Source organism: Kitasatospora sp. NPDC015121 (assembly GCF_055562955.1).
The window spans coordinates 225,501-281,826 of the sequence record NZ_JBVHEH010000014.1 but is presented as its reverse complement, the minus strand read 5'-3'; the positions used below and the strand labels follow the sequence as shown (position 1 = coordinate 281,826).

Sequence of the window (56,326 nt, the reverse complement as noted above, 5' to 3'; positions counted from 1 at the left end):
CAAGCCGTGCCGGATACCGGTCAGTCGGGACGATCCGCCCCGAGGGCGCGGGAGGGGACGCCGCACCGCGTGCGCGGCGCCGGCGCGGCGTAGGCTGGACACCCCCCGGGCGCACCGCGTTCCGGGCCTGTCGCGCTGCCCGGCCGTCGCTGTGCCGGGCCACTCCCCGTCGTGGAGAAACTGACGTATGAGCTTGTCCGGACTGCTCGATGTCGTCGTACGGGACGCCGCCCTCGCCGAGGCGATCGAGGCGGCGGCCACGGGGCACAGGCAGCACCTCGACCTGGTCGGCCCGCCCGCCGCCCGGCCGTTCGCGATCGCGGCGCTGGCCCGCTCGCTGGCCGGCCGGGGCGGTGAGCGGGGCCGGCCGGTACTGGCCGTCACCGCCACCGGGCGGGAGGCCGAGGACCTGGCCGCCTCGCTCCGCTCGCTGCTGCCCGCCGACGCGGTCGCCGAGTTCCCGGCCTGGGAGACGCTGCCGCACGAGCGGCTCTCCCCGCGCTCGGACACCGTCGGCCGCCGACTGGCGGTGCTGCGCCGGATCGTCCACCCCAGGGCGGACGACCCGGCCGCCGGGCCGGTGCAGGTGGTGGTCGCGCCGGTGCGCAGCGTGCTGCAGCCGCAGGTGAAGGGCCTGGCCGAGCTGGAGCCGGTGGCGCTGCGCCGGGGCGAGCGGCACGACCTGGAGGAGGTGGCCCGCGGACTGGCGGCCGCCGCCTACGCCCGGGTCGAACTGGTCGAGAAGCGCGGCGAGTTCGCGGTGCGCGGCGGCATCCTGGACGTCTTCCCGCCGACCGAGGAGCACCCGCTGCGGGTGGAGTTCTGGGGCGACGACGTCGAGGAGATCCGCTACTTCAAGGTCGCCGACCAGCGTTCGCTGGAGATCGCCGAGCACGGCCTGTGGGCGCCGCCCTGCCGGGAGCTGCTGCTGACCGACCGGGTGCGCGCCAGGGCCGCCGAGCTGGCGGTCGCGCACCCGGAGCTGGCCGAGATCCTGGACAAGATCGCGCAGGGCATCGCGGTCGAGGGGATGGAGTCGCTGGCCCCGGTGCTGGTGGACGACATGGAGCTGCTGCTCGACGTGCTGCCGACCGGCTCGGTCGCCGTGGTGTGCGACCCGGAGCGGGTCCGCACCCGGGCCGCCGACCTGGTCGCCACCAGCCAGGAGTTCCTGGCCGCGTCCTGGGTGGCCGCGGCGGCGGGCGCCGACCGCCCGATCGACCTGGAGGCGATCGACGTCTCGGCCGCCTCGCTCCGGTCGCTGGCGGACGTCCGCGAGCACGCGGCGGGCATCGGCCTGCCGTGGTGGTCGGTCAGCCCGTTCGCCACCAGCGACTCCACCGTCGACGGCGTCCTCGAACGCGACGCCGACACCCTGACCCTGGGCATGCACGCCGTCGAGGCGTACCGGGGCGACACCGCGCGGGCGATCGCCGACGCCAGGGACCGGCTGGCCGCCGACTGGCGGGTGGTGATGGTGACCGAGGGCCACGGCCCGGCGTCCCGGCTGGCCGAGGTGCTCGGCAACGAGGGCATCGCGGCCCGGCTGGTCGCCGACCTCGCCGAGGCCCCGACCCGGGACGTGGTGTACGTCTCGTGCGGCTCGATCGAGCACGGCTTCGTCGACGAGGAGCTGAAGCTCACCGTCGTCACCGAGACCGACCTGTCCGGCCAGAGGTCCTCCACCAAGGACATGCGCCGGATGCCGTCGCGCCGCCGCAACGCGATCGACCCGCTGGCGCTGGCGGCCGGCGACTACGTGGTGCACGAGCAGCACGGTGTCGGCCGGTACGTGGAGATGGTGCAGCGCACCGTGCAGGGCGCCACCCGCGAGTACCTGGTGCTGGAGTACGCGCCGGCCAAGCGCGGCCACCCCGGCGACCGGCTGTTCGTGCCGACCGACCAGCTCGACCAGGTCACCAAGTACGTGGGCGGCGAGGCGCCGACGCTGCACCGCCTCGGCGGCGCGGACTGGGCGAAGACCAAGCAGCGGGCCAAGAAGGCGGTCAAGGAGATCGCCGCCGACCTGATCAAGCTGTACTCGGCCCGGATGGCGGCCCCCGGCCACGCCTTCGGCCCGGACACGCCGTGGCAGCGCGAGCTGGAGGACGCCTTCCCGTACGCGGAGACGCCCGACCAGCTGACCACCATCGGCGAGGTCAAGGCCGACATGGAGAAGTCCGTCCCGATGGACCGGCTGATCTGCGGCGACGTCGGCTACGGCAAGACCGAGATCGCGGTGCGGGCGGCCTTCAAGGCCGTCCAGGACGGCAAGCAGGTGGCGGTGCTGGTGCCGACCACGCTGCTGGTGCAGCAGCACTTCTCGACCTTCGCCGAGCGGTACGCGAACTTCCCGGTCAACGTGCGGGCGCTGTCCCGGTTCCAGACCGACACCGAGGCGAAGGCCGTGCTGGAGGGCCTGTTCGACGGCTCGGTGGACGTGGTGATCGGCACCCACCGGCTGTTCGCCTCGGAGACCAGGTTCAAGGACCTGGGCCTGGTGATCGTCGACGAGGAGCAGCGCTTCGGCGTCGAGCACAAGGAGCAGCTGAAGAAGCTGCGGGCCAACGTGGACGTGCTGACGATGTCCGCGACGCCGATCCCGCGCACCCTGGAGATGGCGGTCACCGGCATCCGCGAGATGTCCACCATCACCACCCCGCCGGAGGAGCGGCACCCGGTGCTGACCTTCGTCGGCCCGTACGACGAGAAGCAGATCTCGGCCGCGATCCGGCGCGAACTCCTGCGCGAGGGCCAGGTGTTCTACATCCACAACCGGGTCGAGTCGATCGACAAGGCGGCCGCCCGGTTGAAGGACCTGGTGCCGGAGGCCCGGGTGGCGACCGCGCACGGGCAGATGGGGGAGACCCAGCTGGAGAAGGTCGTCGTCGACTTCTGGGAGAAGGAGTTCGACGTGCTGGTCTCCACCACCATCGTGGAGTCCGGCATCGACATCTCCAACGCCAACACCCTGATCGTGGAGCGCGGCGACACCTTCGGCCTGTCCCAGCTGCACCAGCTGCGCGGCCGGGTCGGCCGGGGCCGCGAGCGCGGCTACGCGTACATGCTGTACCCGCCGGAGAAGCCGCTCACCGAGACCGCGCACGAGCGCCTCGCCACCATCGCCCAGCACACCGAGATGGGCGCGGGCATGTACGTCGCGATGAAGGACCTGGAGATCCGCGGCGCCGGCAACCTGCTCGGCGGCGAGCAGTCCGGGCACATCGCGGGCGTCGGCTTCGACCTCTACATGCGGATGGTCGGCGAGGCGGTCGCCGATTTCCGCGAGTCGCTGGAGAGCGGCGGCGGGGAGCCGGAGGAGGAGCCGCTGGAGGTGAAGATCGAGCTGCCGGTCGACGCGCACGTCCCGCACGACTACGCGCCGGGGGAGCGGCTGCGGCTGCAGGCGTACCGCTCGATCGCGGCGGTCAACTCGGAGGCCGACATCGCGCAGGTCCGCGAGGAGCTGACCGACCGGTACGGCAAGCTGCCCGAGCCGGTGGAGAACCTGCTGCTGGTCGCGGGGCTGCGGCTGTTCGCCCGGCGCTGCGGCGTCGGCGACATCACCCTGCAGGGCACCTTCGTCCGGTTCGGGCCGGTCGAGCTGCGGGAGTCGCAGGAGCTGCGGCTGAACCGGCTCTACCCGCGCACCCAGGTCAAGGCGGCCGCCCGGCAGCTGCTGGTGCCGCGCCCCGGCAGCGGTGGCCGGATCGGCGGCAAGCCGCTGGTCGGGCGGGAGCTGCTGTCCTGGTGCGCCGAGTTCCTGGGCACCATGTTCGAGGACCTCAGGCGGTAGCGGGACCCACCCGCGCGCACCCGTCGACGGGGGCGCCGGAGGGCGGCCGACGGTCGCCCCCCGGCGCCCCCGTCCGCGTCTCCCGGCCCCCCGGCGCGGGTCAGGCCAGCTTCCACTGGCCGGCCTGCTGGGCGAAGCCGCTGTCCAGGGTGAACTGCACCTTGTCGAGCTTGGCGTCGGCCGGGACCTCGAAGGTGACGCAGCCCAGCGCGCTGTCCCCGGGGGCGACGGTCAGCGGGACGGGGAACTCCGGGCCGGCCTCGGTCTCGGCGATGGTCGCCTCGAAGTTCTGGCCCTGGGCGTCCACCAGCTTGGCGCTGTTGTGCGGGGAGTCGGAGTAGGCGGCGGTGCCGGTCGCCTTGATCCGGAACTGGACGGTGACGTAGCGCTTCCCGGCGGCGGGCTGGGTGTACTCGTCCGCGCCCTTGGCACCGTCGACGACCTTCACCACCGTGACGTCCGCGCTGTTGCTCTTCTCGGTGCCCTTGAGGGCGATGGTGTCACCGGTCTTCGCCACCGCGGGCTTCGCCGCGTCGGCCGCCGGGGCCGAGCCGCCACCGCCGGACGCGGCCGGCGCGGCGGCGGTGCTCTTGGGAGAGGTGGAGACCGCGTTGTCGCTCGGGCCGCAGGCGGTGGTGGCGGCGGCGAGCAGGGCCGCGCCGAGCAGGACGGCGGCGGAGCGGCGGGTGCGGAGGCGGACGGACATGGCGGGTTCCCCCCAGGAGGTCTGCGTGGGCCGGTGGTTCCGGCGACGGCTCCACTGAACCACTCTGCTGTGAACAGTGTCAATGATGATTCATCAAACGCCTCCGTTCACGTGTGAACCCCGGGCCGTCCGGTGCTGGCTATGCTGGGGCCACACCCGCAGCGAAGGAGACCGCCGATGCCGGACCGCCCCGAGGTCACGGCCGCCGAGATCGCCCGGCTCGCCGGGGTCGGCCGCGCCGCGGTCTCCAACTGGCGCCGCCGCCACCCCGACTTCCCGAAGCCGGCCGGCGGCACCGAGACCAGCCCGACCTTCCGCCTCGACCAGGTCGAGCAGTGGCTCCGCGCCCAGGGCAAACTCGCCGAACTCCCGTTGCTGGAACGGGTCTGGCGACAGCTGGAGACCCTCCGCGACCCCGCCGGACCGGCCGCCGCGCCACTGGTCACCGCCGGCGCCGTCCTGCTGCTGCTGCACCGCGACCCCGCCGCCCGCGCCGACCTCGACCGGGAACCCGACACCCGGCTCGCCACCGCCCTCCCCAAGGCCCTGCGCCGCGCCGCCACCGCCGCCCTCGGCCCGGACGCCCCCACCACCCTCGACCTGCCGCTGATCGCCGGCGCCACCCACCTCGACCTGGCCCGCCTGCTCGCCCAACTCACCGCCGACACCGGCCCCGAGGCCGCGTACGGCCACCTGCTCGCCCGCCACGCCGAGGCCAACCCCCGCCTCCAGCCGCCCATCCCGGCCGACACCGCCGCCCTGCTCGCCGCCCTGGCCGCCCCCGCGGCGGGCGGCACCGTCCTCGACCCGGCCTGCGGCACCGGCGGCGTCCTGCTGGCGGCCCCCGGCACCCGGCGCCTCGGCCAGGAGGGCGACCCCGCCCTGGCCGGCGTCGCCCTGCTCCGCCTCGCCCTGGCCGCCCCCGCCGACGCCCCCGGACCGCTCCCGCTGGACGTCCGCCCCGGCGACGCGCTGCGCGCCGACGCCTTCCCCGGCCGCACCGCCGACGCCGTGCTCTGCCGCCCGCCGTACAACGAACGCGACTGGGGCCACGACCAGCTGCAGTACGACTCGCGCTGGCCCGGCCGGCTCGTCCCGCCGCGCGGCGAGTCCGAACTCGCCTGGGTGCTGCACTGCCTGGCGCACACCCGCCCCGGCGGCACCGCCGCGCTGCTGCTCCCGCCGACCGTCGCCTCCCGCCGGGCCGGCCGCCGGGTGCGCGCCGAACTCGTCCGCTCCGGCGCCCTGCGCGCCGTCGTCGCGCTGCCCGCCGGCGCCGCCCCGCCCTACGGCGTCCCGCTGCACGTGTGGGTGCTGCGCGGGCCCGAACCCGGCGACGAGTTCCGGCACGTGCTGCTGCTGGACGCCACCGACGACGGCACCGACCGGGCCGCCCTGCACGACACCGTGCTGACCGCCTGGCGCGCCTTCGACGCCGCCGCCCGCACCGGCACCCCGCTGCCCGCCGACCGCCCCGGCCGGGCCCGGGCCGTCCCCGCGCTCGACCTGCTCGACGACGAGACCGACCTCACCCCCGCCCGCCACCTGCCCGCCGCCCCCACCGGCACCGCCCCCGACCTGCTCGCCGGACTGCGCGCCCGGCTCACCGCCGAACTCGCCCGGCTCGCCGACCTCGACAGCGCGCTGCCCGCCGCCACCCCCGCCGACCCCGACCGGCCCGCCCCGCCGCAGGTCAGCATCGGTGAACTCGCCCGCTCCGGCGCCCTCCGGGTGCACTCCTCCGGCCAGGGCGCCCCCGCCCGTCCCGGCGGCCGCACCCCCCTGCTCACCGACCAGGACCTGCAGGCCGGCGCCCCGCCGAGCGCCGCCACCGACGACGACGGCGCTGGCGACGGCGGGCTGACGGTCCGGCCCGGCGACGTCCTGGTCCCCGTCCTGGGCGGCGAGGGCGCCCGGGCCGTGCACCCCGGCAGCCCCTACCCCGGCGCCGCGCTCGGCCCCCGGCTGCACCTGCTGCGGCCCGACCCCGACCTGCTCGACCCCGACTTCCTGGCCGGCCAGCTGCGCGCCACCGGCGCCGGACGGCGGGCCAGCAGCTACGCGTCCACCACCACCCGGCTCGACATCCGCCGGGTCGAACTGCCGCGCGTCCCGATCGAGCGGCAGCGCCGCCTCGGCGCCGCGTTCCGGCGGATCGCCGCCTACGAGGAGGCGCTCGCCGCCGCCGCCGCCGAGGCCCGGACGCTGACCAGGGCGCTCACCGACACCCTCGCCTCCGGTGCGGGCGAACCGGCCTGACCCGCCGTCGGACACCCCGGCGGGCCGGGGAGCGGGCCCGCGCACCGGGTCGGGAACGGACTCCCGGCGGGTCGGTTCGTGGCGGTAGCGTGTGCGCAGCACGTCCCGCCGTCGCCGAGGAGCCCCCATGCCCGCCCGCGTCGTTCCGTACCGGAAGGGGCTGACGGCGCTGCTCGCCCTCGTCCCGGTGCTGAGCCTCGGCCTGCTCGGCATGGTCCCGTCGGCGGTGCTGGCCGTCGACCGGCGGCGCCCGGCCGACCTGGTCGGCGCCGTGGTGATCGGCCTGATGCAGCTCGGACTGTTCGTCGTCGCCGTGCTGACGCCCCGGGGCGAGCCGATCGGCGACCTGACCACCGGGCTGCTGGTGCTGCCGCTGTTCCTCGGCGCGCCCGTGCACTTCCTGCTGATGAACCGGCCCGCCCGGTGGCCCGCCGCGAAGCCCGCCGCCCACCCGTACGCCGGCTACCCGCCGCCCGCGCCGACCGGTTACCCGACCGCCGCGCCGACCGGCTACCCGCACGTCACCCACCCGGCCACCGCGCCGACCGTTCCCTTCGCCCCGGCCCCGGCCCCGATTCCGGCCCCGGCCCCGGCCCCGGCCGTGCCGCCCGCCGCTCCGACCGGGGCCGCCGAGCTGCGCGAACTCGGCGAACTGCTGCGCCGGCAGGCCGGGGACGGGCAGCCGTGAGCCGGGTCGTCGACGGGCGCTACCTGCTCGACGAGAAGATCGGGCACGGCGGGATGGGCCAGGTCTGGTCCGCCCACGACCGGCGGCTGGAACGCCGGGTGGCCGTCAAACTGCTGCGCACCGACACGCTCCCGCAGCCCGCCGGGCGCGGCGGCAGCCAGGCCGACCTGCTGCGGCAGCGCTTCCTGCGCGAGTGCCGGATCGGCGCCGGGCTCGACCACCCCGGCCTGGTCACCGTCTACGACGCGGGCACCGACGGCGAGGAGCTGTACCTGGTGATGCAGCGCGTCCCCGGGCTCAGCCTGGCCGACCTGGTCGCCGAGGAGGGCCCGCTCCCGGTCGGGCAGGCCGTCGCCGTCGCCGGACAGCTGTGCGCCGCGCTCGCCGCCGTGCACGGCGGCGGGGTGGTCCACCGCGACCTCAAGCCCAGCAACGTGATGATCCGACCGGACGGCCGGGCGGTCCTGCTCGACCTCGGCATCGCCACCGCGCTCGACCCCGGCGCCACCCGGCTCACCCTCACCGGCAGCCCGATCGGCAGCCCCGCCTACATGGCCCCCGAACAGGCGATGGCCGCCCGCACCGACCGCCGGGGCGACTTGTACGCGCTCGGCTGCATGCTGCACGAGATGCTGGCCGGGGCCCCGCCGTTCCCCGCCCCCACCGCGCTCGCCGTGCTGCGCCGCCAGGTCGACGACCCGCCCGTCCCGCTGCGCCGACTGCGCGCCGAGGTGCCCGCCGCGCTGGAGGCGCTCGTCCTGCGGCTGCTCGCCAAGCGCCCCGAGGAACGGCCCGCCGACGCCGCCGAGGTGCACGCCGTGCTGCTGCCGATGCTGCCCGCCCCCACCGACCGGGTCCGCACCCGGCTGCCCGCCGTCCCCGACCCCGGCGACCCCTACCGCTACCCGCACCACCCGCAGCCCGCGCCCGTCTCCGCCGCCGCCCTCGTCCCCGCCCCCGCCGGGCCCCCGGCGCCGCCCGCCCCGCCGCCGCTCCCGGCGACACCCCCGCCCGTGCGGCCCGTCCAGGACGCCGCGCCCGGGACGGAGACCCTCGGCGCGGCCTGCGCCCGGCTCTCCGACCTGGTCGACGCCGGCCGGCACACCGAGGTGCTCGACCTCTCCGCCCGCCTGCTGCCCCGGGCCGCCGCCGAACAGGGCGAGGACGCGCCGCTGGTCCGCACCGTGCGGGCGATCCGGGCCCGCACCCTGCTCGCCGGGCAGCGCTGGGCCGAGGCGCTGCCCGAACTGCGCCGGCTCACCGCCACCGCCGACCCCCGCGACCCCGCCCTGCCCGACCACCGCCGCCACACCGCCCGCTGCCTCGACCACCTCGGCCGGTCCGCCGAAGCGCTCGCCGAGTACCAGGCCGTGCTCGCCGCCCTCCCGCCCGACTCCCCGCACCGCGCCGAGGTCCGCGAACGCACCGGCCTGCTGCTCGCCGCCCTCGGCCACACCGAGACCGGCTGGCACCAGCTGCTCGAACTCCTGCTGGAGACCGAACGCCGGCACGGCCCGCACCACCCCGACGTCCGCCGCCTGCGCACCCACCTCGAACAGCTCGGCCGGCACCGCACCACCACCAACCCGTACGCCACCTGACGGGCCGGGGCGACTCGCGGGCGCGCGGTCTGCGCGGGGTCTGGCACCCGGGGGCGGCGGTCAATAGTCTTCGTCCCAGCCACGCACGCCGAGCACCACCGGACCGCGCTCCATCCCCCCAGGAGGCCCCAGTGATCCGCACCAGCTCCGTCCGTCGACCGGTCGCCGTCCTCGGCGTCGCGGTCGCCGCCGCCGTGCTCTCCGCCTGCGGCGGCGCACCGGCGCGGCAGGGAGCGGCCGCCGTGGTCGGCGGGGACCGGATCAGCATCGCGCAGGTCGAGGCCCGGGTGGCGGCCGTGCGGGACGGGGCGGCGGCGAGCGGGGCCGCGACCGAGGAGCAGCCCGGGCTGACCCGGCACGCGGTCTCCGACCTGATCCTCGGCAAGCTGGTCGCCCGGGCCCTGGCCGACCGTCAACTCGGCGTCAGTCAGAGCGAGGTGGACCGGGCCAGGGCCGCGGACGCGAAGCGGCTCGGCGGCGAGGCCAAGCTCACCGAGCTGCTGCGCGCCAAGCAGGGCGTCCCGGCCGGGGACGTGGACGGCTTCTACCGCCAGCAGATCGGCCTGGTGAAGCTGGCCGGCGGCCAGGACCCGAACGGCGACGCGGGCGACGCCGCGATCCGCAAGGCCCTGGTCGACGCGGGCACCGCGCTGCACGTCGAGGTCAACCCGCGCTACGGCAGCTGGGACACCGCCGAGGTCGGCCTCACCGACAGCGCCGAGGACTGGCTGCCGAAGACCGTCCGGACGCTCTGACCGGCCCGGACGCACCCGGGCACCCGCCTGGGCGTCCCTGCGCCGGACGAGTGATCGTTTCTGCGTGTCCGCCCGAATACCGTTCCGCGGCCGGTGAGGCTGGGTTTCCCTGCCCAGTTCGTCGTACCGGTTGCGAGGTCACTCGTGGTTCAGCGCCGTTCCCCCCTGCCGAGACTGCTGCGCGCCCTGTGCGCGGCGCTGCCCGTCGCCGGGCTGCTCGTCCCGCTCGCGGCGGCCCCCGCCGTGCCGGCGGTGCCGGCCGCCCTGCGCGGGGCGGGCACCCAGCGGCAGATCGGTCCGGACCCGGCGGTGAGCCTGCTGGCGCACGGCAACCTGACGATGGCCGCCAACTCGGTGCTGACCTGCGACCCCAGCGACGGCTCGCCCTGCAACGACACCGAGGGCAGCAACAACAACCGGGTCATGTACGTGAAGAGCGACCCGGGCGCGCCCGGCGACAACGCCTCCGCCGCCGACCTGGTCGTCCCGGCCGGGGCGACGGTGCTCTCGGCCCGCCTGTACTGGCAGTTCAACCCGGTCAACACCAGCACGGTGGGCGGCCACTCGGGCGACATCGCCCTGGGCGACAAGGTCTACTGGAAGGTCCCCGGCGGCTCCTCCTACGAGCAGCTGACCGCCGACACCTACGACTGGTTCGACCAGCAGGCCGGCGGCACCCCGCAACTGCTGGCCGGCGCGGGCGTCAAGGACGTCACCGCCGAGGTGAGGGCGGCCGGCCCCGGCAGCTACACCGTCGCCGACATCCAGGCCTGCGACGGCCGTTCCTCCTCGGCCAACGGCGGCGGCACCAACGTCGGCTGCTGGGGCGGCTGGTCGCTGGTCGTCGCGTACGAGAACGCGGCCGACCCGCTGCGCTACCTGAACGTCTGGGACGGCTTCCAACTGCTGCGCGACCCCGACAACCTGGCCACCCTCACCCTCGGCGGCATCCGCACCCCCGCCACCACCGCCCCCGCCTCCACCCTGGGCGTGGTGGTCGGCGACGGCGACGTGCAGATCTCCGGTGACAAGCTGCTGGTCGGCTCCAGCACCGCCGACCTCACCCTGCTGCCGATGCCCGGCCCGACCGGCGTCGTCACCGACAACGCCTTCGCCAGCCGGATCGACCGGGTCGCCGCCGACGGCACCGGCGGCAACGTCACCACCCGTGACCCGAACCCGGTCGACAACTACGGCTACGACGCCCGGACGATCGACGTCACCGGCAGGATCCCGGCCGCCGCCGACCAGGCCGTCCTGCAGATCAACGGCGCGGGCGACGCCCTGCACCCGCAGGCCGCCTGGCTGGCCGTCGACGCGCTCGAACCCGACCTGCGGATCACCAAGGCCAACAACCCCGCCGGCAGCACCGACGACAACCCGCCCGGCGACGTCGAGCCCGGCGGCACCATCACCTACTCCTTCGTCGTCGCCAACCAGCACGCCGACGGCAGCAGCACCGACCTCGACACCGCCACCGACGTCACCCTCACCGACCAGCTGCCCGCCGGCACCACCTACAAGGCCGGCTCCAACCCGAACTGCTCGGCCGCCGGCCGGACCGTCACCTGCACCGTCCCCGACCTCGCCCCCGGCGCCACCGCCGACGTCGCCTTCGACGTGACCGTCGACCAGGCCGCCACCGGCGGCACCAAGCTGGACGACACCGCCACGCTCGCCTACCGGGGCAGCCAGACCCGGCGCGACCAGACCCGGACCAGCAACACCGTCCGCAACACGGTCGTCGACCTGCCGCAGTACCGGATCGCCAAGACCGCCACCCCGCGCAGCGCCGCCCCCGGCGACACCGTCGCCTACCAGGTCACCGTCACCAACACCGGACGGGTCGCCGCGCCCGGCGTCACCCTCGACGACGGCCTCGCCGACGTGCTGGCCGACGCCACCTACAACGGCGACGCCGCCGCCGACCTCGGCACCGCGACCGTCACCGGCACCACCCTGCACTGGACCGGCGACCTGCCGGTCGGCGCCACCGCGACCCTCACCTACACGGTGACCGTCAAGCCCGGGCTGACCGCCGACGCCCGGCTCGACAACACCGTCACCTCCGCGACCTACCGCAACAACTGCGCCCAGGGCAGCACCGACACCGCCTGCGGCGCGACGGTCACCGTCACCGTCCCCTCCCCGTCGCCGTCGCCCTCGCCGTCCGGCAGCACCGGCCCGTCGCCGTCCGCGAGCCCGTCGCAGAGCCCGAGCGGCACCCCGCAGCCCGTGCCCGGCCCCTCCGAGAGCGGCCGGCTGCCCGACACCGGCAGCACCGGCGCCCTCCCGCTGATCGGCCTGGCCGCGCTCGGCTGCGTGCTGGCCGGCCTGATGGCCCTGGCGACCAGGGGCCGCCGCCGGCACTGACCGGACAGCGGCCCGAGACACCCCGCAGGACCGCGGCGCGGGACGGCGCCGCGGTCCTGCGGCGCGTTCCGGGGCCCGCCGCCACCGGGGTAGGTTCGACCCCGTGGAGACTCCGAAGCTGATCCTGCTGACCACCACCCACCGCGTCGCGCCCGGCCTGCTGTCCTGGCCCGCCTGGGAGGCGCTCCGGTCCGCGCCCCGGGTGCTGGCCGGCGTCGCGGACCACCCGCAGCTGGCCGCCCTGCGCGCGGCCGGGGTCGAACCGGAGCTGGTGGAGCGGGACTCGGCGCCCGCGCTGGCCCGCCGGCTGCTGGCCGCCGCCCCGGCCGTCTGGCTGGAGAGCCCGGACGGCGACCCCGGGCTGACCGACGCGCTGGCCCGGATCGCGGTGGAGGAGGCCGGCGAGCACCCGGAGATCGAGCTGCTGCCCGGCTCGTACGACCTGCCGGGCGCCCGCCTGCTCGACCTGGCCTCGGTGATGGACCGGCTGCGCTCGCCCGGCGGCTGCCCGTGGGACGCCGAGCAGACCCACGAGAGCCTGGTGAAGTACCTGGTCGAGGAGGCCTTCGAACTGGTCGAGGCGATCGAGGAGGGCGACCGGGTGACCCTGCGCGAGGAGCTCGGCGACGTGCTGCTGCAGGTGTTCTTCCACGCCCGGATCGCCGAGGAGCACGCCGGGGACCCGTTCTCGATCGACGACGTCGCGGGTGACATCGTCGAGAAGCTGATGTACCGCCACCCGCACGTGTTCGGCGACGTGAGCGTGACCGGCTCCGCCGAGACCGAGGCCAACTGGGAGCAGCTGAAGGCGGCGGAGAAGCAGCGCGAATCGGTGCTGGACGGCGTGCCGGCCGGCCTGCCCGCGCTGGCGTACGCGGCCAAGCTGGTCTCCCGGGTGCGCCGGGCGGACTTCACCGGCGTGCCGGACGCGCCGTACGCGCTCCCCGACGACCTCACCGCCGAGTCGGCGGGGGAGCTGCTGCTGGCGGTCGCGCAGCGCGCCCACGACCGGGGGGTGGACGTGGACGCGGCGCTGCGGGCGGCGGCCCGCCGCTACCGCGCGGCGGTCCGGACCGCGGAGGGCCTGGAGCCCTGACCGGCCGCTAACCGGCCAGCGGGACCTCCGCGACCGGGCGGCGCTGGGCCGGGACGACCTCGCCGACCACCTCGCCGATCGCCTCGCCGACCAGGGCGAGCAGTTCGGCGAGCGGGTCGAGGTGGTGGGGCAGGTCGGCGAGCTGGACGATCCGCTCGCCGTCCGGGCCGGCCACCGCGAACAGGTCGATCGGGCCGAGGTGCTCGACGGCGGTGGCGACCAGGGCGGCGATGTCCGCCGGATGGTGGACGTCGCCGGAGACGCCGACCACCGGGCAGCCGGGGCGGTCGAGTTCGGCGGCCAGGTCCTCGGCGATGCCGGGGCGCAGGTCGGCGATGAGCAGGCCGGCCGCGCCCGCCGCGGAGAACCGGCGGGCCAGGTCGGCCCCCGAACCCCCGTCGAGCACCGCGACGACCACCACCGCACCGGTTACCCGCATGGTCTGCTCCCCTCTCAGAGCGAACCCGTGGCCGGCCCGCACGCCGCCCACTGTGGTTATCGGAGGATCGTAGGCACGCCCCGACGCTCCGCAACAGGGAATACCCACCAGGTGACCAGACTCACGCGGTGGCGCTTCCGGATACGGTCAAGACATGCCAGATCAGCCCCACGCCGCCCACCCGCAACTCTTCACCTGGGAGTTCGCGGCCGACCCCTACCCGGCGTACGCCTGGCTGCGGGAGCACTCCCCGGTGCACCGCACCACCCTGCCGAGCGGGGTCGACGCCTGGCTGGTCACCCGCTACGCGGACGCGCGGCAGGCGCTGGCGGACGCCCGGCTCTCCAAGAACCCGGCGCACCACAGCGAGCAGGCCCACCGCAGCGGACGGGTCGGCATCCCGGGCGAGCGGCAGGCCGACCTGATGACCCACCTGCTGAACATCGACCCGCCCGACCACACCCGGCTGCGCCGGCTGGTCTCCAAGGCGTTCACCCCGCGCCGGGTGGCCGAGTTCGAGCCCCGGGTGCGGGAGATCACCGACCGGCTGGTCGACTCCTTCGCCGCCCGGGGCGAGGCCGACCTGATCCACGAGCTCGCCTTCCCGCTCCCCATTTACGCGATCTGCGACCTGCTCGGCGTCCCCGCCGAGGACCAGGACGATCTGCGCGACTGGGCCGGGATGATGATCCGGCACACGGGGGGCAAGCGGGGCGGGGTCGGCCGCGCGGTCAAGCAGATCCGCGGCTACCTGGCCGACCTGATCCACCGCAAGCGGGCCGACCTCGGCGACGACCTGATCTCCGGCCTGATCCGGGCGAGCGACCACGGCGAGCACCTCACCGAGAACGAGGCCGCGGCGATGGCCTTCATCTTGCTTTTCGCCGGGTTCGAGACCACCATCAACCTCATCGGCAATGGCATGTACGCGCTGTTGCGGAACCCGGACCAGCGCACGCTGCTCCAGGACTCGCTGGCCCGCGGCGAGTCCGGCCTGCTGGCCACCGGCGTCGAGGAACTGCTGCGCTACGACGGCCCGGTGGAGCTGGCGACCTGGCGCTTCGCCACCGCCCCGCTGACCATCGGCGGAGTGGACGTCCCGGTCGGCGACCCGGTGCTGGTGGTGCTCGCGGCGGCCGACCGCGACCCGGCCCGGTTCGCCGCCGAGAACACCCTCGACCTGGCCCGCGCGGACAACCCGCACCTCGGTTTCGGTCACGGCATCCACTACTGCATCGGCGCCCCGCTGGCCCGGCTTGAGGGGCAGTACGCGATCGGCAGCCTACTGACCAGGCTTCCGGACCTCCGGCTGGCGGCCGATCCGGCCGAGCTGCGCTGGCGGGGCGGGCTGATCATGCGCGGTCTGCGCGACCTCCCGGTCTCCTTCACGCCCCGCTGACGCCGTTTCAACCCCCGCGACACGCCGCCGCGCAGGGCCGACGACACGCCGGGGCGGGGGCGCGCGTCGCACGCCTGCTCGGGAGAAATGCGGACATAAGGGGATCGTTCGTGTACGTGGATCGAAGATCCGTGATTTCGGCGTGATCATGGTGATATGAGCTTGTGATTGCTCGTCAGCTTTGCCTACTCTCCGACATGCCCGCAGCTGCGGGCCCCGGTCGCGGCACGCCGAGTCCTGTCCGCCGCGTCCCCGGGCCACCGACCAGGTACCGGACAGGAGCGGGGGAACCAGTGTGAACGCCGTAGTCCCAACGGCTTGGGGTGAAGCCGCCGAGCAGCGGACGCAGCCGCGTCCGGACCGTCCGGCGGCCGGGCCAACCTCCCGGTCCGAACCCGACAGCTCACCTCGCAGGCGTGCGGAGAGGAAGTCCCGTGCTGTTCTCCAACGCTGCCCGTCACCGCCGTAGTACCAAGGCCGAGAAGGTCATCGCCGCCGCCGGCGTGGCCTCGGTCGGCCTGGCCCTGCCCCTGCTCGCCGCCACCGGAGCGGCAGCCGCACCCGCCGACACCTGGGACCGGGTGGCCCAGTGCGAGAGCGGCGGCGACTGGAACATCAACACCGGCAACGGCTTCTACGGCGGTCTGCAGTTCACCTCCTCCACCTGGCGCGCCTTCGGCGGTGCCCAGTACGCGGCCCGCGCCGACCAGGCCAGCCGCGCCCAGCAGATCGCGGTGGCCGAGCGGGTGCTCGCCGCCCAGGGCCCCGGCGCCTGGCCGGTCTGCTCCAAGCGGGCCGGACTCACCAAGGGCGGCACGCCCGCCGACGTCTCCGACGACGCCGCCTCGCGCTCCGAGGAGCGCCCCACCGCACCCCAGCGGCCGAAGGGCCAGCCGTCGACGAAGCCGGCCAAGCCCGCCGCCAAGCCCACCCGGCCCGCCGCCGAGCCGCAGGCCGCCGAGGTCCCGGCCGCCGCCGCCCCGCAGGCCGCCCCGCAGGGCGCGACCGCCGGCGGCTACACCGTCCAGGAGGGCGACACGCTCTCCGGCATCGCCGTCGCGCGGCAGGTGTCCGGCGGCTGGGAGCGGATCTACCAGGACAACCGCGCGCTGATCGGCGCCGACCCGGACCTGATCGTCCCCGGCCAGGTGCTCGCGCTCTGACCCGCGGGACGCGGCGTCCCGGCATCCGGGACGCGACCGGCCGGCGGCCTGACGAGGCCCCGCCGCCGCCCCGACGGGGGCCGCGTCCCCTGACGTGCCGTCCGCTCCCGGCGCGCGCCGCGCAGTTCGCGCCGCCGGGGGCGGCGGGGCGGCCGTCAAACAGGTGAACTACCGATGAGTAGCCCGGCCACACCGTGAGACAGGACCCGGCCGGGAGTGGTCGAGCGGCGCTCTAGGGCTAGGCTCTGGTCGTAACGACCACACATCCGCTTCCGCTAGGAGATGCCTCGTGCCGTCCATTGATGTCGTCGTAGCCCGTGAGATCCTCGACTCCCGCGGCAACCCCACGGTCGAGGTCGAGGTCGGTCTCGACGACGGCAGCACCGGTCGCGCGGCCGTCCCGTCGGGTGCCTCCACCGGTGCCTTCGAGGCCCTGGAGCTCCGCGACGGCGACAAGAACCGCTACTTCGGCAAGGGCGTCGAGAAGGCCGTCCTCGCCGTGATCGAGCAGATCGGCCCCGAGCTGGTCGGCTACGACGCCACCGAGCAGCGCCTCATCGACCAGGCCATGCTCGACCTGGACGCCACCCCGGACAAGTCCTCGCTCGGCGCCAACGCCATCCTCGGCGTCTCGCTCGCCGTGGCGCACGCCGCCTCCGAGGCCAGCGACCTGCCGCTGTTCCGCTACCTGGGCGGCCCGAACGCCCACGTGCTGCCCGTCCCGATGATGAACATCCTCAACGGCGGCTCGCACGCGGACTCCAACGTCGACATCCAGGAGTTCATGATCGCCCCGATCGGCGCGGAGTCCTTCTCCGAGGCCGTCCGCTGGGGCGTCGAGGTCTACCACACCCTCAAGGGCGTCCTGAAGGAGCGCGGCCTCTCCACCGGCCTGGGCGACGAGGGCGGCTTCGCCCCGAACCTGGACTCCAACCGCGAGGCCCTGGACCTCATCACCGAGGCCATCAAGAAGGCCGGCTACACCCCGGGCAAGGACGTCGCGCTCGCCCTGGACGTCGCCGCGTCCGAGTTCTACAAGGACGGCGCCTACCAGTTCGAGGGCAAGGCGCTCTCCGCCGCCGACCTGATCGCGTACTACGCCGAGCTGGTCGCCGACTACCCGCTGGTCTCCATCGAGGACCCGCTGGACGAGTCGGACTGGGACGGCTGGAAGGCCATCACCGACGCGCTGGGCGACAAGGTCCAGCTGGTCGGCGACGACCTGTTCGTCACCAACCCGGAGCGCCTGCGCAAGGGCATCGAGACCGGCACCGCCAACGCGCTGCTGGTCAAGGTCAACCAGATCGGCTCGCTCACCGAGACCCTGGACGCCGTCGAGCTGGCCCAGCGCAACGGCTACCGCTGCATGATGTCGCACCGCTCCGGCGAGACCGAGGACGTCACCATCGCCGACCTCGCCGTCGCCACCAACTGCGGCCAGATCAAGACCGGCGCCCCGGCCCGCTCCGAGCGCGTCGCCAAGTACAACCAGCTGCTGCGCATCGAGGAGATCCTCGACGACGCCGCCGAGTACGCGGGCCGTTCGTCCTTCCCGCGTTTCAAGGGCTGAGCCTGTTGTGACCGGTGCCCCGGTCCCCACCGCGTAGGGTGGGGACCGGGGCACCGGCATGCGCAGGAGGGGCGAGCAGACATGGCCAAGTGGAGGATTCCCGGGTTGGCGGCGCGACCGCGCTTCACCAGCCGGGCCACCGTGCTGGTGCTCGTGCTGTGCTCGCTGGTGGCGATACTCGCCTACCCGGCGCGGCAGTACATCGCCCAGCGCGGCGAGGTCGCCGCGCAGCGGGCCAAGGCCGAGCACGCCCGCCAGCAGGTCGACGAGCTGCGCCGGGAGAAGGCCCGCTGGCAGGACCCGGAGTACGTCAAGGCGCAGGCCCGGGAGCGGCTGCACTACGCGCTGCCCGGCGAGACCGCGTTCGTCTCGGTCTCCCCGCCGCCCCCGCCCGGCGCGAAGTCCGCCCCGGCGGACGCCGCGGCCCGTCCGAAGGCCGTCAAGCCCTGGTACGCCGCACTCTGGGACTCGGTGGACGCCGCCGACGCCGCACTGCCGGCGCCGCGGCCGGTGCCCTGACGCCGCCCCGCACCTTCCCGGAGCCACCCGGACCTCCCCGACCCCCCGCCCCCTGACGAACAGACTCCTGATGAGCAACCAGAACCCTCCCGCGTCCGACGCCCCCGAGGTGTCCGACCACGACGTCGCCGCCATCGCCGCCCAGCTCGGCCGGGTGCCGCGCGGGCTGCGCGGCGTCGCCCACCGCTGCCCGTGCGGCAACCCGGACGTGGTGGAGACCGCGCCCCGGCTGCCCGACGGCACGCCGTTCCCGACGCTCTACTACCTGACCTGCCCCCGGGCCGCCTCGCTGATCGGCACCCTGGAGGCGGACGGCGTGATGAAGGAGCAGACCGCCCGGCTCGCCGAGGACCCCGAGCTCGCCGCCGCCTACCGGGGGGCGCACGAGGACTACATCGCCCGCCGGGACGCGATCGAGGTGCTGGAGGGCTTCCCCAGCGCCGGCGGGATGCCCGACCGGGTGAAGTGCCTGCACGTGCTGGTCGGCCACTCGCTGGCCGCCGGGGAGGGCGTCAACCCGCTCGGCGACGAGGCGATCGGGATGCTGGAGCAGTGGTGGGCCAAGGGCCCGTGCGTCAGCCCCGCCGAGGTCGAGGCGGCCGGCGAGCGGGTCGCCCGCAACCGGGCCAGGAACGAGGACCGGGACCACGCCGGGACGATCGCCGCCAAGGAGGCGCTGAGCGCCGAGCGGGCCGCCCGCAAGGCCGCCGGGGCCGGCGCCGAGACCGGTTCGGAGGACGAGTCGTGACCGTCACCCGGGTCGCCGCCATCGACTGCGGCACCAACTCGATCCGCCTGCTGATCGCCGACCTCGACCCGGAGACCGGCGGGATCACCGACCTGGACCGGCGGATGCTGATCGTCCGGCTCGGCCAGGACGTCGACCGGACCGGTCGGCTGCACCCCGAGGCGCTGGCCCGCACCTTCGCGGCCTGCCGCGAGTACGCCGAGGTGATCGCCGGGCACGGCGTCACCCCGGACCGGATCCGGATGGTCGCCACCTCGGCCTCCCGGGACGCCGAGAACGCCGCCGAGTTCACCGCCGGGGTCAAGGAGATCCTGGGCGTCACCCCGAGCGTGGTCAGCGGGGACGAGGAGGCCCGGCTCTCCTTCACCGGCGCCACCCGGGAACTGCTCGGCGGCCCGCACCGGCCGCCGTACCTGGTGTTCGACCTGGGCGGCGGCTCCACCGAGTTCGTGCTCGGCGAGCGGGACGTGCGGGCCGCGTACTCGATGGACATCGGCTGCGTCCGGATGACCGAGCGTCACTTCGCGGGCGGGCACCCCACCGAGGCGCAGATCGAGGCCGCCCGGGCCGACATCCGGGCCGCGCTGGACACCGTCGCCCGGACCGTCCCGCTGGACTCCGGCGCCACCCTGGTCGGCCTGGCCGGCACCGTCACCACCGTCGCCGGAATCGCCCTGGAGCTGCCCGGCTACGACTCCGAGCGGATCCACCACGCGGTGCTGGACGTCGCGCGGGTGCGGGAGACCGCCGAGTGGCTGCTGCGCTCCTCGCACGCCGAGCGGGCCGCGATGCCGGTCATGCACCCCGGGCGGGTGGACGTGATCGCGGCGGGCGCGCTGGTGCTGCTGGAGATCATGGAGCGCACCGGGGCCGCCGAGCTGCTGGTCTCCGAGCACGACATCCTGGACGGGATCGCCTGGTCGATCGCCTGAACGGGCTCTCCCCGGACGGCCCCCGGCGGCCTCCCGACGTCCCCGCGCGGGCCGTCCGGAGGCCCTCCGGGGGCCGTCCGGCGTGTCGGCCGAAGAACCTTCGTGAATTTCTTCACATGGCAATCCAGCCTTTCGCGCCACCGGGGGGCCCGCTCCGTCCGAAATGTGGGACCGAAGGTGCCGCTGGCGGGTTGCTCATGGGATCCCAGGCAACCCGGTGGTCATCCCGGAGAAATCGAAACCCCGCTCGGGAACCCGTGCGGCGCAAGGATCGTTGCTGCTCAGCGCGGCACCGGGTGGCCGACCGCCCACAGCGGGCGGTCGGGGCGGGCGGGGGGACCCCGCCGGGCCGGAAGTGCGGGCGCGCAGTGTAGCACCAGGTGTCCAGGAGCTTGTGACGGGCCTCACGAATGGCCCGTCAGCCGGGGGTGGATACTTTCGGATATGAGCACCACGGAGCGTCCTCGCATCCTCATTGTCGGCGGTGGTTACGTCGGCCTGTATGCCGCGATGCGCATCCTCAAGAAGATGCGTTACGGCGAAGCGACCGTCACGGTCGTCGACCCGCGGTCGTACATGACGTACCTGCCCTTCCTTCCCGAGGCGGCCGGCGGCAACGTCGCGCCCCGCAACCTCGTCGCACCGCTGCGCAGCGCCCTGAAGAAGGCGGAGGTGCTCACCGGTCACGTGACCGAGGTGGACCACGCCCGCAAGGTCGCCACCATCCAGCCCGCGGCCGGCGACTCCTACGAACTGCCCTTCGAGTACCTGGTCGTCGCGACCGGCTCGGTCTCCCGCACCTTCCCGATCCCGGGCCTGGCGGAGCACGGCATCGGCATGAAGACGGTCGAGGAGGCGATCAGCCTCCGCAACCACGTCATGGCGCAGCTCGACAAGGCCGAGTCCACCACGGACGAGGACGTCCGGCGCAAGGCCCTGACCTTCGTGGTCATCGGCGGTGGCTTCGCCGGCATCGAGACGGTCGCCGAGATCGAGGACATGGCGCGCGACGCCGCCAAGATCTACAAGACCGTCAGCCGGGACGACATGCGCTTCGTCGTGGTGGAGGCGGCCAACCGCATCCTCCCCGAGATGGGCCCCGACCTGGGTCTGTGGACCAAGGGCCGGCTGGAGGAGCGCAACATCGAGGTCTACATCGAGACCTCGATGGACTCCTGCGTCGACCAGCACGTGGTGCTGAAGAACGGCATGGAGTTCGACGCCTCCACCATCGTGTGGACCGCCGGCGTCAAGCCCAACCCGGTCGTCAACCGCTTCGGCCTCCCGCTCGGCCCGCGCGGCCACGTGGACACCGCGGCGACCCTCCAGGTCCAGGGCTTCGACTACGTGTGGGCGGCCGGCGACAACGCCCAGGTCCCCGACCTGGCCGCCGGTGAGGGCGCCTGGTGCCCGCCGAACGCGCAGCACGCCGTCCGGCAGGCCGCCGTCCTCGGCGACAACGTCATCGCGGGCATGCGCGGCTTCCCGCAGGCCGAGTACAAGCACAAGAACCTCGGCGCGGTGGCCGGCCTCGGCCTGCACAAGGGCGTGGCGATCCTCTTCGGCAAGGTCAAGCTGAAGGGCCGCCTGGCCTGGTGGTTCCACCGCGGCTACCACGGCGCGATGGTCCCGACCATGAACCGCAAGATCCGGGTCTTCACCGACTGGACCCTGGCGATGTTCCTCAAGCGCGAGACGGTCGGCCTCTCCGAGATGGAGAAGCCGTTCGACGCCTTCCAGGAGGCGACCGCCCCCGCTCCGAAGCCGGCCGCCGCGGCCGCGCCGGAGAAGGAGCTCGCCACCAGCAAGTAGGTCGCGAGCAGGCAAGCCGCAAGCAAGCAAGTCGCGAGCGAAGAAGCGACCAGACCCGACACAGGTCGGGTACGAGTCGGAGGCCCTCCGCCCGGCAGCGCCGCCGGACCACGACCTCCGTGGTGCTCAGCCGGCCCCGCCACCGGGCGGAGTACAGCAGGCAGTTGACGAAGGCCCCCACCCTCCACCGGGTGGGGGCCTTCGGGCGTCCGGGGGCGGCGCGGGGCTCCGGCTCACTCCTGGCCGGTCGGGCCGGTCCGCCCGGCCAGCCGCTCGTGCCGCTGGCGGGCCGCCTGCGGGGTGCCGAGGCCGAGGCCGAAGGCGATCTCCTGCCAGGTCATCCCGCGGCCCCGGGCCATGGTGAGCAACCCGGTCTCCAGCTCGTCGAGTTCGGCCCGGACCAGGGGCAGCAGGGTGAGCGCCGCGGTGACGTCCGCCCGGTCGACCTCCGGCTCGCCCTCCTCGGCCAGGGCCGCCCCGCTCAGCAGGAAGGCCACCAGCCGCACCGCCTCGTGCGGCGCGAGCATCGCCGGGTTGGTCTGCCGGGCCCGCTGCCCGGCGTCGGCCGCGTGCCGCTCGGCGATCCGCAGCAGCGAGGCGTACACCCGCTGTGCGCGGGCGGCCTCGGGGTCGGGCGGGGCGAACGGGTCGCCGGCGGTGGCGGGGGCGGGCTGGGGGGAGGTGTCGGCCATGGCTCCAGGGTCGGCGATGAACGCACCCTCGTCAAGGATCCGTTGTGAACGAGTTGTTCAAAGCGCGGGCCGCGAGCCGGACCGAAGGTCCGTGATCGGAGCATCACCGCAGGTGACGACGGGTGGGCAGGACGGTGCCCAGAGCCGGATTCGAACCGGCACGGCCTCGCGGCCAAGCAGTTTTAAGCTGCCCGTGTCTGCGTTCCACCATCTGGGCCTGGGGCGTGGCGAACTCACTCCTGAGCCTAGTCGGCCGGACGAGGGTTTCGCATATTTCCCGGGACGGAAGTTGTCATGCTTCCATGCCATCTGACGAAGCGTCCGTGCTTTCGGCCACCGCCCGGTGGTTCTCGGCCACCCGCGGCCCCCGAGCGGCCCCGGAGCGGCTCCGACCCGGCCGCGGTCCGGCCCCGGTCCGGCTCCGGGGGAGGGGTCATCCCGGAGGAGGAGACGGCTCCCGGAGCCGTACGCCTGGCGGCGGTGGGGCAACCGTTCGGCGGAGCGACGTGAGTGGGGAGGACGGCCGGGAGGATGGAGTAGCGGTCGGAGGAGCGTTCCGAGCCGGTCGCGCCGTGACGAAACCCGCCCCTCCCGGACTAGGAGTCCCCACCGTGAGCACCTCGACCGCGTACCCGCCCCACACCGGTCTGGCGGCGGCCCGCGCCACCGGCCTGAACAAGGTCTACGGCGAGGGCGAGACCCGCGTCGTGGCGCTCGACGACGTCTCGGTCTCCTTCGGGCGGGGCGAGTTCACCGCCATCATGGGGCCGTCCGGCTCCGGCAAGTCCACGCTGATGCACTGCATGGCCGGGCTGGACGCGGTCACCTCCGGGTCGGCCACCATCGGCGACACCGAGCTGGTCGGGCTGAAGGACAAGCAGCTGACCCGGCTGCGCCGGGACAAGATCGGCTTCGTCTTCCAGGCCTTCAACCTGCTGCCGACGCTGACCGCCCTGGAGAACATCACGCTGCCGATGGACATCGCCGGCACCAAGGTCGACCGGGCCTGGCTGGACCGGGTGGTGGAGACCGTCGGCCTGTCCGGGCGGCTCTCGCACCGGCCCGCGCAGCTCTCCGGCGGCCAGCAGCAGCGCGTGGCCTGCGCCCGGGCGCTGGCCTCCAAGCCGGAGATCATCTTCGCCGACGAGCCCACCGGCAACCTGGACTCCCGCTCCGGCGCCGAGATCCTCTCCTTCCTGCGCAACTCGGTGCGCGAACTCGGCCAGACCGTGGTGATGGTGACCCACGACCCGGTGGCCGCCTCCTACGCGGACCGGGTGGTGTTCCTGGCGGACGGCCGGATCGTCGACGAGCTGCACGGCCCGACCGCCGACAGCGTCCTGGACCGGATGCGTCGCTTCGACGCCAAGGGCCGCACCAGCTGACGCCGCGTCAGCCCAGTCGAACCGACCGCACCCACTCCCCGGGACTGACCCCATGCATCGCACCGCACTGCGCAACGTGCTGGCCCACAAGGGCCGCCTCCTGATGACGGTACTGGCCGTGCTGCTCGGCACCGCCTTCGTGGCCGGCACCCTGGTGTTCTCCGACACCATGGGCCAGGCCATGCGCAACAGCTACTCCACCAGCTTCTCGGACGTCTCGGTGCTGGTCTCGGCCGACGGCTCGGACGACGGCCCGGCCGACCGCGACGCCCCGCGCCCCGAGAAGGGCGCGCTGACCGGGGACACCGTCGAGCGGCTGGCCGCGCTGCCCGGCGCCGAGCGGGCCCGCGGCGTGGTCTCCGGCTTCACCGGCGTCGCCGACAAGAACGGCAACCTGATCGGCGAGTCCTGGAGCGCCCGCGGCGCCAACTTCGTCCCGGACGCCTCCGGCGCGGACAGCCGCTACCCGATGGCGGAGGGCCGCGGCCCGCGCGCCGCTGGCGAGGTCGCGCTGAACCGGCAGGCCGCCGAGAAGGCCGGCTACCGGGTCGGCGACACCGTCCGGGTGGCCGGCAACGGCGCGGCCCGGGACGCGGTGCTGACCGGCGTCTTCACCACCGACGACCCCCAGGTCACCTCCGGCGGCACGCTGGTGCTGATGGACACCGCCACCGCGCAGCGCGAGCTGCTGCAGCCCGGCCGGTTCAGCTCGGTGGTGCTGACCGCCAAGGCCGGCACCGGTGAGCAGGCGCTGCTGGCGCAGGCCCGGGAGAAGGTGCCCGCCGACGGCGTCGAGCTGCAGACCGGGCAGGAGCTCAAGGACGAGCAGACCAAGATGGTCGCCGACTCGGTCTCCAGCGCCAAGACCATGCTGCTGGTGTTCGCCGGCATCTCGCTGTTCGTCGGCATCTTCATCATCGTCAACACCTTCACCATGCTGATCGCCCAGCGCCTCAAGGAGCTGGCGCTGCTGCGGGCGGTCGGCGCCAGCCGCCGCCAGGTCACCCTGTCGGTGCTGGTCGAGGCGCTCGCGATCGGCGTGATCGCCTCGGTCGGCGGCCTGCTCGCGGGCATCGGCATCGGCGCGGGCCTGCAGTCGCTGCTGCACGCCTTCGACGAGGGCACGCCCACCGGCTCGCTGGTGGTCGCCCCGGCCACGGTCGTCGCCACCCTGGTGACCGGCGTGGTGGTCACCGTCCTGTCGGCGCTGCTGCCGGCCGTCCGGGCCTCCCGGATCCCCCCGGTCGCGGCGATGAGCAGCGGCGAGCAGCCCAGCACCCAGCGCGGCCTGGTGGTCCGCAACACGATCGGCGTGCTGATCGCCGGCGCGGGCCTGGGCCTGATCCTGGCCGGCGCGAACGGCGAGGGCACCGGCGCCCAGCACCTGCTGGAACTCGGCGCCCCGCTCGCCCTGATCGGCGTGTTCGTGCTGCTGCCGCTGCTGTCCCGTCCGGTGATCGCGCTGGTCGGCCCGGTGCTGGCCAAGGTGTTCGGCACCCCCGGCAAGCTGGCCCGGCTGAACGCGGTGCGCAACCCGCGCCGCACCGCCAGCACCGCGGCCGCGCTGACCATCGGCCTGACCCTGGTCACCGCGCTCACCGTGATCGGCAACTCGGTCACCAGCGCCGTCACCTCGATGGTCGCCGGGACGATGAAGGCCGACTACGCGATCGGCATGGCCAACCACCGCGAGCTGGCCCCCGAGCTGGCCGGCCTGGTCGCCAAGGCGGACGGGGTGAAGGCGGTCAGCCAGGTCGACAACGTGTGGTGGCAGTTCGAGGGCTCCGAGCAGGAGAAGGCGATCGAGGGCTACGACGCCGCCGCCTTCGACCAGTTGGTGAACCTGCCGATGAAGGAGGGCTCCACCGCGGCCCTCCAGCAGGACTGGATCCTGGTGAACGAGGAGTTCGCGGCCAGCCACCACCTCGCGTTGGGCTCCACCGTGCGGGCCACCCCGCCCGGCGGCGAGCCCGTCACGCTCACCGTCGGCGGCGTCTTCGAGCGCAACGACGGCGTCTCCCCGGTGGTCGCCCCCAACAAGCTGATCGAGGCCCACGACGGGAACCCGCTGGTCCAGCAGATCCTGGTGAAGGGCACCGACGGCCCGACCCCCGCGCTGAAGCAGGCCCTCAAGGACGCCACCGGCCGCAACCCGGTCCTGGAGGTGCGCACCATGCAGGACATGGTCGACGAGTTCAGCCGGATCATCTCGACCATGCTCAACCTGATGTACGGCCTGCTCGGCATGGCGGTGATCGTGGCCGTCCTCGGCGTGGTCAACACGCTGGCCATGTCGGTGTTCGAGCGCAAGCGGGAGATCGGCATGCTGCGGGCGATCGGCCTGGAGCGGCGCGGCATCAAGCGGATGATCCGCCTGGAGTCGGTGGTGATCTCGCTGTTCGGCGCCGCCATCGGCGTCCTGCTCGGCTGCTTCCTGGCCTGGGCGGCCACCCGCCTGCTGGCCTCCGACCTGAAGGGACTGACCACCGTGATCCCGTACGGCAGCGTGCTCCTCTTCCTCGGCCTCGCCGCCCTGGTCGGCATGGTCGCCGCCCTCTGGCCGGCCCGCCGGGCCTCCCGGATGGACATCCTGAGCAGCATCAAGACCGACTGACCCCGGTGCGCGGAGGCCGCCCGTCCCCCTCGTCGGGGGCGGGCGGCCTCCGCGTGCTCCGGAGCGGTGCCGGCCGGCGTCAGCGGGTCTCGACGACGACCTTCTCGATCACCACGTCCTCCAGCGGCCGGTCGTTGCGGCCGGTCTCGACGTTGACGATCGCGTCCACCACGCGCTGGCTGGCCGCGTCGGTGACCTCGCCGAAGATGGTGTGCTTGCCGGTCAGCCAGGTGGTCGGGCCGACCGTGACGAAGAACTGCGAACCGTTGGTGCCCGGGCCCGCGTTGGCCATCGCCAGCAGGTACGGCTTGGTGAAGGCGAGGTCCGGGTGGAACTCGTCGGCGAACTTGTAGCCCGGGCCGCCGGTGCCGTTGCCCAGCGGGTCGCCGCCCTGGATCATGAAGCCCTGGATCACCCGGTGGAAGACCGTGCCGTCGTACAGCGGGGCGTTGCTGGGCTGACCGGTGTTCGGGTCGATCCACTGGCGCTCGCCCGTCGCCAGCTCCACGAAGTTCTTGACCGTCTTGGGGGCGTGGTTCGGCAGCAGCCGGATCTCGATGTCGCCCTTGTTGGTCTTCAGCGTGGCGTAGAGTTCCTCGGCCATCGGGGCCGCCTTTCTGGGTATGCGTCAGGTGCGCCACCCACCCTGCCCGGTCGGGGACCCCCCGCGCAGGCGACACGGGATCATCCTCACGACCGACGCGGAATACTTTGCCAAACCATTACTCTTGTGCTCTGTGTGGGTGGTGCCGTGCCGCCCCGGAGGGAATGTGATGAGAAGCAGGAACCCGGTCTTCTCGCGGGAGGGGTCCTTCACCCGCGACAACCAGTACGCGGGGTTCGGCACGCAGACGGCCGCCCAGCCCGGTCAGGGCGCGTACGGCAACCCGTACGCGGGCAACGACCCGTACGCGGCCCAGCAGCAACCGCCGCTGACCGACGAGCAGTTGGTCACCATGTACAACTCGCCGTCCGCCGGTCCGATCCAGACCGGCCGGATGACCATGGACGACGTGGTCGCCCGGACGGCGATGACGCTGCTGACCCTGGTCGCCTTCGGCGCGGTGGCGTGGTTCACCCTGCCGGTGGACAACTTCGGCCCGGCGATCGGCGCGGCCCTGGTCGCGATGGTCATCGGCCTGGTGGTCAGCTTCAAGCGCAGCGTCAACCCGGGGCTGATCCTGGCCTACGCGGCGCTGGAGGGCTTCTTCCTCGGCGCGATCAGCAAGGCCTTCGAGGCGATCCTGCCGGGCATCGCGATCCAGGCCGTGCTGGGCACCTCCGCGGTGTTCGCGGCGACGCTGATCGCCTACAAGAGCGGCCGGATCCGGGTCACCCCCCGGTACACCCGGATCGGTCTCACGATCGCCATGGGCTTCGTGCTGCTGATGCTGGTCAACCTGGTCGCCTCGCTGTTCGGCGCCGAGTTCGGCCTCCGCTCGGGCCCGCTGGGCATCGTGATCGGCCTGGTCGGCATCGCGCTCGGCGCGTTCTTCCTCACCCTCGACTACGCCGAGATCGAGGAGGGCATCCGCCAGGGCGCCCCCGAGAAGGAGGCCTGGCGGGCCGCCTTCGGCCTCACGCTGTCGCTGGTGTGGATCTACCTGGAGATGCTGCGCCTGATCGCGATCCTGCGCGGCGACGACTGATCCGGCGCGCACGCGCACCCCGCGGCGGGCCCCGGAGGAACGATCCTCCGGGGCCCGCCGCGGCCGTTCCGGGGCCGCCGCGCGGCGCTACGCTCGGGGGCATGTCCGAGCAGACCACCGCCACCCCCGCGCGGCTCACCGAGGCCGTCGACCGGCTCGCCGACCGCTTCCGGGCGATGCCGCAGAGCCGCCTGCTGGCCGCCGTCCCCGGGCACCCGTCCCGGGCCGCCGCCGCGCTCGACCTGGCCCGCCGGCTGGCCGACGCCGGCCGGGCGCTGGAGGGCCTGCCGGCGCTGCCGGTGCCCGACTGCGGGGCGTTCGCGGTCGGCGACCAGATCGCCGTCACCGGACACGACCTGGCGCTCGCCGCGGGCGACGGCCACCCGGCGGAGCTGGCCGCCGCGCTCGCCGAGGTCGCGCGCACCGACGAGCTCACCGCCTGACCCGCGCCGCCGCGCGCCGGGAACGCCGACGGGGCGCCGACCCGCGCGGGCAACCCCTTGCCGTGCGGTCGGCGCCCCGTCGCGGGCGCGGGCGGGCCGGTCAGATCGAGGCGACCACCCGGTCGGCGAGCACGTAGACCGTCTCGTCGTCGGTGGAGAAGGTCAGCGAGTACGAGCCGGAGAACCGGGACCCGCCGAGCAGCCGGACGTCCTCGCCGGCCCGGACGGCGTCGATCAGCCGGTACGCGGCCTCCCGGTCGCCCGGCGCCACGCAGAGCGTGGTGCCGTCGGCGAAGGCGTACACGTCCAGGGTGCCGAGCGGGCCCGGGCGGACGTCGGTCAGCGCGATCCGCTCCTCGGCGAGCGCGGCCAGCCGGTCGTCGGTCCACTCCCGGGACGGGGTCGGGCTGGGCACGAAGTCGGGGTGCGAGGGGTGCCGGCGCGGGTCGGGCGCGGCCGCGGGCTCCGCCTCGGCGTCCAGCAGTCCGGCCTCCAGGCCGGTGGCCAGCAGGTCGGCCTCCCGGCGGGCCTTCACGTCGCCGTTGTCGCCGGGGGCGGGGAAGCCCGGGGCGGGGAGGCCGGCGGCGGGGAGGCCGCCGCCCTGCGCGGGGTGCGCGGCCCGGGAGCCGCCGCCGGCCGGGGACTCGTCGTCCGCCGGGCCCTCCTTGATCAGGTCCTCCAGCGCGTGGCGCAGCGCCTCGCCGAACTCCGGGTCCATCACGCCGTTGTTGTCGGCGGCGTCCTGCGGGCCGGTCGGGCGCGGGAAGAAGATCGGCCAGTCCTCGCCGATGGTGGTGAACGGGGTGTCGAACAGCGGGGAGTCCTCGGCGGCGCGCGCCTCCTGCTCGGCCCAGAACGCCCGGGCCTCGGTGATCTCCCGCTCCCGGTCGGCGGCGAGCGCCTCGGCGACGGCGCGGCGTATCAACGCCTCGTCGAGCTGCGGGGCGGTCCGTCCGGCGTCCAACTTCCTTGCCAGCAGGCGGAGGTGGAGGAGGACGGCGGTGGTCAGGGCGATCAGTACCAGCAGCAGGGAGAGGAAGACGGCGCTCACGGAACGTACTCCCAACGAGGAGCGGAACGGGGTTACGCCTCCACACTGCCGTATCGGCGGCGGTAACTGCAGTGGCTGATGTCGGATTTGTACGTGACTTTCCTACTTGTCCTCAAATTGTTAGGTAATACCTTTCTACGCTGCGGAGTTGATCCAATCCGGTGCGTCGATCATTCGGCCGCGGAGGGACGAAAAACGGGCCGGATCACACGCTCGGTGTGATCCGGCCCTCAATCACGCAGCGTCACTCCGGATGGGTGAGACGCTCGCCACAGTGGCGCGTTCGGGTCAGCTCAGGCGCTCGATCACCATCGCCATGCCCTGCCCGCCGCCCACGCACATGGTCTCCAGGCCGAACTGCTTGTCGTGCCACTGGAGGGAGTTGATCAGCGTGGCGGTGATCCGGGCGCCGGTCATGCCGAACGGGTGGCCGACCGCGATCGCGCCGCCGTTCACGTTCAGCCGGTCCAGGTCGACGCCCAAGTCCCGGTAGGACGGGATGACCTGGGCCGCGAAGGCCTCGTTGATCTCCACCAGGTCGATGTCGCCGATCGACAGGCCGGCCCGCTTCAGCGCCTGCCGGGACGCCTCCACCGGGCCGTAGCCCATGATCTCGGGGGAGAGCGCGGAGACGCCGGTGGAGACCACCCGGGCCAGCGGGGTGATGCCCAGCTCGCGTGCCTTGGTGTCCGACATGACCACCAGCGCGGCCGCGCCGTCGTTCAGCGGGCAGCAGTTACCGGCGGTCACGGTGCCGTCCGGGCGGAACACCGGCTTCAGCCCGGAGACGCCCTCCAGCGTCACGCCCGCGCGCGGGCCGTCGTCCGCGCTCACCACGGTGCCGTCCGGCAGCGTCACCGGGGTGATCTCGCGCTGCCAGAAGCCGGCCCGGATCGCCGCCTCGGCGAGGTTCTGCGAGCGGACGCCGAACTCGTCCTGCTCGGCCCGGCTGACCCCCTTCAGCGCGGCCAGGTTCTCCGCGGTCTGGCCCATCGCGATGTACGCGTCCGGCAGCAGGCCGTCCTCGCGCGGGTCGTGCCACTCCCCGCCACCGGTCTCGGCGCGGTGCTGCGTGCGGGCCCGGGCCCCGTCGAACAGCGGGTTGGTGGTGCCCGGCATGCCGTCCGAGCTGCCGTTGACCGAGCGCGAGACGGTCTCCACGCCGGCCGAGACGAACACGTCGCCCTCGCCGGCCCGGATCGCGTGCAGCGCCATCCGGGTCGTCTGCAGGGACGAGGAGCAGTAGCGGGTGACGGTGGCGCCCGGCAGGTAGTCCATGCCCATCTGCACGGCCACGATCCGGGCCAGGTTGTGGCCCTGCTCGCCGCCCGGCAGGCCGCAGCCCAGCATCAGGTCGTCGATCAGCCGCGGGTCCAGCTCCGGGACCTTCGCCAGCGCGGCGCCGATCACCTGCGCGGTCAGGTCGTCCGGGCGGACGTCCTTGAGCGAGCCCTTGAACGCCCGGCCGATCGGCGAACGGGCGGCGCTGACGATGACGGCTTCGGGCATGGCGGGCTCCTCGCTGGACTGTCTCGGGGCGTGGGGTCGGGTGGACCTCCCCGGGAAAGTTACCGCTTGGTAGCTCCGGCGTCATCCGCCTCCGGATGTGAGTTGGCCGACCCGTCCGCGCCGCTCGCGCCGTCCGCGCCGTCGACCCGGGCCGGCTGGGCGTCCGGGCCGCCGGGCAGGGCCAGCCGGAAGCGCTGCTTGAGCGTCGCCCACCGCCAGGTGCCGTTCTCCGGGCCCGCCGCCGTCACCTCGGTGCCCGACCGCCCGGCCGCCGCCGCGGCCGCCACCGCCACCGGCAGCACCGCCTGCGGCTCCGCCGCGCGGCCCGCCGCCGACTCCTCCGGCCACAGCCCGAGCGCCGCGCACAGCGAGGGCAGCAGCGCCATCGCCGCCGTCGCGTAGCCCTGCGCGGACGGGTGGTAGCGGTCCGAGGCGAACAGCTCCGGACGGGTCGCGAACTCCGGGCCCAGCAGCGAGCCCAACGAGACCGTCCGGCCGCCCGCCTCCACCACCGCGATGGTCTGCGCCGCCGCGAGCTGCCGGCTCAACCGCCGCGCCACCCAGCGCAGCGGCGGCCGGACCGGCTTGATCGTGCCCAGGTCCGGACAGGTGCCCACCACCACGCGGCAGCCCGCCGAGACCAGCCGGCCCACCGCCTCGCCCAGCTCCCGCACGCTCCGGGCCGCCGGGGCGTGCCGGGTCACGTCGTTCGCGCCGATCATCACCACCGCGACGTCCGGCCGCTGCGGCAGCGCCAGCTCCAACTGCCGGGCCAGGTCGGACGACCGCGAACCCGACCGCGCCACGTTCACCAACCGCACCCGGCGCTCCGCGACCGACGCGAGGCCCGACGCGAGCAGCGCGCCCGGCGTCTCCCGCGCCCGCCGCACCCCCAGCCCCGCCGCCGTCGAATCGCCCAGGAACGCCAGCACCAGCGGCGCCCGCCGGTCCGCCGGGTCGGCGAAGCCTTCGCCGTACACCCCGTCCGCGCGCGGCGGGTCCCCGTCCAGCACGCCGATCGCCCGGATCGCCAACCGGCTCTCGGTCAGCAGCACCCCGGCCAGGCCCACCCCCAGCAGCCCCAGCCCACCACCCCCGTACGCCGCCGCGGTGGCGATCCGCCGCGCCACCCGGGCCCTCGACGCCTGCGAGCCGGCCATCGGCAACCCCCTCTCCACTCCGCACACCGGTACTCCACTGGATACCCCCCGCGCACCCCGGCGTACCGGCCCGGCACGGCAGAACCACCCGGCCGCCGGACGGACGGGCCGGCCGCGGCGGGCCGGAGGGGTCCGTCCGCGGTGGGGGCGGGGGCGGGTTCCGGGCGGGGTGTTCGCGGTGGGGGGTGGGGGCGGGGAGTGGGGCCTAGGCTGGGGGTTTCGGCAAATCAGTGATGCCACGGACCGGGAGGACCCCCGTGCGGTACCACAATTCGATCATCGAGCTGGTCGGCGACACCCCGTTGGTGAAGCTCAACAAGGTCGCCGAGGGGATCAGCGCCACCGTGTTGGCGAAGGTCGAGTACTTCAATCCGGGCGGTTCGGTGAAGGACCGGATCGCGATGCGGATGATCGAGGCGGCGGAGGCTTCCGGGGCGCTCAAGCCCGGGGGCACCATCGTCGAGCCCACCAGCGGCAACACCGGGGTGGGGCTGGCGATCGTGGCCCAGCAGAAGGGCTACAAGTGCATCTTCGTCTGCCCGGACAAGGTGTCCACGGACAAGATCAACACGCTCCGGGCGTACGGCGCCGAGGTCGTGGTCTGCCCGACCGCGGTGGCGCCGGAGCACCCGGACTCGTACTACAACGTCTCGGACCGGCTGGTCCGGGAGACCCCGAACGCGTGGAAGCCGGACCAGTACTCCAACCCGGAGAACCCGGCCTCGCACTACCACTCCACCGGCCCGGAGCTGTGGGAGCAGACGGAGGGGCGGATCACCCACTTCGTGGCGGGCGTCGGCACCGGCGGGACGATCTCGGGGACCGGCACCTACCTGAAGGAGGTCTCCGGCGGGAAGGTACAGGTCATCGGCGCGGACCCGGAGGGCTCGGTGTACTCGGGCGGGACCGGGCGGCCGTACCTGGTGGAGGGCGTCGGCGAGGACTTCTGGCCGACCGCGTACGACCGGCAGGTCGCGGACCGGATCGTGGCGGTCTCGGACAAGGACTCGTTCCAGATGACCCGCCGACTGGCCAAGGAGGAGGGGCTGCTGGTCGGCGGCTCCTGCGGGATGGCCGTGGTGGCCGCGCTGGAGGTGGCGCGCGGACTGGGGCCGGACGACGTGGTCGTGGTGCTGCTGCCGGACGGCGGCCGCGGCTACCTGTCGAAGATCTTCAACGACGACTGGATGGCCGACTACGGCTTCCTGCCGACCGCGACCGACGAGGCGCACATCGGCGAGGTGCTGGCCCGCAAGGACGCGCTGGAGCACGAGGGCATCCCGCAGTTCGTGCACATGCACCCGAACGAGACGGTGGCCGAGGCGGTCCGGGTGCTGCGGGACTTCGGCGTCTCGCAGATGCCGGTGGTCTCCCCGGGCGCCGGGCACCCCGACATCATGGCGGGCGAGGTGGTCGGCTCGGTGGTCGAGCGCGAGCTGCTGGAGGGCCTGTTCAGCGGGCGGATCCAGCTCACCGACAGCCTCGACAAGGTGATGTCCAAGCCGCTGCCGGTGGTCGGCTCCGGCGAGTCGGTCACCAACCTGATGGCGGTGCTGGAGAAGGCCGACGCGGTGGTGGTGCTGGTCGAGGGCAAGCCGCAGGGCATCGTGACCCGGCAGGACCTGCTCGCCTTCCTGACCGCCCGGGCCGGCCACTGACCCCGGGCCGGTCGCCGGCCCCGGGGCGGTGGCGGCGTCCGTCCGCCGTTCGGGTGAAGGACGGGGGTCGGGATCGGTTGGTACCCGGACGTCACAACTGCGCATCACCCGGTTAACACGGGCAGGGCATCTTTGAAGCACGGCAGAAGCCGAGAGCGGTGACGGAGGACGACGGGAGCGGCTCCCCGGAGTTCCGAGTCACCCAGGACACGACCGGTCGGCCCTGACCCGGCCCACCGTGTCCAGCACGCGGGAGGCGCCGTCGTCCCGCCCCTGTCACCAGGGTGCGGCGGCTCCCGCGGCAGATGTCGCGCCGTGAGGCGCGGCTCCGCGAAGCTCCCGGGTGGGGGAGTCCGCGCGGAGGAGTGCGGGGCCGGTCCGGTTCGTCCGGGCCGGCCCCGCCTCTCGTCGTCCCGGGCCGGGGCGTCCTCGTTTCCGGAAGGGTGTGCGAGGGCCTAGGCTCGCTGGCATGACCAGCACCGACCTGCCCGAGCAGGACGCCCCGCGCTACGTTCGCCTCACCATCGAGCTGATCGCCGAGATCACCGACGAGGGGGCCCTGAAGGCCGCCGCCCTCTCCCAGGTCTCCGACGACGAGTACCTGGACGACGAGGAGCGGGCCCAGGCCGTCGAGGCGATCGAGGTGGACCCGACGGGTTCGCTCGCCCACTTCGTCGACCCGGTCGCCCTGCTCGGCGACGTCCCCGGCGTGGAGCTCGCCTCCGCGACCTGGGAGTCCGCCAGCACCGACTTCGACCCCGACGACGAGAGCTGGGACGAGTACGAGGTGCAGTGACGCCCGCGCCCCAGCGGTCGAGAGCCCGGTCCGGTAGCCCCGGACCGGGCTTTTGTCCGTTCTGCGCCCCGCTTGGGTACTCTCGTACGATCTGCACATAAATGAGTGATCTTGGGACGAGGAGCGTGGTCGTGACCGCAGCGGAGAAGCAGGACCGGCCGCGCGGCGGCAACTGGAGCCGGCGCGGCGTGCTCTCCGGGCTGCTGGGCGCTCCCGTGCTGCTGGTCGCGGCCTGTTCGGGCGGCGGCGACAAGGGCGGGTCCGGGGCGGCCTCGCAGCCCGCCGCGTCCGGTGCCTCCGGGGCCTCCGGCTCCCCGTCGACCAGCCCGAAGGCCTCGGTCGCGCAGATCACCGTCACGCCCGCCGACGGCACCACCGCGGCGCCGTTCACCGAGCCGGTCACCGTCACCGTGCTGGACGGCACGCTGACCTCGGTGACCGTCACCGACGGCACCGGGAAGGAGATAGCGGGGCAGCTCGCCGCCGACGGCACCAGCTGGACCTCCACCGCGAAGCTCGCCAGCGGCGGCAAGTACACCGTCGCGGCCTCCGCCGTGGACAAGGACAAGCGCCCGGCCGACGCCAACGCCGTCTTCTCCACCGCCTCTCCGGCCAACACCTTCGTCGGCTACTTCACCCCCGAGGACGGCTCCACCGTCGGCGTCGGCATGCCGGTGTCGATCAACTTCAACAAGCCGATCACCGACCGCAGGGCCGTCCAGCAGGCGATCACCGTGGTCGCCGACCCGCCGGTGGAGATCGTCGGCCACTGGTTCGACTCCACCCGGCTCGACTTCCGCCCCGAGGAGTACTGGGCGAAGGGCACCCGGGTCACCCTCAAGCTGCGGCTCAAGGACGTGGCCGGCGCCAAGGGCGTGTACGGGACCCAGTCCAAGGACGTCACCTTCACCGTCGGCCGCAGCCAGGTCTCGGTCGCCGACCTGAGGGCCGACACCCTCACCGTCCGCACCGACGGCCGGGTCACCGCCACCTACCCGGTGATCGGCGGCGCGCCCGAGCACCGCACCTGGGGCGGGAAGCTGGTGATCTCCGAGAAGTACCAGCAGACCCGGATGAACTCCAGCACGGTCGGCCTCGGCAGCGAGTACGACATCCCGGACGTGCCGCACGCGCAGCGGCTGACCACCTCGGGCACCTTCATCCACGGCAACTACTGGTCGCCCGCGGCGCAGTTCGGCAGCGCCAACACCAGCCACGGCTGCATCGCGCTCCAGGACGTCCAGGGCGGGAACGACCCGACCACCAACGCGGCCAAATTCTACGCGAGTTCGATGATCGGCGACGTGGTCGAGGTGATCAACTCCGGTGACCGCACGGTGAACCCCGGCAACGGCCTGAACGGCTGGAACATGTCCTGGGCGGACTGGGTCGCCGGGAGCGCCGTCTGACCCGTCCGCGGCGGGCCGGGTCCGCTCACGAACCGGATCCGGTTCGGACACGGAACGGCCGGGGGGAATGTGAGGGCGTCCTAAACGAATGGTAAAAATATTCGCGTGCGGGGGACGCGTCGTTGTGCTGAGCTTGCCTCCGCGGCAGGGCCGACCGGGCCCGAACCGTCTCCAGTAGCAGGAGCCAAGCCATCAACACCGCCATTCGCCTCCGTTCCGTCCGCGCGGCCATAGCCGTCACCACCGGAGCCGTCCTGGTCGGCGGCGGCGCCGCCGCCTGCGGCACCGTCGAGCAGCTGACCACCGGTCAGAAGGTCCAGAAGGCGTTCGACCGGCTCGGCGACGCCAAGTCCGTCAAGCTCGACCTCTCCCTCGACACCAGCGCCGACCAGCTGGTCGCGTTCGGCGAGGCGGTGGACGACCCGATCGACAAGAAGGTCGCCGAACTCCTCTCCGACCTCTCGCTCTCCCTGACCGTCGGCTTCGACAAGCCGCTCAAGGAGACCTCGCTCTTCAAGAACGGCTGCGACGAGGCCGGCAAGAACAGCGCCGGCACCGAGGGCATGGCCTTCGACTACGCGCTGAACAGCAAGAAGGACGGCAAGGCCTACGCCGACATCCGGGTGGTCGGCGACAAGGCCTACGCCAAGGTCGACTTCCGCGGCATCAGCAAGCTGGCCGGCGAGGACCCGGGCGAGTTCGACGACCTGCCGCCCGAGGCCGCCCCGCTCAAGGACCTGGTCGACGGCAAGTGGGTCTCCATCGACACCACCACGTTCTCCGAACTCAGCCGCCAGCTGCCCGGGTTCGGCGCCATGGGCGGCCTCCCGGCCGGCAAGGGCTCCGGCTCGAAGGCCTCGCCCAGCGTCGACCCGTCGGTGGCCAGGAACGCCTGCGAGTCGATCAAGAAGGCCTTCGGCGACAACGTCAAGCTGGAGGACAAGGGCAAGACCGACGGCGTCGAGCTGATCCGGGTGTCCGCGCCCGCCCGTCCGCTGGTCAAGAGCCTGTACGAGTCCTTCAGCAAGCTCGCCGAGGACACCCCGGGCTACCCGGCGTTCCCCGGCGACAAGGGCTTCGACAGCGTGCCGAACCGCAACTTCCACGCCGACGTGCAGCTCAAGGACGGCAACCTGCAGGCGATCACCTTCGACATCGCCCAGTTCGCCGACAGCACCAGCTGGTCGACGCACCTCCCGCTGCGCTTCGGCGTCTCCACCAGCGGCGGCCAGGTGACCGCCCCGGCCGGCGCCACCCCGCTCGACGCGGACAAGCTCGGCGAGCTGCTCTCCTCGATGTCCGACGAGGACGACTACACCACGGACGCCGCGGACTACGCCCCCGGCACCCCGCTGACCGAATCCCAGCTCGTCGAGCTGGAGAAGCTCGGCATCGACCGGGAGACCGCCAAGGACATGAACCGGAGCGGTCTCGAGTTCGCCGAGATCAAGGAACTGGCCCCCGAACTCACCTGAGCCACCCGGGAGTTCCCGTCGCGGCCCGTCGCAGGAGACCCTGCGGCGGGCCGCCGCGCGTGCGGACGGCCCGCTTCCGGCCCGGCCCGGCCCGGCGGGCAGCGTGACGTCCGGAAGCCGCCGGTCCGGGGCGCCGGCCGGGCGCAGGCTGGGGGCATGGAGACCACGACCACCACCGCCACCGCCGCTGACGCCACCGCCGACACCGACCCCGCCGCCCTCGTCGGGCTGGACGTGCGGGCCGTCCCCGCCGGGGTGCTCGCCGAGCTGCGCCGGGCCGACGACGCCGGGCTGACCAGGGCGGCCGAGACCACCGAGGTCGGCGGCCACCCGCTGCGCTGCTGCCTGACCAGGGCCCGGCCCGGGGACCGGATCGTCCTGCTGTCGTACGCGCCGCTGCTGCGCTGGGCCGCCGAGACCGGCTGCGACCCCGGCCCGTACCTGGAGACCGGCCCGGTGTTCGTGCACGCCGAGCCGTGCGCCGGCCACCCCGGCGGCTGGCCGGCGGACTTCCACGGCGGCGACCGGGTGCTGCGGGCCTACTCGGCGGACGGCCGGATCCTCGGCGGGCGGGTCGGCGGGCCCGGGGAACTCCCGCGGATCGCCGCCGAACTGCTGGCCGACCCGGCGAACGCGGTGCTGCACGTGCGGGCCGTCGAGTACGGCTGCTTCATGCACGAGGTCCGGCGGGCCTGAGCAGTCCCGGCCGGCGGTCCGGTCGCTCAGCCGCTCAGCCGCTCGGCCGTTCGACCGCTCAGCCGCTCGGCTTCGCGTAGTCGGCGTAGCCCTGCCAGTCGAGCACCACGCAGGGCGCGTCGCCGATCACCCAGGCGTCGTGCCCGGGCGGGCAGACCATGAAGTCGCCCGCGCCGAACTCCTCGGCCTCGCCGTCGTCCATCTCCACCCGCAGCCGGCCGGAGATCACGTACCCGGCGTGCGAGGCCCGGCAGCTGTCCGTGCCGGCGATCGGCTTCACGTGCTCCGACCAGCGCCAGCCCGGCTCGAAGACCGCCCGGCCGACGGCGCCGGCCGCCAGGTTCACCAGCGCCAGCCGTCCCTTGCCGCCCTCGAACGGGCGGACCTCCTCCGGTTCGTCCAGACTCATCCGCACCAACCCGGCCATCACCGTTCACCTCCGGCCGAGAACGACCCGCGCCCACCGCCGGGCGCGGCTGTCGTCTCCATCCTCCGCACCCGGCGGGCCGGGCGCGACGCGGGACGGTCGGTCGGCGCCGGCGCCCGGGCGTCCCGTCGCGGCGGACCCGATCGGAGCAGCCCTCGCACTAGGCTCAGCCGTATGACCGAGCACCAGCTTTCCCACGGCTTCGAGACCCTCGCCATCCACGCGGGCCAGGAAGCGGACCCCCGGACCGGGGCAGTCGTGACGCCGATCTACCAGGTGTCCACCTACAAGCAGGACGGCGTCGGCGGACTGCGCGAGGGCTACGAGTACAGCCGCTCCGCCAACCCGACCCGCACCGCGCTGGAGGAGTGCCTGGCCGCGATCGAGGGCGGCGCGCGCGGCCTCGCCTTCGCCTCCGGGCTGGCCGCCGAGGACACCCTGCTGCGCACCCTGCTCAAGCCCGGCGACCACATCGTCATCCCGAACGACGCCTACGGCGGCACCTTCCGGCTGTTCGCCAAGGTGCTGACCCGCTGGGGCGTCGAGTTCTCCGTCGCCGACACGCACCACCCGGAGAAGGTCCGCGAGGCGATCCGGCCGACCACCCGCGCGGTGTGGGTGGAGACCCCGTCCAACCCGCTGCTGGGCATCACCGACCTGGCCGCCGTCGCCGAGATCGCGCACGCCGCCGGCGCCCGGCTGGTGGTCGACAACACCTTCGCCAGCCCCTACCTGCAGCAGCCCATCGCGTTCGGCGCGGACGTCGTGGTGCACTCCACCACCAAGTACATGGGCGGGCACTCCGACGTGGTCGGCGGCGCCCTGGTGGTGGCAGACCCGGGCCTGGCCGAGGAGGTCGCCTACCACCAGAACGCGATGGGCGCGGTCGCCGGGCCGTTCGACGCCTGGCTGGTGCTGCGCGGCATCAAGACGCTCGGCGTCCGGATGGACCGGCACTCGGAGAACGCCGAGAAGGTCGCCGAACTGCTGGCCGGCCACCCGAAGGTGACCCGGGTGCTCTACCCCGGCCTGCCCGACCACCCCGGGCACGACGTCGCCGCCAAGCAGATGAAGGCGTTCGGCGGCATGGTGTCGTTCCGCGTCGCGGGTGGCGAGCAGGCCGCCGTCGAGGTCTGCAACCGGGCCCGACTGTTCACCCTGGGCGAGTCGTTGGGCGGCGTCGAGTCGCTGATCGAGCACCCCGGACGGATGACCCACGCCTCCGCGGCCGGCTCCCCGCTGGAGGTGCCCGCCGACCTGGTGCGGATCTCGGTCGGCATCGAGGCCGCCGCCGACCTGCTCGCCGACCTGGAGCAGGCGCTCGGCTGACGCCCCGGCCCGACGGGTGGTTCAACGGCGGTCGAGCAGGCCGTCGTTGAACCGGGCCAGCAGCGCGCAGAACACCGCCCGCTCCCGGGCCGTCCAGCCCGCGGTCAGCTCGCCGATCAACTCCCGCCGCCGGCGGCGTACCTGGGCCAGCCGCCCGGCCCCCAGCGGGGTCAGCGCGAGCCGCACCGCCCGCCGGTCCGCCGGGTAGGGCAGCCGCGCCACCAGCCGCTCCCGCAGCAGCGGCGCGGCCTGCCGGGTCACCGTCGAGGAGTCCACCCCGAGCGCCGCCGCCAGCGTCTTCACGTTCGCCGGGCCGTCGGCGGCGAGCTGCTCCAGCAGCAGGAACGCGGCCCGGTCGAGCTCCCCGGCGGCACAGATCCGCCGCGCGAACACCGCGACCTGGTAGGGGAGTTGGTTCTCGGGGCCGGAATCGTCGGGGGCGGCGGGCTGGTCGGGCGGAGGCTGGCTCATCGCGGCTCACGTGGGGTGCGGGCGACTCGTGTCCAGCAGCGTACGCGCGCCGGGCGAACACCGGAACCACGCCGCCCTAGGCTTGCCCCCATGCACAGTTGGCCGATCACGCTGGACGACGTCCGGGGCGCGCAGAAGATGCTGGCCGGGGTGGCCCGGGTCACCCCCATGCAGACCAGCCGGCACCTCTCCGGAGTGGCCGGCACGCCGGTCCACCTCAAGTGCGAGAATCTGCAGCGCACCGGCTCGTTCAAGCTGCGCGGCGCGTACGTGCGGATCGCCGGCCTCTCGCCGGTCGAGCGGGCCGCCGGGGTGGTCGCCGCCAGCGCGGGCAACCACGCGCAGGGCGTGGCGCTGGCCGCCGCGCTGCTGGGCGTGCGCTCCACCGTCTTCATGCCGGTCGCCGCGCCGCTGCCCAAGGTCGCCGCCACCCGCGAGTACGGCGCCGAGGTCAAGCTGCACGGCGCCAACGTCGACCAGGCGCTGCGGGCCGCCCACGAGTACGCGGAGCTGACCGGGGCGGCCTTCATCCACCCCTTCGACCACCACGACGTGATCACCGGTCAGGCGACGCTCGGCCTGGAGATCCTGGAGCAGTGCCCCGAGGTGCGCACCGTGCTGGTCGGCACCGGTGGCGGCGGGCTGCTGGCGGGCGTGGCGATCGCGGTCAAGGCACTGCGCCCGGACGTCCGGGTGATCGGCGTGCAGGCCGCCGGGGCGGCCGCGTACCCGCTGTCGCTGGCGGCGGGGCGCCCGGTCTCGCTGGAACGGTTCGCCACGATGGCGGACGGCATCATGGTCGGCCGCCCCGGGGACCTCCCGTTCGAGCTGGTCAACTCGCTGGCGGACGGCGTGCTGACGGTCTCCGAGGACGCGCTCTCCCGGGCCCTGCTGGTCGGCCTGGAGCGGCTCAAGCTGGTGGTGGAGCCCGCCGGGGCGGCGCCGATCGCCGCGCTGATGGCGGAGCCCGGCCGGTTCGAGGGCCCGGTGGTGGCGGTGCTCTCCGGCGGCAACATCGACCCGCAGCTGATGCAGCGGGTGCTGCGGCACGGCCTGGCGGCGGCGGGCCGCTACCTGTCGCTGCGGGTGCGGCTGTCCGACCGGCCGGGCGCGCTGGCCGACCTGCTGGGCGTGCTGGGCCGGGTGGACGCCAACGTGCTGGACGTCGCGCACGTCCGGATCGACCCGCAACTGGGCCTGACCGAGGTCGAGGTGGACCTGCACCTGGAGACCAAGGGCCCCGAGCACTGCGCGCTGGTGATCGGCGACCTGCGCGAGGCCGGGTACGTGGTCAGCCGCTGAGGGCCCCGCTCCCGGCGGGGTTGTCGGTGCCGGATGTCAGGCTGTGACCCGGCTCACCTGCGAGCTTGACGCGATATATCGCGAGTGGAAGCATCTTGCGATGTATCGCGAGCTTCGCCGCCGGTGGGCTCGGGTAACGAATCCGATGATTCCTCCGCAAAACCGACTCGCATCAGGAGATGAGGCAGCCCCATGGCGGCAGCCATCGAAGCCGAGAACCTGGTCAAGACGTTCGGCGACGTCCGCGCGCTGGACGGCGTGAGCCTCGACGTCCCCGAGGGCACCGTGCTCGGACTGCTCGGCCCCAACGGCGCGGGCAAGACCACCACGGTCCGCGTCCTGACCACCCTGCTCCAACCCGACTCCGGCCGGGCCACCGTGGCCGGCGTCGACGTCCTCAGGCACCCCAACAAGGTGCGCAGCCTGATCGGCCTGTCCGGCCAGTACGCCGCCGTCGACGAGTACCTCACCGGCCGCGAGAACCTGCAGATGGTCGGCGAGCTCTACCAGATGAGCGCCCGCGACGCGAAGAGGCGGGCGCTGGAGCTGCTGGAGTGGTTCAACCTCTCCGAGGCCATGGACCGCACCGCCAAGACCTACTCCGGCGGCATGCGCCGCCGCCTCGACCTGGCCGCCGCGCTGGTCGTCCGGCCCCCGGTGATGTTCCTCGACGAACCCACCACCGGCCTCGACCCGCGCAACCGGCTCGCCCTCTGGGAGGTCATCGAGACCCTGGTCGAGCAGGGCACCACCCTGCTGCTCACCACCCAGTACCTGGAGGAGGCCGACCGCCTCGCCCACGACATCGCGGTGGTCGACCACGGCAGGGTGATCGCCCGCGGCACCGCCGACGAGCTGAAGAGCCAGATCGGCGGCGAGCGGATCGAGGTGGTCGTCCGGGTCGCCGACCTCGTCCCCGAGGCGCTCGCCGCGCTCACCCCGTACGCGAAGGGCGAACCGGCGGTCGAGAAGAACACCCGCCGGATCACCGTCCCGATCAGCGGCGGCGCCCGCGTCCTCGCCGACGTCATCCGCGAACTGGACGCCCGCTCCATCGAGATCGACGACATCGGCCTGCGCCGCCCCACCCTCGACGACGTCTTCCTCTCGCTCACCGGCCACGTCACCGAGGACGGCGCGGACCAGGACGAGGACGAGGGGGCCGGCGCGCCGGCGAAGGCCGGGAAGGGCCGCCGCGGCCAGGGGAAGGACGCCTGAGATGACACTCGCCGACACCCGGGGCGCCATCGGCGGCGCCCCCGTCACCCCGCGGCGCGGAGTCGCCGCCACCGCCCACGACTCCTGGGTGGTCGCCAAGCGCAACCTGCGCCGGATGACCCGGATCCCCGAGATCGTGGTCTTCGGGCTCATGCAGCCGGTCATGTTCGTGCTGCTGTTCTCGTACGTCATGGGCGGCGCGATCGCGATCCCCGGCGCCCAGCCCAGCCACCAGACGTACATCGAGTACCTGATGGCCGGCATCTTCGCCCAGACCGTCACCTTCGCGGTGGCCGGCGCCTCGGCCGGCATCGCGGAGGACATGACCAAGGGCCTGGTCGACCGGTTCCGCTCGCTGCCGATGGCCCGGTCCGCGGTGCTCACCGGGCGCACCCTGGCCGACCTGGTGCAGACCGCGTTCACCGTGGTCGTGCTGGCCCTGGTCGCGCTGCTGGTCGGCTGGCGGATCCACAACGGCGTGCTGGACGCGCTCGCCGCGTTCGGCCTGCTGCTGCTGCTCGGCTACGCCTTCTCCTGGATCGGCGCGCTGATCGGCCTGTCGGTGCGCAGCCCCGAGGCGGCCACCTCGGCCGGCCTGATCTGGCTGTTCCCGCTGACCTTCGTCTCCAACGCGTTCGTGCCGGTCGACTCGATGCCGAGCTGGCTCCAGCCGGTCGCCTACTGGAACCCGTTCTCCGCCACCGTGCAGGCCTGCCGCAGCCTCTTCGGCAACCAGCTCGGCCCGGTGCCGGACTCCTGGCCGATGCAGCACGCCGTGTTCGTGTCGGTGGCCTGGTCGCTGGTCATCCTGGCGGTGTTCTCCTGGCTGTCGGTGCGCAAGTACCGCCGCGCGGCCGGCTGAGCCCGCCGCCCGTCCCGCCGCCGTACGCACGACGGCCGCTCCCCCCACCCGGGGGAGCGGCCGTCGTCGTGGGACCGGATCAGCCGGAGAACGGCTTGGCGTCGGTGATCTTCACGCGCGCCTTCTTGCCGTTCGGCAGCTCGTACTGGGCGTCCTCGCCGACCGACTTGCCGATGATGGCGCGGCCCAGCGGCGACTGCGGGGAGTAGACGTCGATGTCGCCGTCGGTGACCTCGCGGGAGGCCAGCAGGAACTCCATGGTGTCGTCCTCGTCGCCGTCGAAGGCGACCTTCACCAGCATGCCGGGAGCCACCACGCCGGAGTCGGCCGGAGCCTCGCCGACCTTCGCCCGCTCCAGCAGCTGGGCCAGCTGGCGGATCCGCGCCTCGGTCTTGCCCTGCTCGTCCTTGGCCGCGTGGTAGCCCGCGTTCTCCTTGAGGTCGCCCTCCTCGCGCGCGGCCTCGATCTTCTTCGCGATCTCGATGCGCCAGGGTCCGGTGAGGTGGTCGTACTCGGCCTTCAGCCTGTTGTAGTGGTCCTGAGTGAGCCAGGTCACGTCATCGTTGGTCTGGGTCACAGGGTGCTCCTCGTCGGTGCTGGCTCCGCCCCCGGGGGTGGAACGGCGGCGGTGGGTCGATTTCCTGGGCAGATGCAAATCAACGCCCGCTCCCGAGCCGGTCGGCGCGGAAGGGGCGAAACCACGAGCCTAACAAGTTCCGGGCGCGGACGGGAGGTCTGCGGGCGGCCCGGGGCGCTCCCCGGGCCGGGGTGCCTCCGAAAGGGTGAGCGAGGCGGCGCGGACGGCGGTGCGGACGGGGGCCGGACGGGGCCCGCCGGTCACCTTCCGCCGGTCACCTTCCGCCGGTCACTTCTCGTCGGGGGTGCAGCCGAGCAGTTCCGCGGTGGTGCCGCGGGCCGTGGTCCGCAGCGTGACCACCTCGTCGTAGCTGCCGCCCGCGGCCGGCACCGGGAAGTCCGACTGGCCGACCACCGAGCCGTCCGCGCCCTGCGAGCGCACCGTGCACACCCCCGAGACGCCGTCGCCCTTGCGCACCGAGAGCTGCAGCTGCAGCTCGGTGTCGGAGACCGCCTGGAAGGTCGGCACCGTACCGTTCAGTCTGGTCTCCCGCACCAGGTACGAGCCGCCCAGCCAGGCCACCAGCCCCAGGAACAGCACCCCGCAGACCACGGCGGCCACCCGCAGCTTGCGGTCGGCGGCCCGGTCGTCGTCCCGGCTGTAGCGGCCGGCCGGCGGGGCGGCGGGCGGCGCGGTGCGGGTCTCGGGCGTAGGGCTGTGGTCCATGGCGGGGCTCGGTCCTTTCGCGGAGGGGCGTTCGTCCTTCGGTGGGAATGGACGGGCCCTCCAGTCCGTCACTATAGGAGGGGCACGTCCGCGCCGGAGGCGGCGGGGGAGCCGGCCAGACGAACCGGACATACCTGTACCTGAAGGGGATCAGGCGTTGAGCGAGCAGTTGCGTTTGATGGCGGTGCACGCGCACCCGGACGACGAGTCCAGCAAGGGCGCCGCCACCATGGCGATGTACGTGGCACAGGGCATCGAGGTCCTGGTCGCGACCTGTACGGGGGGTGAGCGCGGTTCGATCCTCAACCCCAAGCTCCAGGGCGACCCCTGGGTCGAGGAGAACATCCACGAGGTCCGCCGCAAGGAGATGGACGCCGCCCGGGAGATCCTCGGCGTCCAGCAGGCCTGGCTCGGCTACGTCGACTCCGGCCTGCCCGAGGGCGACCCGCTGCCGCCGCTGCCCGAGGGCTGCTTCGCCCTGGAGGAGGTCGAGGTCGCGGCCGGCACCCTGGTCAAGCTGATCCGCGAGTTCCGTCCGCACGTGATCACCACGTACGACGAGAACGGGGGCTACCCGCACCCCGACCACATCATGACCCACAAGATCACCATGGCCGCGTTCGAGGCGGCCGGCGACCCCGCGGCCTACCCCGAGGCGGGCGAGCCCTGGCAGCCGTCCAAGCTGTACTACAACCACGGCTTCCCGATGGGCCGGATCCGCGCCCTGCACGCCTACCTCAGCGAGAACGGGCACGACTCCCCGTACGGCGAGTGGATCGAGGGCTGGGAGAAGTCGGGCCGCGCCGAGCGGGAGATCACCACCCGGGTCGAGTGCGCCGACTACTTCGAGGTCCGCGACAAGGCGCTGATCGCCCACGCCACCCAGATCGACCCCGACGGTCCCTGGTTCCGCGTCCCGATCGACGTCCAGCGCGAGGTCTGGCCCACCGAGGACTACGAACTCGCCAAGTCCCTGGTCGACACCGACCTCCCCGAGACCGACCTCTTCGCCGGCCTCCGCAAGTAACCCCGCCGCGCCCGCGCGGCACCCCCCGGTGACCCGGCCGCCCTAAGGCCGGGTCACCATGGATGAATGAGCACCCCCGTGAACCCCGTCCAGCTCGCCAACGCCCTGGCCCTCGACGAGGCCAAGGTCACCCCCGGCCTCCTCGGCTTCGTGGTCTTCGCCGCCCTCGGCGTCGCCACCTGGTTCCTGCTGAAGTCGATGAACGCCCGCTTCAAGAAGATCGACTTCACCGAGCAGCCGGACCCCAAGGACGACTGACCCCCCGGGCCCCGGGGGGGCGTCCCACTCCGTGCGGAGCTCCGCCGGACGGGACGACGGCGGGCCGCCGCCACCGCCGTTGCTCCGGCGACCGGGTCGGGTCCGCGAAGGGCGCCGGCGCCCGCCGGTGTTCGGGCGGGGCGCGTGCGCGCGGTCGCGCGGGTTCGGAGGGGGTTCCGGCGCCCGGTGCGCGAGGATGGGGGGCATGCCGAATCGCCTCGCGAACGCGACGTCCCCGTACCTGCTGCAGCACGCCGAGAATCCCGTCGACTGGTGGCCGTGGGGCCCCGAGGCGTTCGCGGAGGCGGAGCGGCGGGGGGTGCCGGTGCTGCTGAGCGTGGGGTACGCGGCGTGCCACTGGTGTCACGTGATGGCGCACGAGTCGTTCGAGGACGAGGGGACCGCGGGGTTCCTGAACGAGCGGTTCGTGGCGGTGAAGGTCGACCGGGAGGAGCGGCCGGACGTCGACGCGGTGTACATGGAGGCGGTGCAGGCGGCCACGGGGCAGGGCGGGTGGCCGATGACGGTGTTCCTGACGCCGGAGAAGGAGCCGTTCTACTTCGGGACGTACTTCCCGCCGGAGCCCCGGCACGGTATGCCCTCGTTCCGGCAGGTGCTGGAGGGGGTGGACAAGGCGTGGACGGGGCGGCGGGCCGAGGTCGGGGAGGTGGCGGGCCGGATCAGCCGGGACCTGGCGGAGCGGGCTTCGGTGTACGCGGTGGGGAGCGGCGTCGCCGGGGTGCCCGGCGCGGGTGAACTGGACGCCGCGGTGGCGGAGTTGGCGCGGTCGTACGACGAGCGGCGGGGCGGTTTCGGCGGGGCGCCGAAGTTCCCGCCGTCGATGGTGCTGGAGTTCCTGCTGCGCCACCACGCGCGGACCGGGTCCGCGGCGGCGCTGCGGATGGCCGGGCGCACCTGCGAGGCGATGGCGCGCGGCGGGATGTACGACCAGCTCGGCGGCGGCTTCGCCCGGTACGCGGTGGACGCGACCTGGACGGTGCCGCACTTCGAGAAGATGCTGTACGACAACGCGCTGCTGCTGCGGGTCTACCTGCACCTGTGGCGGGCCACCGGGGAGGAGCGGGCGCGCCGGGTCGCGCTGGAGACCGCCGGGTTCCTGCTGCGCGAACTGCGCACCCCTGAGGGCGGGTTCGCCTCCGCGCTGGACGCCGACTCGCTGGACGGGGCGAGCGGGCGGACCGCCGAGGGCGCGTACTACGCGTGGACGCCGGAGCAGTTGGAGCAGGTGCTGGGCGCGGCGGACGCCGCCCACGCGGCCGAGCTGTTCGGCGTCACCGCCACCGGGACGTTCGAGCACGGCAGCTCGGTGCTGCAGCTGCTCGACGACCCGGCGGACCGGGACCGGTACGAGGCGATCCGGGCGAAGCTGTTCGAGGCCCGCTCGCACCGCCCCGCCCCCGCCCGGGACGACAAGGTGGTGGCGGCCTGGAACGGCCTGGCGATCGCCGCGCTCGCCGAGGCCGGCGCGCTGCTGGAGCGCCCCGACCTGGTCGAGGCCGCCGAGCGGGCCGCCGACCTGCTGATCGCCGTCCACTTCACGCCGGACGGGCGGCTGCTGCGCACCTCGCGGGACGGCCGGGCGGGCGCCAACGCGGGCGTGCTGGAGGACTACGCGGACACCGCCGAGGGCTTCCTCGCGCTGTACGCCGTTACCGGCGAGAGCTCCTGGCTGCAGCTGGCCGGCGAACTGCTCGACCTGGTGCTGCGGCACTTCACCGACGAGGCGTCCGGCGCGCTGTACGACACCGCGGACGACGCCGAGCAGCTGATCCGCCGCCCGCAGGACCCCACCGACAACGCCACCCCGTCCGGCTGGACCGCCGCCGCCGGCGCCCTGCTCACGTACGCCGCGTACACCGGCTCGGCCCGCCACCGCACCGCCGCCGAACGGGCGCTCGGCATCGTCTCGACCCTCGGCACCCGCGCGCCCCGGTTCACCGGCTGGGGCCTGGCCGTCGCCGAGGCGCTGCTCGACGGCCCCCGCGAGGTCGCCGTCGTCGGCGCCCCCGACGACCCCGCCCGCGCCGCGCTGCACCTGACCGCGCTGCGCGCCACCGCGCCCGGCGCGGCGGTCGCCGTCGGCGAGGTCGGCGACACCGAGGTGCCGCTGCTCGCCGACCGCCCGCTGCTGGACGGCCGGGCCGCCGCGTACGTCTGCCGGCACTTCGCCTGCGAGCGCCCGACGGCGGACGCCGCCGAGCTGGCCGAGCGGCTGCGCGGCGGGAAGGAAGCGGTGGCGGAGGGATAACCGCTGGTGGCGGGCGGTGCTGGTGGGGGACGATAGGGCATGGTTTGGACCCTCACCACCTCGCTGGACGAATTCCGCACCGCCGCAGGGGAGTTCCTCGCGTCCGACCCCGCCGCGAACACCGTGCTGCTCACCATCGTCGACCGCGTCGAACGGGACGGCCCGCACGTCTACGGCGGCACCCCGCCGCGCTACGGCTGGTGGCGCGAGCCGGACGGCACCGTCACCGGCGCCACCCTGCGCACCCCGCCGTACGGGCAGCGCCTCGGGCGGATGACCGTCGAGGCCGCCGAGGAGCTGGCCCGGCTGCTCGCCACCGACGCCGCCGGGCCCGGGCCGCTCGGCGACGTCGGCGGCGGGCGGGAGGTCGCGCTCGCCTTCGCGGCGGCCTGGGAGCGGCACACCGGACGCGGCTGGGCCGTCGAGTCGGACGAACGGCTGTACCGGCTCGGTGAGTTGACGCCCCCGCCCGCGCCGCCCGCCGGGCGCGGCAGGCTCGCCGGGGTGGCGGACCGGGAGCTGCTCGGGCGCTGGCTCGCCGAGTTCTGCGTCGAGGCCGGAGTGCGGGGCCCCGAGGACCCGCTGCTGGAAGCCGACCGGCTGATCGCCGCGGGCACCCTGCTGCTGTGGGAGGACGCGGACGGCCGGGTCGTCTCGATGGCCGGCGCGAGCCCGGCCGTCGCCGGGATGTCCCGGATCGGCCCGGTCTACACGCCGACCGAGCTGCGCGGCCACGGCTACGCGAGCGCGCTGACGGCGGCGGCCTCCGCCCACGCGCGGGCCGGCGGCGCGGCGGAGGTGCTGCTCTACACCGACCTGGCCAACCCCACCAGCAACGCGATCTACCAGCGGCTCGGGTACGTCCCGGTGGGGGACTCGGCGCAGGTGGCCTTCCGGTAGGGGCGGCCGGTGCGGGAGCCCCGAGGGCCCCCGGTGGTGGGTCCCGCCGCGCACGGCGGGGCCCGGCCGCCGGGGGCCCTCTCAGGTCCGGCGGTAGCCCGGGTGGATGCCCGGCGTGAGGCCCTGCTGGGCGGCGATCCGGGTGAGCAGGGCGGTGAGCCGGGCGTGCTCCTCCGGGGTGAGGGAGCTGGTGAGCTCCTGCTCGTGGCCGAGGGCGGCCTCGCGGAGGCGGCCGAGCAGGGTCAGGCCCCGGTCGGTGAGGTGCAGGGCGTAGAGGCGGCGGTCCTCGGTGTTGCGGCGGCGTTCGATCAGGCCGCGCTGCTCCAGGCCGTCGGCGAAGGGGACGAAGCGGCTGGGGGGCATGCCCAGCGCGTCGGCGAGTTCGCGCTGGCTGCGGCCGGGGGTCTGGACGAGCAGGCGGAGCAGGCCGGCCTGGGCGGGGGTGAGGTCGAGTTCGGCGATCCGCTGGGCGAAGCGTTCGGCGGCGTGGGCGCCGAGCTGGGCGAGGAGGAAGGCCGCGCCGCCGCCGGGGCGGCCGGGGGTGTCGGGATGGCCGGGGGTGTCGTCGCCCTGCCGGGGCTGCTCGCGATCCGTACTCATGGGGACATCGTAACCGTTTGACAATCGTTCCACCGTGTAATCATTATCGTGAGTACATCGATCTCGGCAGGACAGGACCCACGGAGGAACCATGAGTGCCACCACGCCGCCCCGGGCCGCCGCGCCCGGCACCCGGCGCCCGCAGAGCGGGCCGCCGCTGCTCGCGCCCGCGATCGCCACCGCCGCACTGACGGTCGCGTACACGGTGGTCAACCGGGCCACGCCGCGCCCGGACGCCACCGGCGCCGAGGTGGTGCGGTACGCGCAGGAGCACGGGGGCGCCGCCCGGCTGGGCGGTCTGCTGCTACTGGCCGCGGCGGTGCCGCTGGCGCTGTGCGCGGCGGTGCTCTACCGGCGGCTGCGGGCGCTCGGGATCACCGCGCCGGGCTCGGCGATCACGCTGGTGGGCGGGGTGCTGGCGGCGGTCGCGCTGGTGCTGTCCGCGGCCGGTGCGTGGGCGGGCGGACGGCTGCCGGCGGACGCGCCGCCCGCGCTGGGCCGGGCGCTGGCGGACGTGTCCTTCCTGGCCGGCGGTCCCGCGTTCGCGGCCGGGTTCGGACTGCTGGCCGCCGGGGTCTCGGTGTCCGCGCTGCTGACCGGCCAGCTGCCGCGGGCGGTGACCTGGTCCGGCCTGGTGGTGGCCGCCGCCGGGATGCTCTCGCTGCTCGCCCTGGTGGCGGACGGCTTCATGTACCTGCTGCCGGTGGTCCGGTTCGGCGGGCTGGTGTGGCTGCTGTTCGCCGCCGCGCTGCTGCCGCTCACCCGCCGGCACTCCCACCGCGGTGACACCCGCGACTGACAAGCGCGACTGACACCCGCGACTGACACCCGCAACTGACAGCTGCAACCGACAGCTGCAACCGACAACCGTACTGACAACCAGGGGAGTTGATCGTCATGACCGGAACCTACCCGGAGCTGGCCGGCCGCACGGCCGTGATCACCGGCGGCTCGCGCGGGATCGGCGCGCGCACCGCCGGGGCGTTCGCCGCGCAGGGCGCGCGGGTGTGCGTGGTCGGGCGGGACGAGGCGGCGCTGGCCGGCGTGGTCGCGGAGATCACCGCCGCGGGCGGCACCGCGATGGCCGCCCCGGCCGACGTGACCGACGCCGCCGCGCTGGACGGGGTGCGCGCGGCCGTCGCCGAGCGGTTCGGGCCGGTGGACGTGCTGGCCGCGTTCGCCGGCGGCCAGGGCTTCCCGGTGCCGAGCGCCGAACTCACCGAGCAGCGCTGGCGCGAGGTGCTGGAGTCCGACCTGACCTCGGTGTTCCTCACCGTCCGGGCCTTCCTGCCCGGCATGCTGGAGCGCGGCGCGGGCAGCGTCCTGACCATGTCCTCGGCGGCCGGCCGGCAGCCCAGCGGCGCCAACCTGGCGTACGGGGTGGCCAACGCGGGCGTGGTGATGCTGACCAGGCAGCTGGCCACCGAGCTCGGACCGCACGGCATCCGGGTCAACTGCCTGGCCCCGTCCGCGATCCTGACCGAACGGGTGGAGGCCCGGATGCCCGCCGAGGTGCGGGCCGGGGTCGCCGCGACCCACCCGCTGGGGCGGCTCGGCACCCCGCAGGACGTGGCGGACGCCGCGCTGTTCCTGGCCTCCGACGGCGCGGGCTGGCTGACCGGCCTGACCCTCGACGTCGCGGGCGGCCGGATCACCAACTAGCCCCAGGAAGACCGGGGTTCACTCCCAGTCCCAGCGCAGGCCGAGCAGGCAGGGCGGCAGGTCGGCGGCCACCAGGTGCGCGCAGTGGTGCCCGTCCAGGGTCAACTCCTCGGTCTCCAGCGGGGACTGGCCCGGGGTGCGCCGGGTGAAGCGGTCGCAGCGGACGGGCAGCGCCGACCGGTCGAAAGTCACCTGCAGGACGTACTGCCCGGCGCCCGCGTTGAAACCCCGGACGTACTCGTGGCTGGGCCCGGTGGAGGGCGCCTCGTCGAAGCCGTAGCCGAGCAGGTGGGTGTCGCCGGTGCGCAGCCGGCGGTCCAGCAGGAGCTCGGCGACCAGCAGGTTCGCGGCCGGGTCGCGGCGGATCCGGCCCGGCCGGCAGTTCTCCTCGGCCCGGACCCGGACCCGCTCGATGTCGCAGCCCGGATCGCCCTGGTAGATGGCCAGGTAGCGGTCGATGCCGTCGCGGTGCGCGCGCAGCACGTGCTGGGAGTCGCGGCGCAGCAGCCGCCGGTCCGCGCCGACCCGGATCCGCTCGATGTGGGTGATGGTGTGCAGGCCGGTGTCGGGCGGCCCGGACAGCACCGCGAGCAGCCCGTCGACCGCCTCGGCCGGGCTGATCAGGTCCCGGTACGGGCGCACCGCCGGGCCGGCCGGGACGGGCTCGGGGGCGCTGCGGCGCGGGCCGAGCAGCCGGGTCAGCGAGTGCTCGGGCAGCTCCAGCACCTCCTCCAGCACCGCGACGGCGCGCAGCGACTCGGCCCGCTCCGGCCGCCGCAACCCCTGCTGCCAGTAGCTCAGGCTGGTCACCCCGACCCGGACGCCGCGCTGCGCCAGCCGTTCGCGCAGCCGGTGCAGGGCCAGGCCGCGGGCCGCGATCGCGGCCCGCAGGGCGAGGTGGAACGGCCCGGTGCGCAGGGCGAGGGCCAGCTCGGACGGTGCGGACGGCTGCTGCAACGGCCACCTCCTCGATCGACCGTGGATTGACCGTGAATATTCACACCTCCGGGCCGCCCTGTCATCGGCCCGGACGATATCCGCGCTGCCCACGGCCGCCGCGTTCACACCCGGGCCGAACCCGTTCACACCCCGACTCCCCTGCCGGGGAGGGCCGTTGACCAGCGCACCGGCCCGGCCGGATGCTCGTCCAGCGCCGTCCGGACGCCGCCCCCCACATCCACTCCTCGCCCCTGCCAGGAGGACCACCCCCATGCCACACCTCCCGATCCGGCTCCGCCGGACGGTCGCCGCACTCGCCCTGGGCGTCCTCGCCCCGGCGCTGAGCGTGGCCGCCACCACCCCCGCCCAGGCGGCCCCCACCGCCGCCGTCCCCGGAGCGGCCGCCCCCGCCGCGGCGCAGGCGCCCACGCTGGCCGGCACCGCACGGACCCTGAACATCACCATGCAGGCCCAGCAGCAGAGCAACTGGTGCTGGGCGGCGGGCGGCAACACCATCGCCGCCTACTACGGCTACACCTACAGCCAGAACCAGTTCTGCAACCTCGCGTTCGGCCGCTCGGTCAACTCCACCTGCCCCAACAGCCAGGCCAGCCTCGCCGAGGTGCAGAACGCGCTGTACCGGATCGGCATCAGCACCGGCTCGTACGTCAACGGCTACCTGCGCTACTCCACCGTGCAGACCGAGATCGACGCCGGCCGGCCGGTCGAGACCCGGATCCAGTGGAGCTCCGGCGGCGGCCACATGAACGTCCTGTACGGCTACGACGTCAGTAGCAACTGGCTGTACTGGGGCGACCCCTGGCCGTCCAACTACCGCTACAACTGGGGCGACTACACCTACTACGTGAGCAACGGGTCGTTCTCCTGGACCCACTCCCTGTACCGGATCGGCGCGTGAGGAGCCCCACCATGAGCAGCCACCGCGTCCGCGCCACCCGCACCGCGACCGCCCTCGCCGCCGTCGCGCTCTCCCTCGCCCTCGCTCCGGCCGCGCACGCCGCCGACGGCCCGGCCGCGCCCGGCGCCGACGACCTCGCCGCCGCCCGCGACGCCACCCGACAGCCCGCCGTGCTCGACCAGGTGGGGCACTTCTTCGCCCGCAAGGGCGTGCCGCCCACCCAGCAGCTCGGGACCAGCGCCGCCGACGAGGCCAGGGCCGCGGCCGCCGCCGCACCCCGGCTCACCGGCGACACCGTGCCCGTCTACACCCTCGCCGCGGACTTCGTCGCCGGCCGGCCCGGCGCGAAGGTCGCCGAAGCCGGGTTCACCGCGACGGCCGTCGTCGCCGCCGACGGACAGCGCGCCTCGGTCTGGACCGCCCGGCAGAACGGCGGCTGGCGGGTCGTCAACATCGCCTCCGGCAGCGACGAGACCGACTACGCGGCCAAGGCCGCCGCCGACGGCGGCACCGCCTTCCGCGAACCCCAGCTCGACGCCTGGTACGAGCTCAAGGGCGACCGCGTCCTCCCGCTCGACGAGGACGCCCGCCGCTCGGTCGGCGCGCACGGCACCACCCTCGCCGGGTACCAGCAGCTCGTCCGGCAGCGGTACGGGGACAAGCTGCCCGGCTCCGCGTACGACGCCTCCGGCAAGGCGGGCGGCTTCGCCCTCCCGGAGCGGGCCCCCGGTACGGGCACCGCCCCGCTGCTCGCCGGAGCCGCGGCCGGACTCACCCTGCTGGCCGGCGCCGCGATCGGCCTGCGGCGGCGCAGGGCGCGCATCGCGTACTGAGACGCGCCGACCGCAGGGCCGCCGACCGCCGTTCCCCGGGACTCCGCCCCGGGGAACGGCGGAGGCGTTGGCGCGCAGGTGCCCCGCCGGGGGCCCGGGCCCGGGCTTACCGCTTGCCGGCGAAGGTGCGGCGGTAGGCGAGCGGGGAGACGCCGATCGCGGTGTGGAGGTGCTGGCGGAGGGAGACGGGGTTGGCGAAGCCGACCCGGGTGGCGATCTGGTCGATCGTGAGGTCGGTGGCTTCGAGGAGGTGGCGGGCCAGGGTGATGCGCTGCTGGGTGAGCCAGCGGCCGGGGCTCTGGCCGGTCTCCTCGTGGAAGCGGCGGGCGAAGGTGCGGGGGCTCATCCGCGCGTGGGCGGCGAGTGCGGCGAGGGTGTGGGGGTGGTGGAGGCGGGCGAGGGCCCACTCGCGGGTGGGGGCGGTGCCGGTGGTGCCGGCGGCGGGGACGGGGCGTTCGATGTACTGGGCCTGGCCGCCGTCGCGCCAGGGCGGGACGACGCAGATCCGGGCGGCGCGGTTGGCGGCGGCGGCGCCGTGGTCGGCGCGCAGCAGGTGGAGGAAGAGGTCGACGCCGGCGGCCGCGCCGGACGAGGTGAGGATGTCGCCGTCGTCGACGAACAGCACGTCGGGGTCGAGCCGCACGCGCGGGAAGAGCGCGCGGAAGCGGTCGGCGAGGGCCCAGTGGGTGGTGGCGGGGCGGTCGTCGAGGAGGCCGGCGGCGGCGAGCACGAAGGCGCCGGTGCATATCGAGACCAGCCGGGTGCCGGGCCGGACCAGGGCGAGCGCGGCGGTGGTCGCGGGGTCGGGTTCGGCGGTGGCGGGAACGGGCCCGAACGGCGGGATCACCACGGTGTCGGCGTCGGCGAGGACCTCGGGCCCGTGGGCGGGGGTGAGGGCGAAGTCGGCGTCGGTGCGGACCGGACGGCCGTCGACGGTGCAGGTGGCCAGCTCGTACAGGCCGTCGGTGGAGCCGAACACCCGCCGGGGGATGCCGAGTTCGAACGGGTACACGCCGTCCAGGGCGAGCACGGCGACCCGGTGCGGGGCGGACGGCGGGCGGGTGGCCACGGGCAGACCTCCTGGCAAGATCCCATCGGACGGTGACCATCTTGCCACTCGCGTCCGCATACCGGCGACCGCCAGGCTGGTGGGCATGACGAACCAGACGATCCACCAGGCCACTCACCGGGCCGCCCACCAGACCGCCCCCGGGCCGGCGGAGACGATGCGCGCGGTCAGCCAGGACGTCCTCGGCGGCCCCGAGGTGCTGAGGGTGGTGGAGCTGCCCCGACCGCAGCCGGGCCCGAGCCAGCTGCTGGTGCGGGTGCGCGCGGCGGGGCTGAACCCGACCGACTGGCGGCACCGCGCGACGCGCATCTTCCTGCCCGAGCCCCCGTTCGTGCTCGGCTGGGACGTGGCCGGCACGGTCGAGGCGGTCGGCACCGGGGTGACCCTGTTCGCGCCGGGCGACGAGGTGTTCGGCATGCTGCCCTACCCGTACGGCGTCGGCTCGCACGCCGAGTACGCGGTCGGCCCGGCCCGGGCGTTCGTCCACCGGCCCGACTCGGTGGACGTCGTGCAGGCGGGCGCGCTGCCGCTGGCCGCGCTGACGG

Annotated in this window: 49 protein-coding genes, 1 tRNA gene, 1 pseudogene and 1 riboswitch (1 of these 52 running past the window's edge); of the genes and pseudogenes, 36 read left to right on the top strand and 15 right to left on the bottom strand. The window is 74.2% G+C overall.

Annotated elements, in window-relative coordinates:
* The first annotated feature begins 187 nt into the window (after positions 1-187).
* A complete protein-coding gene (gene mfd, locus ACZ3J7_RS22810) occupies positions 188-3,796 on the top strand; it encodes a transcription-repair coupling factor (RefSeq protein ID WP_465624069.1) in 3,609 nt (1,202 codons plus the stop codon).
* Between the two features lie 100 nt (positions 3,797-3,896).
* Here the strand turns inward: mfd and ACZ3J7_RS22805 are convergent, their stop codons facing one another.
* Positions 3,897-4,502 carry a DUF4352 domain-containing protein gene (locus ACZ3J7_RS22805; protein ID WP_465624067.1) on the bottom strand — a complete coding sequence of 202 codons (606 nt, stop codon included), beginning with the start codon at positions 4,500-4,502 and terminating at the stop codon, positions 3,897-3,899.
* 177 nt (positions 4,503-4,679) lie between these two features.
* Here ACZ3J7_RS22805 and ACZ3J7_RS22800 point away from each other — a divergent pair, with 177 nt between their 5' ends.
* From ACZ3J7_RS22800 to ACZ3J7_RS22775, 6 genes are all read left to right on the top strand, one after another.
* Positions 4,680-6,761: an N-6 DNA methylase gene (locus tag ACZ3J7_RS22800; RefSeq protein ID WP_465624065.1), complete on the top strand. Its 2,082-nt coding sequence runs from the start codon at positions 4,680-4,682 to the stop codon at positions 6,759-6,761.
* A 127-nt stretch (positions 6,762-6,888) separates the two neighbouring features.
* A complete protein-coding gene (locus ACZ3J7_RS22795; protein WP_465624063.1) occupies positions 6,889-7,449 on the top strand; it encodes a hypothetical protein in 561 nt (186 codons plus the stop codon).
* Positions 7,446-9,050, top strand: coding sequence for a serine/threonine-protein kinase (locus ACZ3J7_RS22790; protein ID WP_465624061.1), 1,605 nt, complete (start codon positions 7,446-7,448; stop codon positions 9,048-9,050). The genes ACZ3J7_RS22795 and ACZ3J7_RS22790 overlap by 4 nt, the downstream gene beginning before the upstream one ends.
* A gap of 131 nt (positions 9,051-9,181) precedes the next feature.
* On the top strand, positions 9,182-9,805 hold the full coding sequence (locus ACZ3J7_RS22785; protein WP_465624059.1) for a SurA N-terminal domain-containing protein: 624 nt from the start codon (positions 9,182-9,184) through the stop codon (positions 9,803-9,805).
* 144 nt (positions 9,806-9,949) lie between these two features.
* Positions 9,950-12,178 (top strand): DUF7927 domain-containing protein, encoded by a 2,229-nt coding sequence (locus ACZ3J7_RS22780; RefSeq protein WP_465624056.1) that lies wholly within the window; start codon positions 9,950-9,952, stop codon positions 12,176-12,178.
* A gap of 103 nt (positions 12,179-12,281) precedes the next feature.
* A complete protein-coding gene (locus ACZ3J7_RS22775; protein ID WP_465624054.1) occupies positions 12,282-13,274 on the top strand; it encodes a nucleoside triphosphate pyrophosphohydrolase in 993 nt (330 codons plus the stop codon).
* A gap of 7 nt (positions 13,275-13,281) precedes the next feature.
* Here ACZ3J7_RS22775 and ACZ3J7_RS22770 read toward each other — a convergent pair whose 3' ends face one another.
* Entirely contained in the window at positions 13,282-13,713 is a 432-nt protein-coding gene (locus ACZ3J7_RS22770; protein ID WP_465624052.1) for an SDR family NAD(P)-dependent oxidoreductase, read from the bottom strand.
* 154 nt (positions 13,714-13,867) lie between these two features.
* Between ACZ3J7_RS22770 and ACZ3J7_RS22765 the strand changes: the two genes are divergently transcribed.
* The 7 genes and pseudogenes from ACZ3J7_RS22765 (at position 13,868) to ACZ3J7_RS22735 (ending at position 21,856) form a co-directional block, all read left to right on the top strand.
* On the top strand, positions 13,868-15,112 hold the full coding sequence (locus ACZ3J7_RS22765; RefSeq protein ID WP_465624050.1) for a cytochrome P450 family protein: 1,245 nt from the start codon (positions 13,868-13,870) through the stop codon (positions 15,110-15,112).
* A gap of 232 nt (positions 15,113-15,344) precedes the next feature.
* A riboswitch (cyclic di-AMP (ydaO/yuaA leader) is annotated at positions 15,345-15,543 on the top strand.
* A gap of 3 nt (positions 15,544-15,546) precedes the next feature.
* Entirely contained in the window at positions 15,547-16,275 is a 729-nt protein-coding gene (locus ACZ3J7_RS22760; RefSeq protein ID WP_465624048.1) for a transglycosylase family protein, read from the top strand.
* A gap of 289 nt (positions 16,276-16,564) precedes the next feature.
* A complete protein-coding gene (gene eno / locus ACZ3J7_RS22755; protein WP_465624047.1) occupies positions 16,565-17,845 on the top strand; it encodes a phosphopyruvate hydratase in 1,281 nt (426 codons plus the stop codon).
* A gap of 81 nt (positions 17,846-17,926) precedes the next feature.
* Positions 17,927-18,364, top strand: a complete 438-nt coding sequence (locus ACZ3J7_RS22750; RefSeq protein ID WP_465624045.1) for an FtsB family cell division protein — start codon at positions 17,927-17,929, stop codon at positions 18,362-18,364.
* A 70-nt stretch (positions 18,365-18,434) separates the two neighbouring features.
* Positions 18,435-18,959 (top strand): annotated as a pseudogene (locus ACZ3J7_RS22745) (DUF501 domain-containing protein); the annotation flags it as partial.
* 149 nt (positions 18,960-19,108) lie between these two features.
* Positions 19,109-20,044, top strand: a complete 936-nt coding sequence (locus ACZ3J7_RS22740) for a Ppx/GppA phosphatase family protein (protein WP_465624043.1) — start codon at positions 19,109-19,111, stop codon at positions 20,042-20,044.
* 444 nt (positions 20,045-20,488) lie between these two features.
* Positions 20,489-21,856, top strand: a complete 1,368-nt coding sequence (locus ACZ3J7_RS22735) for an NAD(P)/FAD-dependent oxidoreductase (RefSeq protein WP_465624041.1) — start codon at positions 20,489-20,491, stop codon at positions 21,854-21,856.
* A gap of 233 nt (positions 21,857-22,089) precedes the next feature.
* On the opposite strand, the gene ACZ3J7_RS22730 is transcribed toward ACZ3J7_RS22735, so the two are convergent.
* On the bottom strand, positions 22,090-22,548 hold the full coding sequence (locus ACZ3J7_RS22730; protein WP_465624039.1) for a DNA-binding protein: 459 nt from the start codon (positions 22,546-22,548) through the stop codon (positions 22,090-22,092).
* Positions 22,549-22,683: 135 nt separating this feature from the next.
* Positions 22,684-22,765 (bottom strand) — tRNA-Leu (locus ACZ3J7_RS22725).
* A 394-nt stretch (positions 22,766-23,159) separates the two neighbouring features.
* Between ACZ3J7_RS22725 and ACZ3J7_RS22720 the strand changes: the two genes are divergently transcribed.
* Positions 23,160-23,933 (top strand): ABC transporter ATP-binding protein, encoded by a 774-nt coding sequence (locus tag ACZ3J7_RS22720; RefSeq protein ID WP_465624037.1) that lies wholly within the window; start codon positions 23,160-23,162, stop codon positions 23,931-23,933.
* 52 nt (positions 23,934-23,985) lie between these two features.
* Positions 23,986-26,547: an ABC transporter permease gene (locus ACZ3J7_RS22715; protein WP_465624035.1), complete on the top strand. Its 2,562-nt coding sequence runs from the start codon at positions 23,986-23,988 to the stop codon at positions 26,545-26,547.
* Positions 26,548-26,626: 79 nt separating this feature from the next.
* Here the strand turns inward: ACZ3J7_RS22715 and ACZ3J7_RS22710 are convergent, their stop codons facing one another.
* Positions 26,627-27,151, bottom strand: a complete 525-nt coding sequence (locus ACZ3J7_RS22710; protein ID WP_465624032.1) for a peptidylprolyl isomerase — start codon at positions 27,149-27,151, stop codon at positions 26,627-26,629.
* Positions 27,152-27,320: 169 nt separating this feature from the next.
* Between ACZ3J7_RS22710 and ACZ3J7_RS22705 the strand changes: the two genes are divergently transcribed.
* The gene (locus ACZ3J7_RS22705; protein ID WP_465624030.1) at positions 27,321-28,196 is read left to right on the top strand and encodes a Bax inhibitor-1/YccA family protein; all 876 of its coding nucleotides are present in this window, start codon (positions 27,321-27,323) and stop codon (positions 28,194-28,196) included.
* Positions 28,197-28,297: 101 nt separating this feature from the next.
* Positions 28,298-28,639 (top strand): hypothetical protein, encoded by a 342-nt coding sequence (locus tag ACZ3J7_RS22700; RefSeq protein ID WP_465624027.1) that lies wholly within the window; start codon positions 28,298-28,300, stop codon positions 28,637-28,639.
* A 100-nt stretch (positions 28,640-28,739) separates the two neighbouring features.
* Here ACZ3J7_RS22700 and ACZ3J7_RS22695 read toward each other — a convergent pair whose 3' ends face one another.
* The 3 genes from ACZ3J7_RS22695 to ACZ3J7_RS22685 all read right to left on the bottom strand — a co-directional run bounded on the left by ACZ3J7_RS22695 (position 28,740) and on the right by ACZ3J7_RS22685 (position 32,359).
* Complete coding sequence (locus ACZ3J7_RS22695) at positions 28,740-29,690, bottom strand: hypothetical protein (protein WP_465624025.1); 951 nt, start codon at positions 29,688-29,690, stop codon at positions 28,740-28,742.
* A 288-nt stretch (positions 29,691-29,978) separates the two neighbouring features.
* A complete protein-coding gene (locus tag ACZ3J7_RS22690; RefSeq protein ID WP_465624022.1) occupies positions 29,979-31,199 on the bottom strand; it encodes an acetyl-CoA C-acetyltransferase in 1,221 nt (406 codons plus the stop codon).
* Between the two features lie 59 nt (positions 31,200-31,258).
* Positions 31,259-32,359, bottom strand: coding sequence for an SGNH/GDSL hydrolase family protein (locus ACZ3J7_RS22685; RefSeq protein WP_465624020.1), 1,101 nt, complete (start codon positions 32,357-32,359; stop codon positions 31,259-31,261).
* A gap of 257 nt (positions 32,360-32,616) precedes the next feature.
* On the opposite strand from ACZ3J7_RS22685, the gene ACZ3J7_RS22680 reads away from it, so the two are divergent.
* The 5 genes from ACZ3J7_RS22680 to ACZ3J7_RS22660 all read left to right on the top strand — a co-directional run bounded on the left by ACZ3J7_RS22680 (position 32,617) and on the right by ACZ3J7_RS22660 (position 38,393).
* On the top strand, positions 32,617-34,017 hold the full coding sequence (locus ACZ3J7_RS22680) for a cystathionine beta-synthase (protein WP_465624018.1): 1,401 nt from the start codon (positions 32,617-32,619) through the stop codon (positions 34,015-34,017).
* Between the two features lie 469 nt (positions 34,018-34,486).
* Entirely contained in the window at positions 34,487-34,813 is a 327-nt protein-coding gene (locus ACZ3J7_RS22675; protein WP_465624016.1) for a hypothetical protein, read from the top strand.
* Between the two features lie 125 nt (positions 34,814-34,938).
* Entirely contained in the window at positions 34,939-36,222 is a 1,284-nt protein-coding gene (locus ACZ3J7_RS22670; RefSeq protein WP_465624014.1) for a L,D-transpeptidase, read from the top strand.
* Between the two features lie 413 nt (positions 36,223-36,635).
* Complete coding sequence (locus ACZ3J7_RS22665) at positions 36,636-37,697, top strand: hypothetical protein (RefSeq protein WP_465624012.1); 1,062 nt, start codon at positions 36,636-36,638, stop codon at positions 37,695-37,697.
* A 156-nt stretch (positions 37,698-37,853) separates the two neighbouring features.
* The gene (locus ACZ3J7_RS22660) at positions 37,854-38,393 is read left to right on the top strand and encodes a DUF1203 domain-containing protein (protein ID WP_465624010.1); all 540 of its coding nucleotides are present in this window, start codon (positions 37,854-37,856) and stop codon (positions 38,391-38,393) included.
* A gap of 58 nt (positions 38,394-38,451) precedes the next feature.
* Here the strand turns inward: ACZ3J7_RS22660 and ACZ3J7_RS22655 are convergent, their stop codons facing one another.
* On the bottom strand, positions 38,452-38,820 hold the full coding sequence (locus ACZ3J7_RS22655) for a cupin domain-containing protein (protein WP_465624008.1): 369 nt from the start codon (positions 38,818-38,820) through the stop codon (positions 38,452-38,454).
* A gap of 174 nt (positions 38,821-38,994) precedes the next feature.
* Here ACZ3J7_RS22655 and ACZ3J7_RS22650 point away from each other — a divergent pair, with 174 nt between their 5' ends.
* Positions 38,995-40,149: a cystathionine gamma-synthase gene (locus ACZ3J7_RS22650; RefSeq protein WP_465624006.1), complete on the top strand. Its 1,155-nt coding sequence runs from the start codon at positions 38,995-38,997 to the stop codon at positions 40,147-40,149.
* A gap of 21 nt (positions 40,150-40,170) precedes the next feature.
* On the opposite strand, the gene ACZ3J7_RS22645 is transcribed toward ACZ3J7_RS22650, so the two are convergent.
* Positions 40,171-40,620, bottom strand: coding sequence for a MarR family winged helix-turn-helix transcriptional regulator (locus ACZ3J7_RS22645; protein ID WP_465624003.1), 450 nt, complete (start codon positions 40,618-40,620; stop codon positions 40,171-40,173).
* A gap of 90 nt (positions 40,621-40,710) precedes the next feature.
* On the opposite strand from ACZ3J7_RS22645, the gene ilvA reads away from it, so the two are divergent.
* The 3 genes from ilvA (at position 40,711) to ACZ3J7_RS22630 (ending at position 44,002) form a co-directional block, all read left to right on the top strand.
* A complete protein-coding gene (gene ilvA / locus ACZ3J7_RS22640) occupies positions 40,711-41,922 on the top strand; it encodes a threonine ammonia-lyase (RefSeq protein WP_465624000.1) in 1,212 nt (403 codons plus the stop codon).
* Between the two features lie 192 nt (positions 41,923-42,114).
* Entirely contained in the window at positions 42,115-43,140 is a 1,026-nt protein-coding gene (locus ACZ3J7_RS22635; protein WP_465623997.1) for an ATP-binding cassette domain-containing protein, read from the top strand.
* 1 nt (position 43,141) lies between these two features.
* The gene (locus ACZ3J7_RS22630) at positions 43,142-44,002 is read left to right on the top strand and encodes an ABC transporter permease (protein ID WP_465623995.1); all 861 of its coding nucleotides are present in this window, start codon (positions 43,142-43,144) and stop codon (positions 44,000-44,002) included.
* Positions 44,003-44,081: 79 nt separating this feature from the next.
* Here the strand turns inward: ACZ3J7_RS22630 and greA are convergent, their stop codons facing one another.
* Positions 44,082-44,579 (bottom strand): transcription elongation factor GreA, encoded by a 498-nt coding sequence (gene greA / locus ACZ3J7_RS22625; RefSeq protein ID WP_465623993.1) that lies wholly within the window; start codon positions 44,577-44,579, stop codon positions 44,082-44,084.
* 288 nt (positions 44,580-44,867) lie between these two features.
* Complete coding sequence (locus tag ACZ3J7_RS22620; protein WP_465623990.1) at positions 44,868-45,305, bottom strand: DUF4307 domain-containing protein; 438 nt, start codon at positions 45,303-45,305, stop codon at positions 44,868-44,870.
* Positions 45,306-45,462: 157 nt separating this feature from the next.
* On the opposite strand from ACZ3J7_RS22620, the gene mca reads away from it, so the two are divergent.
* The 4 genes from mca (at position 45,463) to ACZ3J7_RS22600 (ending at position 49,759) form a co-directional block, all read left to right on the top strand.
* The gene (gene mca / locus ACZ3J7_RS22615) at positions 45,463-46,332 is read left to right on the top strand and encodes a mycothiol conjugate amidase Mca (RefSeq protein WP_465623988.1); all 870 of its coding nucleotides are present in this window, start codon (positions 45,463-45,465) and stop codon (positions 46,330-46,332) included.
* A 66-nt stretch (positions 46,333-46,398) separates the two neighbouring features.
* Positions 46,399-46,590, top strand: coding sequence for a hypothetical protein (locus tag ACZ3J7_RS22610; protein ID WP_465623986.1), 192 nt, complete (start codon positions 46,399-46,401; stop codon positions 46,588-46,590).
* Positions 46,591-46,795: 205 nt separating this feature from the next.
* Positions 46,796-48,859 (top strand): thioredoxin domain-containing protein, encoded by a 2,064-nt coding sequence (locus ACZ3J7_RS22605; RefSeq protein ID WP_465623984.1) that lies wholly within the window; start codon positions 46,796-46,798, stop codon positions 48,857-48,859.
* 39 nt (positions 48,860-48,898) lie between these two features.
* On the top strand, positions 48,899-49,759 hold the full coding sequence (locus ACZ3J7_RS22600) for a GNAT family N-acetyltransferase (RefSeq protein WP_465623982.1): 861 nt from the start codon (positions 48,899-48,901) through the stop codon (positions 49,757-49,759).
* An 81-nt stretch (positions 49,760-49,840) separates the two neighbouring features.
* Here ACZ3J7_RS22600 and ACZ3J7_RS22595 read toward each other — a convergent pair whose 3' ends face one another.
* A complete protein-coding gene (locus ACZ3J7_RS22595; RefSeq protein ID WP_465623980.1) occupies positions 49,841-50,359 on the bottom strand; it encodes a MarR family winged helix-turn-helix transcriptional regulator in 519 nt (172 codons plus the stop codon).
* Positions 50,360-50,450: 91 nt separating this feature from the next.
* On the opposite strand from ACZ3J7_RS22595, the gene ACZ3J7_RS22590 reads away from it, so the two are divergent.
* Positions 50,451-51,158 (top strand): DUF4386 domain-containing protein, encoded by a 708-nt coding sequence (locus tag ACZ3J7_RS22590; protein ID WP_465623978.1) that lies wholly within the window; start codon positions 50,451-50,453, stop codon positions 51,156-51,158.
* Positions 51,159-51,256: 98 nt separating this feature from the next.
* Positions 51,257-52,021 (top strand): SDR family NAD(P)-dependent oxidoreductase, encoded by a 765-nt coding sequence (locus ACZ3J7_RS22585; protein ID WP_465623976.1) that lies wholly within the window; start codon positions 51,257-51,259, stop codon positions 52,019-52,021.
* 18 nt (positions 52,022-52,039) lie between these two features.
* Here ACZ3J7_RS22585 and ACZ3J7_RS22580 read toward each other — a convergent pair whose 3' ends face one another.
* Positions 52,040-52,978 (bottom strand): hypothetical protein, encoded by a 939-nt coding sequence (locus tag ACZ3J7_RS22580; RefSeq protein WP_465623974.1) that lies wholly within the window; start codon positions 52,976-52,978, stop codon positions 52,040-52,042.
* Positions 52,979-53,231: 253 nt separating this feature from the next.
* Here ACZ3J7_RS22580 and ACZ3J7_RS22575 point away from each other — a divergent pair, with 253 nt between their 5' ends.
* Together ACZ3J7_RS22575 and ACZ3J7_RS22570 are read left to right on the top strand one after the other, a co-directional pair.
* Positions 53,232-53,879, top strand: a complete 648-nt coding sequence (locus ACZ3J7_RS22575; RefSeq protein ID WP_465623971.1) for a papain-like cysteine protease family protein — start codon at positions 53,232-53,234, stop codon at positions 53,877-53,879.
* An 11-nt stretch (positions 53,880-53,890) separates the two neighbouring features.
* On the top strand, positions 53,891-54,712 hold the full coding sequence (locus ACZ3J7_RS22570) for a hypothetical protein (RefSeq protein WP_465623969.1): 822 nt from the start codon (positions 53,891-53,893) through the stop codon (positions 54,710-54,712).
* 106 nt (positions 54,713-54,818) lie between these two features.
* Here the strand turns inward: ACZ3J7_RS22570 and ACZ3J7_RS22565 are convergent, their stop codons facing one another.
* Entirely contained in the window at positions 54,819-55,781 is a 963-nt protein-coding gene (locus tag ACZ3J7_RS22565; RefSeq protein WP_465623967.1) for a GlxA family transcriptional regulator, read from the bottom strand.
* 85 nt (positions 55,782-55,866) lie between these two features.
* On the opposite strand from ACZ3J7_RS22565, the gene ACZ3J7_RS22560 reads away from it, so the two are divergent.
* A protein-coding gene (locus tag ACZ3J7_RS22560) for an NADP-dependent oxidoreductase (protein WP_465623965.1) crosses the window boundary here: on the top strand, positions 55,867-56,326 show its 5' end (the start). It continues 545 nt past the right edge of the window; the window shows 460 of its 1,005 coding nt (coding positions 1-460); its start codon is at positions 55,867-55,869; the stop codon falls past the right edge of the window.

What these genes read in the sequence shown, in the direction of transcription:
- ACZ3J7_RS22800 (WP_465624065.1), top strand. Translation starts at nt 4,680, where the DNA reads ATGCCGGACCGCCCCGAGGTCACGGCCGCCGAGATCGCCCGGCTCGCC.
- ACZ3J7_RS22635 (WP_465623997.1), top strand. Translation starts at nt 42,115, where the DNA reads ATGGCGGCAGCCATCGAAGCCGAGAACCTGGTCAAGACGTTCGGCGAC.
- ACZ3J7_RS22675 (WP_465624016.1), top strand. Translation starts at nt 34,487, where the DNA reads ATGACCAGCACCGACCTGCCCGAGCAGGACGCCCCGCGCTACGTTCGC.
- ACZ3J7_RS22710 (WP_465624032.1), bottom strand. Translation starts at nt 27,151, where the DNA reads ATGGCCGAGGAACTCTACGCCACGCTGAAGACCAACAAGGGCGACATC.
- ACZ3J7_RS22655 (WP_465624008.1), bottom strand. Translation starts at nt 38,820, where the DNA reads ATGGCCGGGTTGGTGCGGATGAGTCTGGACGAACCGGAGGAGGTCCGC.
- ACZ3J7_RS22590 (WP_465623978.1), top strand. Translation starts at nt 50,451, where the DNA reads ATGAGTGCCACCACGCCGCCCCGGGCCGCCGCGCCCGGCACCCGGCGC.
- ACZ3J7_RS22690 (WP_465624022.1), bottom strand. Translation starts at nt 31,199, where the DNA reads ATGCCCGAAGCCGTCATCGTCAGCGCCGCCCGTTCGCCGATCGGCCGG.
- ACZ3J7_RS22795 (WP_465624063.1), top strand. Translation starts at nt 6,889, where the DNA reads ATGCCCGCCCGCGTCGTTCCGTACCGGAAGGGGCTGACGGCGCTGCTC.
- ACZ3J7_RS22575 (WP_465623971.1), top strand. Translation starts at nt 53,232, where the DNA reads ATGCCACACCTCCCGATCCGGCTCCGCCGGACGGTCGCCGCACTCGCC.
- ACZ3J7_RS22570 (WP_465623969.1), top strand. Translation starts at nt 53,891, where the DNA reads ATGAGCAGCCACCGCGTCCGCGCCACCCGCACCGCGACCGCCCTCGCC.
- ACZ3J7_RS22770 (WP_465624052.1), bottom strand. Translation starts at nt 13,713, where the DNA reads ATGCGGGTAACCGGTGCGGTGGTGGTCGTCGCGGTGCTCGACGGGGGT.
- ACZ3J7_RS22610 (WP_465623986.1), top strand. Translation starts at nt 46,399, where the DNA reads ATGAGCACCCCCGTGAACCCCGTCCAGCTCGCCAACGCCCTGGCCCTC.
- ilvA (WP_465624000.1), top strand. Translation starts at nt 40,711, where the DNA reads ATGCACAGTTGGCCGATCACGCTGGACGACGTCCGGGGCGCGCAGAAG.
- ACZ3J7_RS22585 (WP_465623976.1), top strand. Translation starts at nt 51,257, where the DNA reads ATGACCGGAACCTACCCGGAGCTGGCCGGCCGCACGGCCGTGATCACC.
- ACZ3J7_RS22750 (WP_465624045.1), top strand. Translation starts at nt 17,927, where the DNA reads ATGGCCAAGTGGAGGATTCCCGGGTTGGCGGCGCGACCGCGCTTCACC.
- ACZ3J7_RS22730 (WP_465624039.1), bottom strand. Translation starts at nt 22,548, where the DNA reads ATGGCCGACACCTCCCCCCAGCCCGCCCCCGCCACCGCCGGCGACCCG.
- ACZ3J7_RS22700 (WP_465624027.1), top strand. Translation starts at nt 28,298, where the DNA reads ATGTCCGAGCAGACCACCGCCACCCCCGCGCGGCTCACCGAGGCCGTC.
- ACZ3J7_RS22805 (WP_465624067.1), bottom strand. Translation starts at nt 4,502, where the DNA reads ATGTCCGTCCGCCTCCGCACCCGCCGCTCCGCCGCCGTCCTGCTCGGC.
- ACZ3J7_RS22685 (WP_465624020.1), bottom strand. Translation starts at nt 32,359, where the DNA reads ATGGCCGGCTCGCAGGCGTCGAGGGCCCGGGTGGCGCGGCGGATCGCC.
- ACZ3J7_RS22705 (WP_465624030.1), top strand. Translation starts at nt 27,321, where the DNA reads ATGAGAAGCAGGAACCCGGTCTTCTCGCGGGAGGGGTCCTTCACCCGC.
- ACZ3J7_RS22650 (WP_465624006.1), top strand. Translation starts at nt 38,995, where the DNA reads ATGACCGAGCACCAGCTTTCCCACGGCTTCGAGACCCTCGCCATCCAC.
- ACZ3J7_RS22735 (WP_465624041.1), top strand. Translation starts at nt 20,489, where the DNA reads ATGAGCACCACGGAGCGTCCTCGCATCCTCATTGTCGGCGGTGGTTAC.
- ACZ3J7_RS22765 (WP_465624050.1), top strand. Translation starts at nt 13,868, where the DNA reads ATGCCAGATCAGCCCCACGCCGCCCACCCGCAACTCTTCACCTGGGAG.
- ACZ3J7_RS22630 (WP_465623995.1), top strand. Translation starts at nt 43,142, where the DNA reads ATGACACTCGCCGACACCCGGGGCGCCATCGGCGGCGCCCCCGTCACC.
- ACZ3J7_RS22715 (WP_465624035.1), top strand. Translation starts at nt 23,986, where the DNA reads ATGCATCGCACCGCACTGCGCAACGTGCTGGCCCACAAGGGCCGCCTC.
- ACZ3J7_RS22595 (WP_465623980.1), bottom strand. Translation starts at nt 50,359, where the DNA reads ATGAGTACGGATCGCGAGCAGCCCCGGCAGGGCGACGACACCCCCGGC.
- ACZ3J7_RS22605 (WP_465623984.1), top strand. Translation starts at nt 46,796, where the DNA reads ATGCCGAATCGCCTCGCGAACGCGACGTCCCCGTACCTGCTGCAGCAC.
- mfd (WP_465624069.1), top strand. Translation starts at nt 188, where the DNA reads ATGAGCTTGTCCGGACTGCTCGATGTCGTCGTACGGGACGCCGCCCTC.
- ACZ3J7_RS22660 (WP_465624010.1), top strand. Translation starts at nt 37,854, where the DNA reads ATGGAGACCACGACCACCACCGCCACCGCCGCTGACGCCACCGCCGAC.
- ACZ3J7_RS22620 (WP_465623990.1), bottom strand. Translation starts at nt 45,305, where the DNA reads ATGGACCACAGCCCTACGCCCGAGACCCGCACCGCGCCGCCCGCCGCC.
- ACZ3J7_RS22600 (WP_465623982.1), top strand. Translation starts at nt 48,899, where the DNA reads ATGGTTTGGACCCTCACCACCTCGCTGGACGAATTCCGCACCGCCGCA.
- ACZ3J7_RS22645 (WP_465624003.1), bottom strand. Translation starts at nt 40,620, where the DNA reads ATGAGCCAGCCTCCGCCCGACCAGCCCGCCGCCCCCGACGATTCCGGC.